The organism is Flavobacterium sp. LPB0248 (assembly GCF_013388355.1).
In the GTDB taxonomy this organism is placed as follows: domain Bacteria; phylum Bacteroidota; class Bacteroidia; order Flavobacteriales; family Flavobacteriaceae; genus Flavobacterium.
This window is the reverse complement of record NZ_CP058246.1, coordinates 2,075,971-2,133,641: the sequence shown is the minus strand read 5'-3', so window position 1 is coordinate 2,133,641 and position 57,671 is coordinate 2,075,971. Positions and strand designations below refer to the sequence as shown.

The window sequence follows — 57,671 nt, the reverse complement described above, 5'->3', positions numbered from 1 at the left end:
AATCTAAACTGTCTTTTGGGGTTAAGGGAACAGCTAATTTATTTAATCTAGACATAAATAAACTAAATCCAGAAATTCAAGGAGATCCAAAGTTTCAGGATTTGCAAAATAAATTCTCGCCTAATGTAGGAGCAGGAGTTTATTGGCATTCCGATAAGGCATATGTGGGACTATCGGTTCCTAATTTTATCGAAACCAACAGGTATAATGACAATGACTATGCAATCTACAAAAGTAAAATGAACTATTACTTAATTGCAGGTTACGTATTTGATTTAGATCATTATCAGTATATCAAATTCAAACCGGCTATTTTGACCAAAATGGTAGAAGGAGCCCCTTTGCAGGTTGATGTTTCAGCCAACTTCATGTTTATGGACAAGTTTGTAATAGGAGGAGCCTACAGATGGAGCGCGGCAATGAGTGCCATGGCAGGATTTCAGGTCTCAGATGGACTCTACATAGGTTATGGCTACGATCATGAAACTACCAGTTTGAACAAATACAATTCAGGATCACATGAGATATTTCTGCGATACGAATTCTTTAGAAAAAATAGTAAAATAATAACTCCACGCTTCTTCTAAAAATAACGATTATGAAAAATTACAAATACCTTTATATCTCTATAATAAGCATTTTTTCGTTGAGCAGTTATTCACAGAACGGAAAAATCAGCTCAGGAGATAAAAAATATGATAATTATGCTTATGTTGACGCTATAAAAACTTATGAGCGAATAGCCGAAAAAGGTTATAAATCAGAAGATTTATTTAAAAAACTGGCTAATTCATACTATTTTAATTCCAATTTTGAAAATGCCTCCAAATGGTATAAGGAATTGTTCGACATGAATACGGCAATTGAAACAGAATACTATTATCGTTATGCCCAATCTTTGAAATCTACAGGAGAAACAGTGAAGGCTAATCATATGATGGATCTGTTTAATGAAAGATCGAAAAATGATTTACGAGCAAAACTGTATGAAAAAGACAAAAACTATCTTGAAGAAATAAAAGCCAATAGTGGTCGCTATAAAATCGCAGATGCTGGTATCAATTCAAAATATTCTGACTATGGAACCTTTATTCATGGCAATACCGTCTATTTTGCATCAGCAAGAGATACAGGTAATTTTAGTCAGCGTAAACATACTTGGACAGGAGAACATTTTACTAATTTGTATCAGGCAACTCTAGACGAGGATTTCAACCTAAGTGCTCCTAAAGTATTTAAATCAAAAATAAATAGCAAATTTCACGAATCAACTCCGGTTTTTACAAAAGATGGTAAAACAGTTTATTTTACTAGAAATAATTACAACAATGGTAAAAAAGGGAAAAATAATGAAAAAGTCACCTTATTAAAAATTTATCAGGCAACTTTTGAAAATGGAGAATGGACTAATATTACCGAATTGCCGTTTAACAGTGATAATTATAGTACAGCCCATCCAGCACTTAGCGCTGATGAAAAAACAATGTACTTTGCTTCAGACATGCCAGGAACATACGGTCAGTCCGATATCTATAAAGTAAGCATTGATAATGGTAAATTTGGAAAACCTGTAAATTTAGGACCTGTAATTAATACAGAAGGAAAAGAAACGTTCCCATATGTAACTAGCAATAACGAAATTTATTTTGCTTCAGATGGGCATCCTGGACTTGGTGGTTTAGATATTTTTGTTGGAAAATTAGATGAAGATGGGGTAAGCAACATTCAAAACTTAGGTTCAGACATAAACTCTCCGCAAGATGATTTTGCTTATGTTATTGATGTTAATTCGCGAAAAGGATTTTTTAGTTCCAATAAAACAGGAGGGAAAGGTTCAGATGACATTTATAAATTTGAAGAAACGAAAAGTATAGTATGCGTTCAAGAACTTAATGGAATAGTTACAAGCTTGGCAACAAAAGAAATTTTGCCCTATGCTAAACTTAGTTTATATGATGCTAATCATATGTTAGTAAGTACAAGTATATCAGATTCAAATGGGAATTATGGTTTTGCAGTTGATTGTGGGAAGGGTTATATAATAAGAGCCGAAAAAGAAAAATATGTAACTAAAGAAGAAATGGTTTCCGTTTTAAAAGAAAGTGGTAAAACCTATTTGCCAATTGCTTTAGAAAATTCAGAATGTCAAGTAGCCATTGGAGACGATTTAGGTAAATGTTTCGGTATAACAAACATCTACTTCGATTTAGATAAATCTAATATTCGCCAAGAAGCAGCTTTAGATTTAGAGAAAATATTAGATGTATTAAATCAATATCCATCAATGAAACTAGATATCCGTTCGCATACAGATAGTAGAGCAAGTTATAAATACAATGAATCGTTATCTGATCGAAGAGCTAAATCAACCGTAGAATGGTTAATTAAAAATGGTGTTGCACCAAACAGATTAACTGGTAAGGGATATGGAGAATCACAACTAGTAAATAAATGTTCTGATGGAGTAAAATGTAGCGAAGAAGAGCACCAAATGAACAGAAGAAGCGAATTTATAATTACAGAACTGTAATATCAAAGATTTGTAGTCCTTCCAAAAAAAGCAGGCTGTCTACTATAGACAGCCTGCTTTTTTATTCTAGAAGATAATGAGTTAAAAAATAGATTTAGTTGTTTAGTGTTTTATTCTAAAACAATCCATTTAATTCTGCATCAATTCTATTAATGATGTCTCCCAAATCTTCAGGATTATCAACAAAATTAATATTGTCAACATCGATAATTAGTAGCTTTCCTTTTGTGTATGTCTGAATCCAAGCTTCGTATCTTTCGTTCAAACGGCTTAAATAATCGATAGAAATAGAATTTTCATATTCGCGTCCACGCTTGTGGATTTGACCAACAAGATTAGGAATTGAGCTTCTTAAATAAATCAACAAATCTGGAGCTTTAACCAATGATTCCATCAATTCGAATAAAGACGTGTAATTTTCAAAATCACGGCTCGTCATTAATCCCATTGCATATAAGTTAGGAGCAAAAATATGCGCATCTTCGTAAATCGTTCTGTCCTGAATGATCTTTTTTCCACTTTCGCGAATTTGCTGCACTTGACGAAAACGGCTGTTAAGGAAATAAATCTGAAGATTAAACGACCAGCGCTCCATCTGATGGTAAAAATCATCCAAATACGGATTATCAACTACATCTTCATAATGAGGTTCCCATTTGAAATGTTTCGCCAATAATTTGGTCAGAGTGGTTTTTCCTGCGCCTATGTTTCCTGCTATTGCTATGTGCATTACGGTGTTACGATTTTATAATTTGATATATCTGTAGCTGTAAAAATAGATAAAATTTGGTCTTTGTAATAAAAATTGTCAAAGGTTTTTTCTAAAATTTTAATCTCAGAAATTACTTCAGGGTTCGATTTGTTCATTCCTTTAAAATACAATAAATTATACTTACTGAAAAGATATTGCGAAGAATTGACTATTGTGATTCGATCAAAATCAGTAATCTTTCCTAACGAAGTTATCTTTCCAAAAATGTCGCAAGAGTACCAATTGTTTTTTTTGTCAATCCAATAGAAGGTATTAAAATCAGTTTGGTAATACTGAATTGATTCCGTAAGCGGAATTGAAATCGTTTTGTATTCATTTTTTAAATAATCAAAAAGACCAATCTGCTGGTTTAAAGTATTATAACTCCATAACTGATTTTGCGTAGACATTCCGATGGCGCTTACGACAATTGGAGTTGCGTTCTGCGAAAAGTTAATTTCGGTCATTTTATTTAATTGATTGTCTAATAAAACAACACTATTGAAGTCTTCATAAAACAAAACAATTTTTAACGGATTTTGAAGATCTACTTTAGTGATTTTTCCCAAAGAAATATTCTTGTACTCGAAGATTTCTTTTCCTTTAATCTTACTAAAAACATTATTTGTTATCTGATAAGAATAACCAAAAGAATCATATCCTAAAAATATATCAGAAGTATTTTTATACTGTGAAATTAAAGTTGGAGTTATAATCAAATCCTGAGCAGAAAGCGCATGAAAAGTGCAGAAAAGTAATAAACAGGATAAAATTTTTTGCACAGTTTTACACATCAGAGATTATTTTACAAAAGTACCAAATTACAAAAAACTCTCCTTAGAAATTCAATTTTAAGTCTTAAACCTTTTTTAAATCTAATAGTCTAAAAAATAAGCGATTCTGTCTATGTCTTGATACCGTTAATATATTTAGTTTTTTGAATTTTAAAATAAATAATACATTTGAATGTAAGTTTTATCGGATTTACTCACTTTAAAGAAAATAAAATGAAAAAGATTTTTTTTTATATGATTTTACTGCTTGTTTCTGCACAAATTCAAGCTCAGAAAGATTTCCAAGGAATGGCCGTTTACGAGTCAAAAACACAAGCTCCAAAGTTTGAAGGAATGCGTGGAAATAGAGATATTACGCCAGAAATGCAGAAAAATATGGAGGAGCGTATGAAAAAAATGCTCGAAAAAACATTCATTTTGAATTTTGATAAAACAGCATCAATTTATAAAGAAGAAGAAAAGCTAGAAGCGCCTGGTCAGCAGGGAGGTTTTCGTATGATGTTTGGCTCGCTTACTGGCGGCGGAGGCACTTTTTACAAAGATGTAAAAACAAAAACATACACTGTTGATAAAGAATTCATGGGAAAAGAATTTCTTGTTGTCGATTCGTTGCCAAAATTAAACTGGAAATTAGAACAAGAAACCAAGCAAATTGGCGGGTATAATTGTTATAAAGCGACAGCGGTAAAACAAGCAAGTAAAACCGATTTCAGAAACTTCAGACCTAAAAACAATGATGATAAAAAAGACGAAGCTAAAAAGACCTCAGGCGATACAAAGACCAATTTTGCTGACAATTTTGAAATACCAAAAGAGATTGTCGTAACGGCTTGGTATACACCAGAAATCCCAATCAATCAAGGGCCAGAAAATTACTGGGGGCTTCCAGGATTAATCTTAGAAATCAACGATGGAACTACAACAATTTTATGTTCTAAAATTGTTTTGAACTCAAAAGATAAAGTAGAAATTAAACCTTCTAAAAAAGGAAAAGTAATTTCTCAGAAAGAATATGATGAAACGGTAATTAAAAAAATGGAAGAATTTAGAGAGATGAACCGTGGTAGAGCTGGCGGACCGCCGCCTCCAATGGGGAGATAAAAATCTAAATTCCAATTCTTAAATTTCAATTTACAAACTTTCAATATTCTTATAATGAATAAGATACTTTTTGTATTTGCTTTACTTTTTACTTCTATATGCTTTTCTCAAAGTATCCGTTTTGATGGTTTGATTCAAGATGAGCAGAAAAATCCGTTAGAAATGGCCAATATTATGGCTGTTAATAACGGCACAAAAGCGATGGATTCTTATGGGATAACCAATGACAAAGGAAAGTTTCAGTTGACTTTGAAGCCTAATACAGCTTATACAATCAAGGTAAGTTATTTAGGAATGAAGTCTAAAGAAATTGCAGTATCGACAAAGTCCGAAAACATAAATCAGAATATTGTTTTGGATGGTGCTGGAATAGAATTGGAAGGTGTAGAAATTGTTCGCGAAATGCCTGTTTCTATAAAAGGAGACACAATTGTTTACAATGCTGATTCTTTTAAATCTGGAACAGAAAAAAAGCTTGAAGATGTCTTAAAGAAACTGCCAGGAGTCGAGGTAAATGCCGATGGTGAAATTGAAGTCGAAGGAAAAAAAGTCAGCAAATTGATGGTTGAAGGAAAAGATTTTTTTGACGGAGATACAAAATTAGGCGTTAAAAATATTCCAGCTGATGCTATTGATAAAGTCCAAGTTTTGCGAAACTATAACGAAATAAGCCAGTTAAAAGGTCTAGAAAATGATCAGGATAATGTAGCGATGAACATTAAACTGAAAGAAGGTAAAAAGAACTTTTGGTTTGGAGATGTTACCGCTGGAATTGGTGTTGCAGAATTGGACAGCCGATATATTATTAATCCGAAACTGTTTTATTACAGTCCGAAATACAGCATTAATTTAATTACCAATTTTAATAATATTGGCGAATTGCCTCTTACGGCACAAGATTATTTTAAGTTTACTGGCGGATTTAAGAACCTGATGAAAAAAGGCGGAAGCAGTTTTAATGTTTCTTCTAATGATTTAGGAATTTCATTGCTTAGAAATAATCGTGCTAAGGAAATCGAAACCAAATTTGGAGCAACAAACTTTGCATATTCTGTCAATAAAGCTTGGAATATAAGTGGTTTCGGAATTCTTTCAACTTCAAAAACAGATTTAGAGACTAAATCTCAAACTACGATTTTGGATTCTGGAGATAAGCAGAAACGTGATGAAATGACGCATCAAAAGAACAATCTGGGACTTTTTAAATTAAGTTCAACTTACAAACCAAATGATAAATTTCAGTTTGATTATGATATCTTAACGAAATTATCAAAACAGAATGAAGATACAGATTTACTTCGTGAATCTATTGTTAGTGATGTTTCTGCGGTTGAAAGTATTTTAACTCAAAAAAAGCAAGATCCAACATCAATAAATCAGAATCTAAGTTTGTATTATACACAGAGCAGTAAAAATATTTTTGCTTTCGAAATGCAGCATTTGTATCAAGACGAAAATCCATTTTATAATGCCAATTTAAGAACACAGCCTTTTGATTTATCAGGATACATTTCAGGACAAAATCGAAACGATTTGAATCAAGATCGTTTTGTAAAAACTAACAAATTGGATGCTAAATTGGATTACTATTATATGGTAACGCCAAAAAGCAACATCAATATTACAGTAGGTAATATGTATTCGTATCAGAATTTCAATTCTCACATTTTTCAAATGTTAGATAATGGAGATCGAAATGATCTTAATGAGGCTGAAAATAATAATAATGTAGATTATAGATTTAATGATGCATTTTTAGGTTTTCATTATAAAATTCTAACAGGAAAATTTACGTTTACGCCAGGAGTAAGTCTGCATTCGTATCAAATGACAAATGGACAATTGGGGAGCGATTATTCTCAGAATTTTGTAAAAGTGCTTCCAGATTTCTTTGCTTTATATCAAATCAAAAAATCAGAAACTTTGACTTATAATTTCTCTCTGACTAATGATTTTACCGATATTAATCAGCTGGCGGCGGGCTATGTTTTATCAGATTACAGCAGTTTGTTCCGCGGAAACCGTTTCTTAGAAAATGCTACTTCACAAGTGCATTCGTTGCGCTACTTTAAGTATAATATGTTTAATTTTGAGAATATATTTGCCAACGCAACTTACACGAGAAAGGTAGATGCCATTAAAACAAAAGCCGATTTTGACGGAATTAACCAGTCTTCGGTTCCTTATAATTCCAATTTGGCAGACGAAACTTTTTCTGGAATGGGAACTTACGGACGTTCCTTTTTGAAAAACTACAAAGCATCTGCAAGCGCGAGTCTTAATTGGTCAAAATTCAATAATATTCAAAATGAAAAATTGGCCACGACCGAGAGTTTTGTGCAAAGCTATACGGTTAAAGCTTCAACAAATTATAAAAACCTGCCGAATATAGAATTTGGTTATAATCTCTTGGTTAACAAATACAGCGGCTCCACTTTTTATACCGATAAACCATTTGCAAGATTAGACTATTATTTCTTAGACAGTTTTTCTTTTGTTTCAGAGTACGAATTCTATCATTATTATAATGGAAACAAAACGGTAGACAACGAATATGATTTCTTAAGCGCGAGTTTGGTTTATCAAAAAAAGAACAGCAAATGGGAATATAAAATCTCGGCAACCAATTTGCTAAACACAAAATATCTTAATGATGATAGCTTCTCACAGTTCTCTACAAGAGTTTCTCAATACACTGTACAGCCGAGATACATCATCTTTTCCATTAAATACAATTTGTAGTATTTTAAGGGCAAATATTATGATTTTTTATGATTTGTTTAGAGACGAATCAGATATCTTTGCGCTATATTACTAATAACAAAACATGTAGTTATGCGCAATTTTATTTGGGGTTTAACGCTCCTTTTTGCTGGAATTTCTACCTCTTTCGCCCAAACAAATGGAATAGAAAAAGGAACTTATTTATCTATAAATAAGGGAGGAAAAATCAAATTAAATTTATTAGATAATAATAAGTACGAATTGGTTTTTTATTCAGGAGATTACAAAATTGAAGGAGATTCTCTTATCTTCTTAAAAAACACAAAAACAGTCAATAGATTTGATCTTTCTTTTGTTAAAGATAAAAAAGCAAAAAAGATTAAAATTAAGTTTTTGAATCCTTCTTACTATTCATTTTTTATAGGAACTCAAAATGGTTCTGAAGCAGTTCAGTATCAAAGAGTAGCCGATATTAAAACAAAAGTAGATCCAGATTGGAAAACTACAGATTTAGATTTTGAAATAGAAAAAACTGATTTTCTGTACTTGGTTTATGAAGATTACAACGGTAAAAGTGACGTAAGCAAATACGCCTTGCCTAAAGATGTTTCGGAGGTAACAATAAACTATGATCTGGCAGTTTTGAATGATTTAAATCTTGGCGGATTTTTTGATAAAAAAACAAATGAATTGCGAATTTTTGAATCATACGGGAAAGATCCTTTGGTATTTGTAAATGAAAAAACGCCACTTCCTGAAAAAACGCCAGCTGTAATTCCTGTTGAAACTCAAAATGTAACAAACTGGACTTATCCTGGAAAGGAGTCTTATTATGGTGATACTTCAGATCCAGTAGTTGTTGACAGCGCAGCAACTGCTGTAGTTGACGCAGCCGCAGTAGATTATCCGTATAGCACACAGGCATATTCTGGATATGCTTTTAAATTAAAGATTGAGAATAGTCTAGATAAAGCAATCAAAGCAACTAAAGAAGCACCAAAAAAGTTTCTGGTAATCTATGTTGACAATAAAAACAAAACAGCAAAAGAAACTTTTGATGCTTTTGTAAAAGATCAGGAAACACAGACCGGATATAATATGTATGACAAATACGATCCGCTTTATGATGTCTATAATTATTATTTTGCCGGAAACGATGATAAAAAATGGCTGAAAAATAATAAGATTATCAATGAGCCAAGTATCGTTATATTAAACGGAAAAGGTGATGTATTAGCTATTGCAAAATCAGATTTAACCTCAAAACAATATCAGTTTAGTTATTATGGAGATTTCTATCGTAAGCTTTTACGTGCAGATGCTTTCCTTTCAATTGATAAAACGTTGAAGAATAAAAAAGCATCGGATGCAGATTTAGTTCAGGCTTTTAACAAAGCGGCTTTATTGGAAACATCATACGATTATGATTCAGCTTATACTTCAGAAGATCTGACAGAGTTTGTGATTTCAAAAACAACACTTGATAATAAAGAAGTGGCTCAAACTTGGAAAAAGTTGATTGAAGCGCATCAAAAAGATAAAAATGCCAATATGTTTTTGGTAGAAACTATTGTAAAAGAAATCAAAAATCAAGGATTTACTAAACAGCTTTTCAATGAAGATAGAATCTTAAATGATACCGATTTCCTGGCAATTGATTATATATTAAAACATTCTGACGAAATCGAAAGCAAGCGTACGGCATTCAATGGTACAGATGCCAGTATTCATAATTTAGAGAATGTTATTTCTGAAGTTTCTAATGCATTACAGCAAAATCTATACGCTTCTCAGGACGGATTGACAGGTGAAATGAACAAAGAAAAAATCAATTCTGTTTATAAAAAGATTATCGAATCTGGAAAAGGAAATTTTGATGCTTATAGAAATTATTTCTATTATTTGGCTCAGGTTGAAGATCAAGATGGTTCTAATACAACTTATTTAAGAGAGTTTAATACCTATTTTGATGCAACATTGGCAGGAACAAGTCCAATAGAAAAATTAGATGCTATTTTCTCTGGATTAGATTCAAGTTCAAGTTATTCTTATGATGGATGGAATTCATTCAAATATTATCATTCAGACATTTCTAATAATGCGGCTTGGGCAGTTGTGTCAAAACCTCAAAACTCTAACTTTATTAAAGATGCGATTAAATGGTCTGAATACAGTTTAGTGCTGACTAAAAACAATCCGTATTATTTAGATACTTTGGCGCAGCTGTATTATAAAGACGGACAAAAAGATAAAGCTATTGCAACTCAAACTTTGGCAGTAAAATATTTAAATGATACTGTAGAAGAAGAAACTACCAGTGAAATAAAAGAAGTATTGGTTAAAATGCAGAATGGAACTTATTAATAAAATTATCGTATAAAATAAAAGCCGATTTCTAAAAATTAGAAATCGGCTTTTTTATGTTTAGCTAACTAAGATGTCTAACAATCTAAGTTAGTCTATAAATTTAGATTTACAATCCAAATGCAGCTTTTACTTGGTCAACAAAATCAAGTTTTTCCCATGTAAATAACTCAACAGTAACTGTTTTTTCGTTTCCGCCTGGAGCAGAGAAAGTTTTAGTAACCGTTTCTGGTTTACGTCCCATGTGTCCGTAAGCAGCAGTTTCGCTATAAATAGGATTTCTTAATTTTAATCTTTGCTCAATAAAGTAAGGACGCATATCGAAGATAGCTTCTACTTTTTTAGCGATTTCACCGTTAGTTAAGTTTACTTTAGAAGTTCCGTAAGTTTCAATGAAAATTCCCATTGGCTCAGCAACTCCAATTGCGTAAGAAACCTGAACTAAGATTTCGTCAGCAACACCAGCGGCAACTAAGTTTTTAGCGATATGACGAGTTGCATAAGCAGCACTTCTATCTACTTTACTTGGATCTTTTCCAGAGAATGCACCACCACCGTGAGCACCTTTTCCACCGTAAGTATCAACAATGATTTTTCTTCCTGTTAAACCAGTATCTCCGTGAGGTCCTCCAATAACGAATTTTCCTGTTGGGTTAATATGATAGTTGATTTTATCGTTGAATAAATGAGCGTGCTCTGGGTTTTTAGCGATAATTCTTGGAATCAAGATTTCGATAATGTCTTTTTTGATTTTAGCCAACATTGTAGCTTCTTCATCAAAATCATCATGCTGAGTTGAGATAACAATCGCATCAATACGAGTTGGTTTGTTATCGTCGCTATATTCTAAAGTTACTTGAGATTTAGCATCTGGACGTAAATACGTGATTTCTTTGTTTTCGCGTCTTAAAATAGCTAACTCTTGTAATAATTTATGAGATAAATCTAATGCCAATGGCATGTAGTTTTCAGTTTCGTTTGTAGCATAACCAAACATCATTCCTTGGTCACCTGCACCTTGTTCTTCTGGCTTAGCTCTGTCAACACCTTGGTTAATATCTGCAGACTGCTCGTGAATCGCTGAAAGAATTCCACAAGAATTCGCTTCAAACATATATTCACTTTTAGTATATCCAATTTTACGGATTACCTCACGTGCAATTTGCTGAACATCAAGATAAGTATTCGATTTTACTTCACCTGCTAAAATAACCTGACCAGTTGTAACTAACGTTTCGCAAGCTACTTTTGAGTCAGCGTCAAATGCCAAAAAGTTGTCAATTAATGCATCCGAAATTTGATCTGCAACTTTGTCTGGATGCCCTTCACTAACAGATTCTGACGTAAATAAATAAGCCATAATAATGTAATAAAAATGTATTAGTTTAAATTTAAGCGAGGAAAATAATTGCTAAAAAAGGGCTAAAGGAGAGTTTCTGCTTTAGCATTTTTTACTGCTGAAATGAATCTTTCAGCATTCACAATGAAACCATTTCATTATGAAGAGGTTGCAATCAGTTCAAATTTTTCCTCTGTTTCGGGTGCAAAGGTATGAAACCATTTTGATTTGCAAATTAAAGTTCAACTTTTTTTATTTTTTCTAGCAGAAATTTAACAATAACATACTATTTTGATAGGGTAATAGAAAATATTTTGTTTTTTGTTTGGTCGATTAAAAAATAGTTTGCAACTTTGCTCCGTTAAAACAAAGAAACAAATGAAATTTACAGTTTGCAATATGATGTCTTGTAAGATGCCGGAGTTATCCGCAGAGACGCTATTGTAGTTATTTTTCAATAAAATATAAATAGAACCTCTGCCGAACCGCAGAGGTTTTTTTTATGCCAAAAATAAACCTGTAAGATTTTTTTTAAGCCAAAAACAATAATTAATCAGTAAAAAAAGAAATGAAGAAAAATGTACTAATCGTTTTAGGTCTTGTGACTTTTTCAGGACTTTATGCTCAAGACAATAAAAAAGAGCAAGACAGTTTAAAAAACAACGAACTGTCTGAAGTTACTATTATTGGATCAAGAAGTAAAAACAGAGTTAAAACAGACGTGCCAGTTCCGGTAGATGTTTTTAACGTATCAGAAATAACAAAAGGAGCACCGCAAACAAGCGTAACTCAGATTTTAAATTATGTTGCTCCGTCGTTTACGAGTAATCCAACTTCTACAGCAGATGCAACAGATCACGTAGATCCTGCACAATTAAGAGGATTAGGGCCAGATCAGGTCTTAATCTTAGTAAACGGAAAAAGAAGACATACAAGTGCTTTAGTAAACATAAACGGATCGCCAGGAAGAGGATCTGTTGGAACAGACCTAAATGCCATTCCGTCTTTTGCCATAGAAAGAATAGAAGTATTAAGAGATGGAGCTGCCGCACAATACGGTTCTGATGCGATTGCGGGAGTTATTAATATTGTTTTAAAGAAAAACGCTAATTATTTGACCGGAGGAATTCAATATGGTGCAAATCTATCTTCGGGATCAAATAATTTTGAAGGAGGAGCAGACGGACAAACAGCCCAAATCGATTTAAATTACGGAACTTCATTGGGCAAACCGGGAAGTTTCTTGAATATTACGGGAACTGCGGTAACGAGACAAGCAACGAGCAGAGCAGGAATTAGAAGCAATCCTATTTTTAATGCCTACAATGCAGTAGAAAATAGAGCGGCACAAGATGGAGTAGAGATTAACTCTTTATTTAGCAATATTAATACGACTACAAATTCAGCTCAGATTTTGTCATCATTAAAACAATATGCTCCGCAAGTAGGTTATTTTACAACAGTGCAGCAAAACGCCATAGCATCAGCTTCAACAATTGCACAGATGCAGACCGCTTTAAATTTTGATGTAACTAATAATGAATTGGCTTACAGAGGACAGCAGAGAAGTGATTATAATATGAGTGTTGGTCAGTCAGAATTGGCTTCGGGACAAGCATATTACAATGCAAAATATCCTTTAACAGAAACTACTTCTTTGTATTCTTTTGGTGGAATATCGTATAGAAGCGGAAAATCATATGCATTTAATAGATTGCCAAATGGTTCTGGAACTTTCACGCAAGTGTACCAAAACGGATTCTTGCCAGAAATTGAATCAAAAATTTTAGATGCTTCTGCAGCAGTTGGTGTAACTACAGAATTGTTCGGATTTGATACCGATTTGAGTACCACTTTAGGAACAAACTCTTTTAATTATGATGTGAATAATTCCATCAATGCAACTTTAGGAACAAATTCTCCTTTTAGTTTTGATGCAGGAAAAGTTTCGTTTTTACAAAGCACAACCAATTTAGATTTTAGTAAAAAACTAGATGTTCTTTCTGGACTGAATGTTGCTTTTGGAGGTGAATTCAGATATGAAAACTACGAGATTAAAGCAGGAGAAGAAGCTTCTTACGGATTGTATGATGTGAACGGAAATTTAGTTTCAGGAATCTTGCCAAGCAATTCACCATTAATTGTAACTGACTTCTTCGGAAACAAACGTGGAGCAGGAGCACAAGGATTCTCAGGATTTCAACCTTCGGATGCTAAAGAAAAACACAGACAAAGTGGAGCGGCTTATGTTGATTTAGAATTGAATGCAACTGAAAAATGGCTTATAAACGGAGCAGCGCGTTATGAAAATTATTCAGATTTTGGAAATACGGTTACTTTCAAACTGGCTTCTCTTTTAAAATTAAATGATAATATCAATTGGAGAATTTCTGGACAGACAGGTTTTAGAGCGCCTTCTTTACAGCAAAGATATTTTGAGTCAAGTTCTACCCAGTTTATCAACGGTTCACCATATCAAGTGGGTTATTTTACAAACGATTCGCAAGCAGCAAAAAGTATTGGAATTGAAAGTTTAAAACCAGAAAAATCAAAAAGCATCAGTACAGGATTTACATTTAAAATTCCTGAAGCTAACATAACCATTGCTACTGATGCTTATTTTACAAGAATCAATGACAGAATTGTATTGTCTGGACAATATTCTAGACCAACAGATGCGCAGATTGCAGCGGCAACTTCACCAGAACAGGCTGAGGCGTTGACTTTGTTTCAGCAGGCATTTGATTTGAAAGGAGTAGAAAGAGCTTCATTCTGGACAAACGGAATCGATTCTGAAACAAAAGGGATTGATTTGGTAATTTCTCAGAAATACGATGTAATTCAGGATTTCACAATTAGAAACGATTTTGCATTAAGTTTCAATGAAACCAAAAGAGTAGGAGATCTGCATATTCCGCAGTCTATCGTTAATGCTGGAGGAGAACCTTACATCTATTCTTTCTTTCCAGAATCAAGCCGAGTATATTTGGAAGAAGCGATTCCAAAATTGAAAGCCAATTTGATGACTACTTTCAATATTAAAAAACTGGATATTTATTTAAGAAATAGCTATTTCGGAAAAGTTACAGACCCAGGAGCAACAGATGTGAATTTAGATGGATTTTCTTCTGTATATGAGCATCCAGAATACAGCGCAAAATTGGTTACCGATTTGTCTTTAGGATATCAGATCAACGAGCATTTGAGAGCAACAATTGGGGTTAATAATATAGGAGATGTTTATCCAGACCGAAATAATCCTGCAACTCCAGCCTTTACAAACACAACGCCAACTTTGTCGCCAGCACCAAGTACAGATTTGACAAATGCGAATCAGTTTGCGTATTCAAGAGCAGTTTCTCAATTTGGATTAAACGGAAGATTTGGTTTTGCCCGTTTAAGCTTTAAATTTTAATTAAATAACTTCTTTCAAGTCTTTATTTGAAAGGCTTGAAAGAGATTTAAAAAAAAATAATACAAAATTTCAATTTTAATTTGGTCGTTAAGAAAATACTTATTACATTTACTCTATCGAATTAGTAGAATTAAAAAATAATCGAATTCAAATTTTAAATAAAATGAAAACAATAGCAAAAGGAAATATGATGTGTTGTAAGATGATGCAAATGTGCATCCCAATTTGCTGTTGCCAAAAGTGAAAGAGACAATCTTTGTTATAGTTAAACTATAAGCCCTTTTGGTCGCCATCCGAAAGGGCTTTTTTATTTCCAACATTTTAAATTTAAAATCATGAATACACTAGATATAAATACCATCGCTTTTCAATACTTATTAAGAAATAATAATTCGGAAGAGACATCAACTGAAACGCTAAAGTATGATCCTGCACAGCAGACAAAAACACAAAAATCATTACTATTTCATTTATATGATCTTGAAGAAGAAGCGGAAGATATTTTAGCTTAAATCAATTTTAAAAATCAATATCAATTACAATATAAAACGTATTAACAATACCTAAAAACTTAAAAATCATGAGCACACAAAAATTTGCAACAAACGCATTACACGCAGGACACGATGTTACTAAAAACGCTGGAACAAGAGCAGTACCAATTTATCAGACATCATCATATGTATTTAATAACGCCGATCATGCAGCCAATTTATTTGGTCTTGCCGAAGCGGGATTTATTTATACCAGATTAAATAATCCAACAAATGACATTTTAGAGCAACGTCTGGCAGCACTCGAAGGCGGAATTGGAGCTGTAGTAACTGCTTCTGGAGCATCAGCAATTTCAACAACTTTATTGACTTTGCTAAAAGCGGGAGATCATATTGTTGCATCAAATAGTCTATACGGAGGAACTTACAATCTGTTAAAAGTTACTTTGCCAAGATTAGGAATCACAACCACATTTGTAGATCCTTCAAAACCTGAAAATTTTACAAAAGCAGCAAAAGAAAATACAAGAGCTTTCTTTGTTGAGTCTCTTGGAAATCCAAAATTAGATGTATTAGACTTAAAAGCAATTTCGGCAGAAGCCAAAGCATTCAAAGTGCCATTTATAGTAGACAATACAGTTGCGACACCTTATTTATTAAACCCAATTAAATATGGTGCCGATATTGTAATTCATTCCTTAACTAAATATATCTCAGGAAACGGAACTTCATTAGGAGGCGTTATCATTGATGCTGGAAACTTTGATTGGGCAAACGGAAAATTCCCGGAATTTACCGAGCCATCTGCAGGATACCACGGATTAGTATATCATGAAGCCTTAGGAAATGCAGCTTTTATTGCAAAAGCTCGAATTGAAGGTCTGCGTGATTTTGGTGCCTCTTTGAGTCCATTTAATGCTTTTCAGATTATTCAAGGGCTAGAAACACTTCCAATCCGAATCAAGAAACATAGTGAAAATGCTTTGGCTCTAGCTGAATGGTTAGAAAAACAAGATGAGGTAGTTTGGGTAAACTATCCAGGCCTGAAATCAAATAAATATAATGCTTTGGCTAAAGAATATCTTCCTGAAGGGCAAAGCGGCATTATCACTTTCGGATTAAAAGGAGGCTTTGATGTAGCTAAAAAAGTGGTAGATGATACCAAATTATTCTCTCTGTTGGCCAATATTGGTGACACGAAATCATTGATTATTCATCCTGCAAGCACTACACACCAGCAATTAACGGAAGAAGAACAAATAGAGACGGGAGTTTCTAAAGATTTGATTCGTTTATCTGTTGGAATCGAAGATATTGAAGATTTAATTGCAGATCTGCAAACTGTTTTTGAGAGCGTGTCGCTTTCACAATTCAGCATCAATAAAAATTAGGTTTTTTTGTTTTTTGTTTGAAAAATTGCCTTTAGCGAGTGGTTTTGCTAAAGGTAATTTTTTATGAAAAACATCATTATAAAATTTAAACCATATAAGGAATGTAAGTGCATTTTAGAAGAAGCGTAATTTAAAGATGCACTACAGTGCGTCTAGCTTTGTGCTGCAAAAAATATTAAATGAACTTACATGACTTATATGGTTTTAAAAACTAAAATGTTAGAAATTATGTCAAAGCTTAAAATAAACATTATCCTTTTCGGAATTGGTAATATCGGAAGCACTTTGATTAATCAGATTATTGAAAGCCAGGATTTTTTTCTCGAAAGTAAAAATGTCGATTTTCATTTTCCCATTATAACCAATTCGACGGTTGCTTTTTTTGAGAAAGAAGGTGTAGGTTATTCTTGGGAAACCAATTTCAGGCAATTGGCGGTTCCTTTTAAGGTAGAAGATATTATCGAATTTGCGCAAGAAAACGAATTTGAAAATTTAATTGCCGTTGATGCAACAGCAAGTGATGAGCTGGTGAAGCATTATAATACGTTAATCAAAAACGGATTTAATATTGTAGCGGTCAATAAAAAGGCTAATACACTCCCGATAGACTTATATAAGGAGCTAAGAGCAGATCTTAAAAAGTATGATAAGGAGTTTTTGTATGAAACATCGGTTGAAGCCGGAATTCCTGTTTTGCAGACATTAAGAGACCTATATTATTCGGGAGAAAAAATCACGAAGATAAGAGGTGTTTTCTCTGATAATCTGAGCTATGTCTTTAACCGGTTTTCGGCAGAAGAAACTTCGTTCTCGGCTATTTTGAAAGATGCGAGTCTTTTAGGTTTAATGAAATCCAATTTTAAAGAAGATTTGTCTGGAAATGATACGGCAAGAAAACTTCTGATATTAGCAAGAGAAATAGGAAAAGATTTTGAGCTTTCAGATATTGAAATAAAGCCTTTTATAATCGAAGAGCATTTGGAGAAAAATGGAGTGTTGAATAAAGACGCAGTCGATAAATCTTTTAAGATTGCCAAAATTACTCAGGCAGAAAATCATGTGCTTCGATATGTAGGAGAATTTGATGTTGAAAAAGGCACTTTGGAAGCCAAATTGATTTCTGAACCAGTCGATTCTCCAATCGGGCAATTAAAAGGTTCTGATGCCATTTTTGAAATTTATACCAAATCGTACGCCGATATTCCAATCGTAATTCAGAGTGCTCCGCCATGTAAACAGGCAATTTCAAGAGGAATTATAACCGATATTCTGAAAATTGCAGAACGAATTAGGACCAAAGAAGCAGTTTGGCTATAAATTTTTAGAAAAAAAATAAAAAAGTTCTTTGATAAATTGATTTGTCAAATGGAATTGTTAAGGAAAACATGTTGTTTTTGTAAGTTTTTTACCTTTATTATTTCGTTTTCGTTTTTGTAAGATGTTTTTTGTCGTTAAAAAACTGATTTTTAACGATTTTTGTAATTAAATTCTTGAATTTAATTTGTGTAATAAAAAAAATATTTGCATATTTGTTATACCCAAAAACTACTAGAAATCAAATGAACTTAAAAGTCAACAAAATGTTTTGTGCCATTTCGGTTAAGACCGAGGCTGGGGTGTCTATTGCTTAAAAAAATTGTAAGAATACAATAATAATATAGTAAAAGCCTCCCAAGAAATTTTGGGAGGCTTTTTAATTTACAACAAATGCAGAATTTAAATAAAATACAATATAAATCACAGATGAATAAATCCTTACAGATGAACAAGATGTTTACTGTCGCGCTTATTTGCGCATACGTCTGTTGATACTAAAAGTATAAATGAGTTTAAAAACTTAAACCCTTTTGGTATCTAAAAATCCAAAAGGGTTTTTTTATTCCCGAAAAGGGCTTAACACAAACATAAAAGAGAAATAAAGATTATAAAACGCAACTTAACTAAAACTTAATATCATGAGCACATTGAACTACTTAGCAGAAAAAATTTCAGATTTGAAAAACAGAAGGACTAGAAAAAACAATCCGCCACCACCAATAAACGAATTAGCTCACCCAAGATTCGGAATAACAGAGGCTGAAATCACGGAGGAAGGTAAAGCAGCTGAGAAAAAAACACCTAACTCTTTATTGTTTTTGATGTATTCAAAAGAAAATGAAACGCTTTTTATCTAAACGGAAAAAGCATCATAAACTAGGGTAAAACCTGCTTAATTTTACTGGGCATTTTTGTTCGGTAAATTTTTGCGTATAATAGTTTTTGCTAAAATAAGTCTCAGAAATTTAACAAACACTTTTAGATAAAATTTGTTTGTTAGAGAAATTAGTAGTTAATTTGCACCGTTAAGTTCAAACACGTATTGAAATGTTATAAAGAAAGGACGAGGGATTAGACCCGATGAAGCCTTAGCAACCCTTCGGTAAAACGAAGAAGGTGCTACATTCTACCACGCCAAACGTGGAAAGATAACAACAAGATTTTTTCTAGTTAAACCTAGTTTTTCTTTTTAATATTTCCATATACAAATCAATAATACAACAGATTTGAAATTGGAAAATATACCAAATCCCATTATAATTCAAGATTTCATCACAGAAAGTGGTGCAACTTATCATTCTATACCATTAAGTTTTACGCTGGCAGGACAACCTTTGCACAGCGCGCCTATTATTTTGGTTAACCATGCTTTAACTGGAAATTCGCAAGTTACTGGCGAAAACGGCTGGTGGAATGACTTGATTGGCGAAGGCAAAACCATTGATACTGCTGTTTACACCATTTTGGCTTTCGATATTCCAGGAAACGGAAGCAATTCCTTTTTAATTGACAACTATTTAGATTTTACAGCTAGAGACATTGCAAGAATCTTTATCGAAGGCGTAAAAACTTTAAATATCGAAAAGCTTTTTGCGATTATTGGAGGTTCTGTTGGTGGCGGAATTGCGTGGGAAATTTTAGCATTAGCGCCAAATATTACAGAAAATCTTATTCCGATTGCGAGCGATTGGAAATCTACCGACTGGCTTATTGCTAATTGCTTCTTGCAGGAACAAATTTTAAACAATTCTTCAAAACCAATCGAAGATGCAAGAATTCACGCAATGCTGTGCTACCGTTCGCCAGAATCTTTCAAAGAAAAATTTCAGCGCACGATCAATCAAGATCTTTTGATTTTTAATATAGAAAGCTGGCTGGCACATCATGGGAAAAAATTGCAGAAAAGATTTCAATTGTCTTCTTATAAATTAATGAATCAGTTGCTTAAAACAATTGATATTACTAGAAATAGTGAAAGTTTTGAAAACTTAATGTCTAAAACAAAAGCTTCAATTCACATTGTCGGAATCAATTCGGATTTGTTTTTTACAGCAAAAGAAAACGTAGAAACCTATGAAGAGTTGAAGAAGTTTAAAGACAATGTTTTCTATAGCGAAATTGATTCGGTTCACGGACATGACGCTTTTTTAATCGAGTACAAACAATTAGATCATTTACTTGCCGATATTTTTAAGGCAGAAACAATAAAGAAATAAAATGAAAGTATTAAAATTTGGAGGTAAATCGTTAGCAAACGGAGAAGGGCTTAACAAAGTTGTTTCAATCATTTCTGATAAAGTAAGTCAAGGTGAAAAAATTGCCGTTGTAGTTTCTGCACGCGGAAATGCTACTGACGAATTAGAATTTATTTTAAGCATTGCTGCTAAAAACGGCAGTTATAAAGAATTATTAGAGAATTTTAAAAAATATCAAATATCAGATTACCCACAGGTTGATTTATCTGAAGAATTTAATGTCTTAGACAAACTTTTTGAAGGAGTAAGTCTAATTGGTGATTACAGCAAAAAAATCAAAGATCAGATTTTATCTAAAGGTGAATTGCTTTCGGCTAAATTATTGACAGCTATTTTGTTGGAAAAAGGAATTCCTGCCAATTTTGTAGATACAAGAGATTTGCTGAAAACAGATTCAAAATTTGGCGATGCACAGCCTTTAGAGCAGCTTTCAAAGAAAAACGTAGTAAATTATTTTAAAGAACATAACGGCGAAACGGTTAATATAGTTACAGGCTTCATTGGCTCAAACAACAACAACGACACAACTACTTTAGGTAGAAATGGCAGTAACTATACCGCTTCGTTAATCGCAAATTATTTAAACGCAGAAGAATTACAAAACTTCACGCACGTAGACGGAATCTATACTGCAAATCCAGATTTAGTTGCAGATGCTAAAAAAATCGAATATTTATCGTTTAATGAAGCAAATGAGCTGGCAAATTTTGGAGCTACAATTTTGCATGCAAAAACGATTATTCCGTTATTAGAAAAAAACATTCCGTTACGAATTTTAAATACGTTCAACCACGAAAATCGCGGAACTTTAATCACTTCAGATTCTTCTAAAGAAGGAATTAAAACACTTTCTGTTTTAGAAAATGTCTCTCTTGTAAATCTTGAAGGTCGCGGATTGCTTGGAAAAGCTGGCGTAGATGCCCGAATTTTTAAAGTAATGGGCGATCACAATATCAGTGTGAGTATCATTTCGCAAGGTTCTTCAGAAAGAGGAATCGGACTTGTGGTAGCAACAGAAAAAGCTACTCTTGCGATGGTTGAATTAGAAAAAGAGTTTGAAAATGACTTTTATTCTAAAGATGTAAATCAAATCACAGTTACAGATAATGTATCTGTAATTTCGATTATTGGTCAGGATTTGAGTACTTTTCACAAACCATATACGGCTTTAATCAAAAATAAAATTGTTCCGATATTGTTTAACAACACCGTGACGGGTAAAAACGTGAGTTTGGTTGTTAAGAAAGAGGAATTAAATAAAGCGTTAAACGTAATTCACGGAGAGATTTTTGGAGTTTCAAAAAAGATCAACATTGCGATTTTCGGTCACGGATTAGTTGGAGGAACTTTAATCAATCAGATTTTAGAATCGGCTGCAGCAATCGAAAAACGTAAGGACATTAAGCTAAATGTTTTTGCTATAGCGAATTCCAAAAAATTGCTTTTAAACAAATACGGTGTTACTAGCAATTGGAAAAACGAAATTGCGACTAAAGGTGAGGCTTATACAATTAAAGATATTATTGCTTACGCGAATGAACATCACTTAGAAAACTTAATTGCAATTGATAATACTGCAAGTGCAACTTTTGTTGAAAATTATATTCCGCTAGTAGAAAGCAGTTTCGATTTGATTTCTTCTAATAAAGTAGCTAATACATTAAGTTATGGTTTCTACAAGGAATTGAGAAAAGCTTTGGCAGAAAACCAAAAGAATTATTTGTATGAAACGAATGTTGGTGCAGGTTTGCCATTAATTGACACCATTAAATTATTGCACCTTTCAGGAGAAAACATCACGAAAATTAAAGGGGTTTTCTCTGGAACATTAAGTTATTTATTCAATAATTTCTCTGCGAAAGATGCGCCTTTTAGTGAAATTTTGCAAGAAGCAATTGATAATGGATATACAGAGCCAGATCCGCGTGAGGATTTATGCGGAAATGATGTTGGTAGAAAATTATTAATTTTAGCTAGAGAATTAGATTTGCAAAATGAATTCGAAGAAATTTCAATTCAAAACTTAATTCCAGAGCACCTACGTGAAGGAAGCGCTGCCGATTTCTTGACGAAATTAAAAGAATTCGATCCAATTTATGCTAAAATAAAAGCAGAACAACAGCCAAACCATGTTTTAAGATACATTGGTGAATTGTCTGGAGATTTGCAAAATGATAAAGGAAATCTAGAAGTAAAACTGGTTTCAGTACCAAAAGATACTGCATTAGGCGGATTAAAAGGTTCTGATTCTTTCTTCGAAATTTATACAGAGTCTTATGGAGATCGTCCAATCGTTATTCAAGGAGCTGGTGCAGGTTCTGCGGTAACAGCAAGGGGAGTTTTCGGAGATATTTTGAGATTATCTGATAAAGGATAAGACGATTTTAAATTGTAGATTTTAGTCCCGATAGCTATCGGGATAGATTTAAGATTTGCAAGCCTAGTTTGTCATTTCGAGGAACGAGAAATCACACTCGGAACTCGACAAAGATTGGCGATATTCTTTGCGGAATTTCTAGTGCGATTTCTCCTTTCAGTCGAAATGACAAAATTGAATAGAATAAAAAAACAAAAAAATAACAACACAATGAAAGTAACTTTAAACAGAGTAAATGACGCATTTCATTTTAAAGTAAAAAATGAACGCGGACACGTAGTTGACGTTGATAGCAGAGCCGAATTTGGCGGAAGCGATTTAGGTGCAAGTCCAATGGAGCTTGTATTAATGGGTGTTGCAGGATGCAGCGCTATTGATATGATTTCGATCTTAAAAAAACAGCGTCAGGAAATCACTTCTTTTAATGCTGAGGTTGAAGGAACGCGAGTTCAAATCGAAGAAGCAAAACCTTTCAAGGAAATTGATGTGGTTTTTTATTTAGAAGGAGAAATCAATCCTGATAAAGCAAAAAAAGCAGCGCAACTTTCTTTCGAGAAATATTGTTCGGTTGCTAAAACGGTTGAACCAACAGCGACAATTAAATACAAAGTTGTATTGAACAATGAAGCTTTATAAATTAGATAATTTGTCAATTAGATAATTAGAAAATGCTCAGATTGCGCATAAATAATTGACTTGTTTTTGGTTTAGATTTTAGTTTTAAAACTTGAAGCTTGAAACCTGAAACTTGACACGAGGCTGGAAGCCGAACTGGCGAAGCAAACAAAAAAAACAAAAAACAACACACAATGAATACAGAAGAATTTGGTTTTGAAACACAAGCCATCAGAACACAATTAGAAAGATCGCAATATTTAGAACATTCGGTGCCTTTGTACCTTTCATCAAGCTTTGTTTTTGAAGATGCTGAAGATATGAGAGCTTCTTTTACAGAAGAAAAAGAAAGAAATATTTACAGCCGTTTCAGCAATCCAAACACATCAGAGTTTGTAGACAAGATCTGCAAAATGGAAGGAGCAGATTCTGGTTATGCATTTGCAACAGGAATGGCAGCAGTATATTCTACTTTTGCAGCATTATTGAATTCTGGAGATCATATTGTTTCTGCAAGCAGTGTTTTCGGTTCGACTCACGCGTTGTTCATGACTTATTTCCCAAAATGGAATATCGAAACTTCTTATTTCGAAATCAATAAGCCAGAAACAATTGAAAGTTTCATTAAGCCAAATACCAAAATATTATACGCCGAATCTCCTACAAATCCAGGAGTTGATGTAATTGACTTAGAATTGTTAGGAAATATTGCTAAGAAACACAACTTGATTTTAATAATCGACAACTGTTTTGCAACGCCTTATTTACAGCAACCAATTAAATTTGGAGCACATTTGGTAATTCATTCAGCTACTAAATTGATTGATGGTCAAGGACGTGTTTTAGGTGGAGTAACAGTTGGAGATGCAGAATTAATCAGACAGATTTATTTGTTCTCTAGAAACACAGGTCCAGCTTTATCACCTTTTAATGCTTGGGTTCTGTCAAAAAGTTTAGAGACTTTAGCTGTTCGTGTAGATAGGCATTGCGAAAATGCATTAAAAGTCGCTGAGTTTTTAGAAAGTCACCCGAATGTAAACAGCGTAAAATATCCGTTCTTGAAATCGCATCCACAATACGAAATTGCTAAAAAACAAATGAAAGCTGGTGGAAATATCATTGCATTTGAGATTAAAGGCGGAATCGAAGCAGGAAGAAAATTCTTGAATTCAATTCAACTTTGTTCATTATCTGCAAATATTGGAGATACAAGAACAATTGTAACGCATCCAGCTTCTACAACACACAGCAAATTATCTGAAGAAGATCAATTGGCAGTAGGAATCACGCAAGGTTTAGTTCGTGTTTCTGTTGGTTTAGAAACTGTTGAAGATGTAATTGCAGATTTAAAACAAGCGCTTTCTTAATTTTAGATTTTAGACTGAAGATTTTAGATTTTCAATTTCTTATATATAAAGACGATTTTTGATAGTTAGATTTACTATTGAAAATCGTCTTTTTTATTCCGGCTTATATAAAAAATCTATTTTTGTATGTTTAAATAAAACAAAACGAAGTAATTTGATAGAATTAGTAGAATTTAACTTATTCTTTTGTGATAGTTCAAACAAAAAGCATATTTTTGTTGTTTAATAATTTACAGCAATCAATTAACTCTTGAAAAGCTGGAATCTAAAACATAAAGATGCTTTCAAAAAAGACAAAATACGGAATCAAGGCTTTGACTTATTTAGCAAGACGCGAAAATAATGAACCAGTTCAGATTGCCGAAATTGCGAAAAGCGAACACATTTCGATAAAATTTTTAGAAAGTATTTTACTGCTGTTAAGAAACTCAGGTTTTCTTGGTGCTAAAAAAGGAAAAGGCGGAGGTTATTATCTGATAAAAGATCCAAAAGATATCAGCATGGCGAAAGTATATCGAATTCTTGAAGGTCCAATTGCTTTACTGCCTTGTGCGAGCCATAATTTCTACGAAAGATGTGATGACTGCGATGATGAAACTACCTGTGCCGCAAGACGCTTAATGACAGAAGTTCGTGATAATACGCTTAAAATATTAGAAAGTAATTCTTTGGCAGATATTGCGTTTTAGAAATTTGCTTTAAACCAATAAAAAAAGACCATTTCAATTAGAAATGGTCTTTTTTTTATTTCTGTTTATATTAAAATATCAATTTATATCCAGCCATAAAAAGCATTACAGCAATTGCATTTCTAAGAAACTGATCTGGCACTTTTCCGCTTAACATGCTTCCCATGTAGATTCCCGGAAGCGATCCCATTAACAATTGACCTAATAATCCTAAATCTAAATTTCCCATAGAAGCGTGTCCAAGACCAGCAACTAAAGTTAAGGGAACAGCGTGTGCAATTTCGGTTCCGACTAAACGTGGTGTTGGCAATAATGGATAAAGGAAAAATAAAGTCACTGTTCCTAATGCTCCAGCGCCAATAGAAGTTAAAGTTACGGTTGCTCCTAATAAAACTCCAATTCCGATAGTAAGCATATTTTGAGTTGTGCTTTCGTTGTGAAATTTATCTCCAGCATGTCTTTGAGAGAAAACTAAAAGTTTCTTTTTGAATATAATAGCTACCGAAGTAAACAATAAAGCCCAACCTAAACTGTGTTTAATAACGTTATTGATAGTTTCGATATCTGTTTTAATGCCGTTTAAAATCCATAATGTAATTAAAGCTGCAGGGACACTTCCTAAAGTCAGCCAGCCTGTAATTTTCCAGTTGATGTTTCCTTTTTTGTTGTGTACAAATATTCCTCCGGCTTTAGTAAATGCAGCATATAGTAAGTCTGTTCCAACTGCTTTTGTTGGTGGAATTCCAAAATACAATAAAATAGGAGTCATCAAAGAACCTCCTCCAACACCTGTTAACCCAACAATAAAACCAACTACTAAACCTGCTATTACGAGACCAATCTGAAAATCCATGAAAAAATATTTGCCGCTAAAGTAAAAACAATTTTATAATTATCCTATAGATTTTGTAGAGATTAAATGTGTATTTTTGTGAATCACAAAATTTGAATGTGTTGTTAAAATAATAAGTGGCAACATTTAATTTGTTAAAATAATCACTAATTCTTTTTTAAATGTCTTTTATCTTGGTTTATAAGATGATAGCTTGTGTAAAAAAGTAAATATATTGTTTTGATATTTCGAAATATATAGTACTTTTGCAAAGTAATCTACTAAGCCGATAGGGTAATGGATTTTTAAGAATAAAAAACATTCTTAGAAATATGGAAAATGAACTTAAGTTAGAAAACACTATAGTAAAGTCTGATTCTTTATTAAAGGAAAAATTGTGGGTAGTGATACCCGTTGTTTTGTTGTTAGGTTTGGCAGTTACATTAATTTATAATCATCACGCTGAATTTTCATGGGATGGTTTCGTTCAGGGATTTGATGAAAACCTTTTAGTGTTTTTCTTAATTGGTGTTTTTGCACAATTAGTAGATGGCGCTTTAGGAATGGGATATGGAGCAACTTCTACGTCATTTTTATTGGCTTATGGAGTTTCGCCAGTTTTGAGTAGTACGGCAGTTCACGTTTCAGAGATGTTTACAACTGGGGCATCGGCGCTTTCGCACCATCGCTTTGGAAACATCAATAAAAAATTGGTCAAACATTTATTGATTCCGGGAGTTTTAGGATCAATTACAGGGGCTTATTTATTATCAGATGTTATTGACGGAGATATTATTAAGCCATTTATTGCGGTTTACATGATTATTCTGGCAGTTGTAATTATCAGAAAGGCTCTTAGAAAAAGTGTTGTAAAAAAGAAAACTAAGAAACTAGGCGTATTAGCAGTGTTTGGAGGTTTTATGGATTCTGTTGGAGGAGGAGGCTGGGGGCCAATTGTAACTTCAACATTATTAGGAAGAGGAAGAAACCCGAAATATACTATCGGGTCAGTAAATGCAGCTGAGTTTGCGATTTCGTTTGCTAGCGGAATTACTTTCATGCTTTTTGGGGGAATTCACGGCTGGCAGATCATTATCGGATTGATTTTAGGAGGAGTTATTTCAGCATCAATAGCAGCTTATTTGGTAAATAAAATCAAAAGAAAACCAATGATGGTTGCAGTTGGAATTCTGATTATATTATTGAGTTTAAAAACATTATCTAAATTATTGTAAAAGATAGTTTTAGAAAGGAAAAGAATTATGAGTGCGATTATTGTACAAGAATTATTAGAGAAAACTAAAGACCTTTCGCTTGACGAAACCTTAGTTTTTTTAGCAAAAGAATTTCCAGGAAAAGTAATTTTTTCGACATCTTTTGGTCAGGAAGATCAGGTAATTACTGATTTTATTGCAAAAAGTAACACAGATATTACCGTCTTTACTTTAGATACAGGAAGATTATTTCAGGAAACTTACGATGTTTTTCATAAAACATTAAAAAAATATAAAAGACCAATTGAAGTTTTTTTTCCAGAAGCAGCTTCAGTAGAAAATCTTCTGAAAACAAAAGGTCCAAATAGCTTTTACGATTCAGTTGAAAACAGAAAAGAGTGCTGTTTTATTCGAAAAGTAGTTCCGTTGAGAAAAGCTTTAGCAGGAAATTCAGTTTGGATTACAGGCTTAAGAGCAGAACAATCAGAAAACAGACAAGATTTAAATCTGTTTGAATACGATGGAAACTTCGAAATCATCAAATTCAATCCGTTGTTAAAATGGACTTTAGAAGAAGTTGAAACGTATTTGTCGGATAACAATGTTCCGCAAAACGCTTTACACAAACAAGGTTTCGTAAGTATTGGATGTGCGCCTTGTACAAGAGCAATTTTCCCAGGTGAAGATATCAGAGCCGGAAGATGGTGGTGGGAGTCAAGCCATAAAGAGTGCGGGCTTCACAGTGCTAAGAAAGAATAAAGAAGCAAGAGGCAAGACTTCTTTAGAGAATAGAATATAGATTATAGAATAAAGAGTGGGGATTTTAGATCAGGTAACTTGAAACTTTAAACCTGAAACAAAATTTTTCACAACAAAAATATCAAACAAAAAAACAATGAGTTCAGTATTAAAAACAAACGCTTTAGAGAGTGAAGCGATATACATTTTCAGAGAAGTAATTTCACAGTTTGACAAACCAGTTTTACTTTTCTCAGGAGGAAAAGATTCTATCACATTAGTGCGTTTGGCACAAAAAGCATTTTTTCCTGCTAAGATTCCGTTTCCTCTATTACACGTTGATACGGGACACAATTTTCCTGAAACAATTGCTTTCAGAGATAAATTGGTAGAAGAATTAGGTTTAGAGTTGATCGTACGTAATGTTCAGGATGCTATTGATGAAGGAAAAGTAGTTGAAGAAACTGGAAAATATTCAAGCCGTAACAGTTTACAGACAACAACGCTTTTAGATGCAATTGAAGAATTTAAGTTTGATGCTTGTATTGGAGGCGCTCGTCGTGACGAAGAAAAAGCAAGAGCTAAAGAACGTATTTTCTCTGTTCGTGATGATTTCGGACAATGGGACGAAAAAAATCAAAGACCTGAATTGTTTGATATTTTGAATGGAAAAATTGAAAATGGACAAAACGTTCGTGTTTTCCCAATTTCAAACTGGACAGAATTAGATGTTTGGAGTTATATCGAAAAAGAAAAAATCGAGATTCCTTCAATCTATTTCTCACATAAAAGAAAAGTTTTTTTGAGAGACGGTTTAATCTGGTCGCATTCTCCTTTTGTGTACCAAGAAGAAGACGAACAAATCGAAGAAAGAATTGTTCGCTTCAGAACCGTTGGAGATATGAGCTGTACAGCAGCTGTTGAATCTTACGCAGCAACAATCGAAGAAGTAGTTGGAGAAATCAGATCATCAACCATTTCTGAAAGAGGAGCCAGAATCGATGACAAACGTTCTGAAGCTGCAATGGAAAAGAGAAAACAACAAGGATACTTTTAATAATTGTTAATTATGAATTGTTAATTGTTAATGCAATTCGGGACGGAACTTTAGAAGTAAAATCAAAAAAAACAAAAACATACAGATTTAAGTTTCGCACAAAACATGAAACTTTAAACCTGAAACAAAATATTACAGAATGGACGTTTTAAAAATAGCAACAGCAGGAAGTGTAGATGACGGAAAAAGTACTTTGATCGGAAGATTATTGTACGATACAAAATCATTGACGACTGATAAAATAGAAGCAATCGAAAAAAGCAGTAAACAAAAAGGATATGATTATCTTGATTTTTCTTTGGCAACAGATGGTTTAGTAGCGGAAAGAGAACAAGGAATCACGATTGATGTTGCGCACATTTATTTTTCGACTGCAAAGAAAAGTTACATTATCGCCGATACTCCAGGGCATGTAGAATATACAAGAAACATGGTTACAGGAGCTTCGACTTCTCAGGTTTCGATCATTTTAATTGATGCCAGAAAAGGAGTTATCGAGCAGACTTACCGTCACTTTTTCATCAATAATTTATTGAGAGTAAAAGAAGTAATCGTTGCCATCAACAAAATGGATTTGGTTGATTATTCAGAAGAAGTTTTCAATAAAATCAAAGCTGATTTCCAAGCATTAAATGCAAAAAGCACTTTCAAAGAGCAAAACGTAAGTTACATTCCGTTAAGTGCAATTAATGGAGGAAACGTTGTGGATAAATCTGAAAATATGCCTTGGTATGATGGACAAACTGTTTTAGAACATTTAGAAGGATTACATTCTCATGATGTTTATGAGCCAGGAAAAGCACGTTTCCCAGTTCAGACCGTTATTCGTCCAAAAACAGAAGAATACCACGATTTTAGAGGTTACGCTGGAAAATTATACGGAAACTCAATTAAAGTTGGAGATGCTGTAACAGTTCTTCCTTCTTTAACAGAATCTAAAGTATCTAAAATTCACTTTTTCGATAAAACATTTGACGAAGCTGTTGCAGGTTCTTCAATTACAATCGAATTAGAAAATGATATTAATGTAACGAGAGGTGATATGATTGTAAAATCAAGCGAGCTTCCAAAAATTGAAAAAGACATTACCACAACAGTTTGCTGGATGGACAGTAAAAAACTGGTTCCGGGAACTAAATATTTGGTACAGCACAATACAAACAGAGTTTTAGCAAAAGTAGAAAGCATTAAAAATACAATTGCAACAGATTACTCAGGAACGACAGAAGCTTCACAATTAGCAATAAACGAAATTGGAGAAGTTAATATCAAATTAAGCAAACCGTTATATTTTGATTCATACAACGAAAACAAATCAAACGGAGCTTTTATCTTAATTGATACAGCAACTAACACAACAGCAGGAGTAGGATTCATTCGCTAGTTGATAGTTGATGGTTTTTGGTTGATAGTTATCTGCCAGCAAACCAACAACCAACAACTGACAACCAACAACTAAAGAGAAATGGAAAGTTTTAGAACAGAAATAGAAAATCCGGTAGTTCAGAAGGAGATTATCGAATTAGAAAAAAAGATTCACTTATTCCGTGGAGGAAAAATTGATGATGAGCGTTTTCGTAGTCTTCGTTTAGCGCGTGGAATCTACGGTCAGCGTCAGGAAGGCGTTCAAATGATTCGTATCAAATTGCCTTATGGTAAAGTAACTAGCGAGCAATTAGTGCGTATCACACAAGTTTCTGATGAATATTCTACAGGGCGTTTGCATATTACAACACGTCAGGATATCCAGATTCACTATGTGAGTTTAGACCGAACACCAGAACTTTGGGCAGATTTGGCTAAAGACGATATTACGCTTCGTGAAGCTTGTGGAAATACAGTTAGAAATATTACAGGAAGTGAATTGGCTGGAGTTGACGTAAACGAACCATTTGATGTTTCGCCTTATGCACACGGACTTTTTCAATATTTGTTAAGAAACCCAATCTGTCAGGAAATGGGACGTAAATTCAAAATTTCGTTCTCGTCTTCAGATGAAGATACTGCTTTGAGTTATTTACACGATTTAGGATTTATTCCGAAAATCAAAGATGGACAAAAAGGTTTTAAAATCATGTTTGGTGGAGGTTTAGGATCTCAGCCAGCACATGCAGAATTGCTTTCGGAGTTTGTTCCCGTAAACGAAATCATCCCAACAGCAGAAGGAATCATTCGTATTTTTGATAGATACGGAGAACGTGCTAAAAGAATGAAAGCGCGTATGAAATTCTTAATCAAAGAAATGGGAAGAGATGTTTTCCTTGATTTGGTTGAAAAAGAGAAAAAAGCTATCGCTTTTGAAACATACGAAATTGATACAACTGCTTTTGACGGACCAATTCCAGAACCAGTATTAGAAGTTCCGCAAGTTACAATCGAAGATACAAAAGCGTATGAAGCGTGGAAAAAATCGAATGTAATCAAACAGAAACAAGACGGTTATTATGCTATCGGAATCAAAGTTTTATTAGGAGATTTTTATACTGATAAAGCGAGATTATTAGCGGCTTTAATTAAGAATTACGCAGCAAATGAATTACGTTTTTCATTGCGTCAAAATATTGTAATACGTCACGTAAAAGAAGAGAATCTTCCTTTCTTTTATCAAGAATTAGCTAAACTTGACTTTGTTCAATTAGGATATAATTCAGTTGGAGATATTACGGCATGTCCGGGTACTGATACTTGCAACTTGGGGATTGCAAGTAGTACCGGTATTGCAGAAGAATTGGAAAGAGTTTTAACTGCTGAATATCCACAGTATTTAAACAACCGCGAAATCGAAATTAAAATTTCAGGCTGTATGAATGCGTGCGGACAACACAATATGTCTGCAATTGGATTCCAGGGAATGTCTATCAACTCAGGAAAACTAGTAGCTCCGGCTTTACAAGTTTTATTAGGAGGAGGAAGATTAGGAAACGGAGCAGGACGTTTTGCTGATAAAGTAATCAAAGTGCCTAGCCGTAGAGGTCCAGATGCATTGCGTACGATCTTAAATGATTTTGATGCTAACGGAAGCGGACAAAAATTCCTTGATTATTATGATACAAAAGGAGAAAAATATTTCTACGAAATCTTAAAACCTTACGCAGATGTAACCAATTTAACAGAAGCAGATTTTGTGGATTGGGGTAACGCAGACAATTACGTAAAAGCAGTTGGAGTTGGAGAATGTGCCGGAGTTGTGATCGATTTAGTGGCGACATTATTGTTTGAAGCTAAAGAGAAATTGATCTTGGCTCAAGAATCTTTCGATGAGAAAAAATGGTCAGATGCGATTTATCATGCTTACGCTGGATTTGTAAATGGTGCAAAAGCGTTGTTATTGGCAGAAAATCAAAAAACAAACCACCACGCAGGAATTGTAGATTTGTTTGATACTGTTTTCATTGACACGAACAAAATCGAATTAAACTCAACTTTTAAAGACTTGGTTTACCAAATCAATAAAAATGAACCATCTGAAGCTTTTGCTAAAGATTACATTGCACAAGCAACTGTTTTCTTTGATAAAATCGAAACTTTCAGAGCTCAAGAATTAGCAAATGCATAATATAAAACCCAAAATAACTTTAGTCGGTGCAGGCCCGGGCGATCCCGATTTACTTACGCTAAAAGCTGTAAAGGCATTGGCTGAAGCAAATGTGGTTTTATACGATGCTTTGGCCAACGAAGAAATTCTGGATTACGCACCAAAAAATGCGATTCGGATTTTTGTTGGAAAAAGAATCGGAAATCATGCTTACACGCAAGATCAAATCAATCAGTTGATTGTGGATAATGCTTTAACATACGGAAACGTAGTAAGATTAAAAGGTGGAGATCCATTTATTTTCGGAAGAGGCGGAGAAGAAATTGATTTTGCTGAAAGTTTCGGAATTGAAACAATTGTAGTTCCCGGAATTTCATCGGTAGTTGCCGTTCCTGCAAGTCAGGGAATTTCGATTACAAAGCGAGGCGTTTCAGAAAGCTTTTGGGCGATTACCGGAACAACTTCTGATAGAAAATTATCTTCAGATGTAGCTTTGGCAGCACAATCATCTGCGACAGTGGTAATCTTGATGGGAATGCACAAATTGCCTCAAATCATCGATTTGTTTCAAAAAGAAGATAAAGGAAATTTACCAGTTGCAATCATCCAAAACGGAACAACAACAGAAGAAAAAGTTGGAGTTGGAACAGTGGATTCAATTTTAGAAGTTGTAAAAGAAAAAGAATTAGGTTCGCCAGCTATTATTGTTTTAGGCGAAGTTGTGAGAGAAAGCAATAAACTAAAAGGATTTTACGAAGAATTTCTATCAAAAGAAACCATTCATTAAAATAATTATATGTTCCGTTGGGAACAATTCGTTGGTAAATCATCTAATTTTGTTTAGATGAAAAAAGATTAAAATGGAACAAAACGAATTATATCCAATATTTCTAAAGCTTCACAATTTAAATGTTCTGATTGTAGGTGGAGGAAATGTAGGTCTGGAAAAGCTTTCTTTCTTGCTAAAATCAAGTCCGAATGCTAATGTTGAGGTAGTTGCACCTGATTTTCATTTAGAAATTAAGGTTTTAGCAGAAAAACATCCTTCAATTAAATTGACGGAAAAAAAGTTCAAAAAGAAAATGCTTAAAAAACGTCACATGGTAATTGCCTGTACAGACGATTTGAAAGTAAATAAAAAGGTTTACGATTTAGCTAGAAAACGTTATTTGATTTGCAACATTGCCGATACGCCAGATTTATGTGATTATTATTTAGGCGGAATTGTAACAAAAGGAAATGTAAAAATTGCCATTTCAACAAACGGAAAATCACCGACAACAGCCAAAAGACTTAGGGAGTTTTTTGAGGAAGTAATTCCAGAAGATATTAACCAAATGGTTGAAAATCTGAATGAATATCGAAAGACCCTAAAAGGTAATTTTGAAGAAAAGGTTAAAAGAATGAATGAGATTACTTCTTCATTAAAAAATAAAGAGTAAAAAGGTTTCGTAAAGAAATTAATGATAAAAATCATTGAAAGTACAAGGATTTATTCGTTTCTTTGCGTTATTAAGAATGATTATAAACAACAACATAATGATTAAAACAGATATACTTATAATTGGAGCAGGCCCAACAGGTTTATTTGCCGTATTTGAGGCAGGATTGTTAAAATTAAAATGCCACATTTTAGATGCTCTTCCACAACCAGGAGGACAGCTATCAGAGTTATATCCAAAAAAACCAATTTATGATATTCCTGGATTTCCAGAAGTATTGGCAGGAGATTTAGTTGACGGATTAATGGAGCAAATCAAACAATTTGAGCCAGGATTTACTTTAGGAGAACGTGCTGAAACAGTTGAAAAGCAAGAAGACGGAACTTTCATTGTAACATCAAACAAAGGAACTAAATTCCACGCGCCAGTTATCGCAATCGCTGGAGGTTTAGGAAGTTTCGAGCCTCGTAAACCACTTATCGAAGATATCGAGTTTTATGAAGATAAAGGAGTAAAATACTTCATTAAAAATCCTGAGAAATTCAGAGATAAAAGAGTTGTTATTGCAGGAGGAGGAGATTCAGCATTAGACTGGAGTATCTTCTTAGCAAACGTAGCTTCAGAAGTAACTTTAATTCACAGAAGAAACGAATTCAGAGGAGCTTTAGATTCTGTAGAAAAAGTACAGGAATTAAAATCAGCTGGAAAAATCAAATTAATCACTCCGGCAGAAGTTATCGGAATCAATGGTGCTGAGCATGTTGAGTCATTAGACATCGAAGAAAACGGAGCACACCGTAAAATCGACTGCGATTATTTCATTCCACTTTTCGGATTAACGCCAAAATTAGGTCCAATTGGAGACTGGGGATTAGAAATCGAGAAAAATGCTATTAAAGTAAATAATGCATTAGATTACCAGACAAATATTCCAGGAATCTTCGCTATTGGAGACGTAAATACATACCCAGGAAAATTAAAGTTAATCCTTTGCGGATTCCATGAAGCGACTTTAATGTGCCAAGCTGCATATTCAATCATCAATCCAGGTAAAAAATACGTATTGAAATATACAACGGTTTCTGGAGTAGATGGTTTTGACGGAACTCGTAAAGAAGCTCCAAAAGCGGTTGTGAAGGCGATTGTCTAAGTTACTAAGATTCTGAGATACTAAGACTTTAAGATTTTTATATGGAAAGCTCAAACTTTTAGTTTGAGCTTTTTTATGCTTAGTCACTTAGTCCCGATAGCTATCGGGATAGTGTCTCAGAACCTAAAAAAAAACGTATCTTTGTGAATATAAATTTTGATTATCATGAATTTAGAAGCTAGAAAATATCAATTTATTCAGGAGTTGGTTAAGGTGGAAGACGAAAGCATTTTGGAAAAACTGGAATTGGTTTTGAAAGCAAATCAAAATGATTGGTTTGATGATTTATCAGAATCAGAGAAAAACGAAATTCAAATTGGACTAGATCAAGCCGAAAAAGGAGAAGTTATAAGTCATGAAGATGTTATGAAAAGATTTTCGAAATGGCATTAAAATTTATTTGGACTTCACAAGCAGTAAAAGGTTTTAATAAAGTTGTTGATTATCTTGAAGCAAAATGGACAACAAAAGAGATTTTAAACTTAGAAAATAAAATACAGCAAGTAATAAATCAAATTAATTTAAATCCAGAACAATTTCCAAAATCCGAAAGAAATACCACTCTGTATAAGGCTATTGTAGACAAAAACAATTATTTAGTTTACAGAATTGATAAAGAGTTTGATATTATTACAATTATCAATTTTAGAGGAACAAAACAAAAACCTAAGCATTAATAGCAAATGCCTAGAATCTATATACAAAGCTCAAACTTTTAGTTTGAGCTTTTTTATTGAACAGAATTTTAAACTCAGTATCTTAGTAACTCAGAATCTTAGAATCTAAATATATGGCTTTCGACGAAGATAATGCAAAGAGAATTAGAACGTTTCTCCAATATAAAGGCGCCGATTTTTTTGAAAAGAAAATGTTTGGTGGTATTGTTTTCATGGTAGATAACAAATTATGCTGTGGAACTCGTTTAGATAAAAAAGTTGGAGAAAATCTTTTGCTATGCAGAATAAATGATTCCGCTTATTTAAAGGCCATAGAAAGAGATGATGTGTTGCCAATGCCTAATGCAGAAAAGCCAATGAAAAACTATGTTTTTATTACCGAAATTGGCTGGGCAAGAAATCAGGATATGGAGTATTGGCTTCAACTTTGTTTAGATTTTAATCCTTTAGCAAAAGCAAGCAAGAAGAAATAAAAAACCTTACAACCTTAGCGCCTAAGTCTCTCAGAACCTTAGAAAAAAAACATTTGCAAATCGAAACCCTATTTCATACCTTTGCACTGTTCTTAAAATTATTGTCAGTTATCACGAAAGGCGGAGGGATAGACCCGATGAAACCTTAGCAACCCTTTATCATAAAGAAGGTGCTAAATTCTACTTTATACGACATTTTCCAGTATTAAAGATAGATAACACAAATACATACAGTATTTCTCAAAACTTTTCCAGACAACATACAATATTTACCGAAGCAATTCAGTAAGGAGCGAATCATTGGCGCATTTTTGCAGTCAGTAGTTCCCGCTTTCGCCTATATCTCTCCATTTCATTACGAGGATACCGGCTCAATCGGGGCTAATGAGTCACCAATAGTGCACTTTTGGAATTAATGTGAATAAAAATATCGAAGGTTAAACCCGACAGGTTTCAAAAGCCTGTCGGGTTTAAATAGAACCTTCAAAAATTATAATTAAAAAAGCTTTGTGCCTTAGCGCCTTAGCGGCAAATACAACATGGCAATTACGATAAAAGAAGCAATAAAAAAAAATATCCTAATCCTTGATGGAGCAATGGGAACAATGTTGCAACGCTACAATTTCTCTGAAGAAGATTTTAGAGGAGAGCGTTTCAAAGATTTCCCGCATCCGTTAAAAGGAAACAACGATTTACTATCCCTAACACAACCACAAGCAATCCGCGATGTTCATGCCGCTTATTATGAAGCTGGTGCTGACATCGTAGAAACCAATACCTTCTCAGGAACGACAATCGGTATGGCCGATTATCACATGGAAGATTTGGTTTACGAGTTAAACTACGAATCGGCAAAACTCGCACGCGAGGTTGCCGATGAGTTTACCGCTAAAAATCCAAATAAACCACGTTTCGTAGCCGGTTCAATCGGGCCTACAAACCGTACGGCAAGTATGTCACCAGACGTAAACGATCCAGGTTATAGAGCCGTAACATTTGACGATTTACGAATTGCTTACAAACAACAAGCAGAAGCTTTAATGGATGGTGGCTGTGATTTACTTTTGGTAGAAACAATCTTTGATACATTAAATGCAAAAGCAGCACTTTTTGCAATCGAAGAAGTAAAAGAAGAACGTAATATTGATATTCCAATCATGGTTTCAGGGACCATTACCGATGCTTCAGGAAGAACACTTTCTGGGCAGACTGTTGAAGCGTTTTTGATTTCAGTTTCACATATTCCGTTGTTAAGTGTAGGATTCAATTGCGCTCTTGGGGCGGATTTATTGAAACCATATTTAAAAACATTGGCGCATAACACAAGTTTTAATGTGTCGGCACATCCAAACGCAGGATTACCAAACGCATTCGGACAATATGATGAAACGCCAGAACAGACGCAAGTTTTCATTAAAGAATATTTAGAGGATAATTTAATCAATATCATTGGAGGTTGTTGCGGAACAACTCCAGATCATATTCGATTAATGGCTGAGGTTGCTAAGGATTATAAGCCTAGAGTGGCGCCTGTTATTGAATAATATTTCTGAAAATAAGTAAAATTAGATGGTTAATAAGAAAACACACTTTGTAATAATTTCAATTTTGCTAGTACTGCTTGTTGTATATGCTTATCAGAGATTTGAAAGTAATACCCAAAAGTATAGTAGTGACGATTATAGAGAGCAAATAACTTCAAAGTCATCAATGCAAGTAGGAGAGTGTTTTTCATACGAGGAAGAAGGAATATATTACGGTATAATCCTGATTAAATATGAAGATGATGATTTGTACACTGTTGCTTTGTTAGATAGAACTGAAAAAAAAGAATTAAAGAGAGATAATTTTATTAATGGAGATTTAATTTGTACGAGTAATCATATGATTGCACCAGGGGCGTATGGTTTGTCAACAGGCTTTTTTACAAAGAGTGATTTAGAAGTGTTTAAACAAAAATTTAAATATGTTACGAAAATTCACCTTGATGATTCTAAAATTGAAGTTAATGGAGGAGGAGGTTTGATTGATGATAAAAGAGTTTCAATTAAAGAATTGCGTGATCGTAATAGACTTTTGAAACAAATGAAACAATATACAGAACCTGTAAGTAAATATCTCAATTAAACAAAAGTTTTGTAAGGCTAAATATTGGTAGTGTCAAAATACATTCCGTTGAAAACTGAATTGAATTTGAAAAATTCGGTAAAAATAAACATCTTATGAAACCGAGTTTGCGTGAGGGATAGAAGTGAAAAGCCCACAGCCTGACGAAGGAAGAGCGAGGACTTGTAACGGATAGCCCGGTTCGCCACGGCGAATCACGCCCAAATTAAAATATTGAAAACGAATATACCTACAAGGTTTTAAAAACCTCGCAGGAAAGAAAATAGAATAAAAAAACTTAGAACCTTAGAATCTCAGGATCTTAGTAACTTAGAAAGAAATGACAGAAAAAAGAAGAGACCTTGTATTATCAGGATTAGAACCGTTAATTATTACGCCGGAAAGTGTTTTCGTGAATGTTGGTGAGCGTACGAATGTAACAGGTTCAAGAAAATTCCTAAGACTAATCAAGGAAGAGAAATATGACGAGGCGCTTGATATTGCAAGACAACAGGTAGAAGGCGGAGCACAAATCATCGATATTAATATGGATGAAGGAATGCTTGACGGTGTTACTGCTATGACTAAATTTTTGAATTTAATTGCTGCAGAACCAGACATTTCGAGAGTGCCGATCATGATCGACAGTTCGAAATGGGAAATCATTGAAGCTGGTCTTAAAGTAGTACAAGGAAAAAGCGTTGTAAACTCGATTTCGTTAAAAGAAGGAGAAGAGGCCTTTATTCATCATGCCAAATTAATCAAACGTTACGGAGCTGCTGCTATTGTTATGGCTTTTGACGAAGTTGGTCAGGCGGATAATTACGATCGTCGTGTGGAGATTTGTCAACGTTCGTATGATATTTTGGTGAACAAAGTAAATTTCCCTCCACAAGATATTATTTTCGATTTAAATATTTTCCCGGTTGCAACGGGAATGGAAGAGCATAGATTGAACGCTTTGGATTTCTTTAGAGGAACAAAATGGGTTCGCGAAAACCTTCCGCACGCACATATTAGTGGTGGTGTGAGTAACGTTTCGTTCTCTTTTAGAGGAAATGATACGGTTCGTGAAGCGATGCACTCAGTATTCTTGTATCACGCAATTAAAAATGGAATGACGATGGGAATCGTGAATCCAGAGATGCTTACGATTTACGATGATATTCCGAAAGACTTATTGGAATACGTTGAAGATGTAATTCTGGATAGACGCGACGACGCAACCGAAAGATTGTTAGATTTTGCTGATAGTGTAAAAGGTGAAGCAAAAAGCGATGAAAAAACGGTTCAAGAATGGCGTTTTGGAACTGTTCAGGAGCGTATTACGCATTCGTTAGTAAAAGGAATCGATGCTTTTATTGAAGAAGATGTTGAAGAAGCACGTTTGGCAGCGACAAAACCAATCGAAGTTATCGAAATTAATTTGATGGCCGGAATGAATGTCGTTGGAGATTTATTCGGAAGCGGAAAAATGTTCCTGCCTCAGGTAGTAAAATCGGCTCGTGTAATGAAAAAAGCCGTGGCTTATTTATTGCCTTTCATTGAAGCAAGCAAACAAGCTGGAGACAAACAAGGAAACGGAAAAATCCTGATGGCGACTGTAAAAGGTGACGTTCACGATATTGGTAAAAACATCGTTTCGGTAGTTTTGGCTTGTAACAATTATGAGATTGTAGATTTAGGTGTAATGGTACCTCCGGAAAAAATCATTGCAGCGGCGATTGAACATGAAGTAGATATTATTGGATTAAGCGGACTGATCACGCCTTCGCTTGACGAAATGGTATATTTAGCCAAAGAATTAGACAAACAAGATATTAAAATCCCGATTATGATTGGTGGAGCAACCACTTCGCGCGCGCATACAGCGGTGAAAATTGCACCTCAGTACAGAGAAACTGTAATTCACGTAAACGATGCTTCGAGAGCGGTTACTGTTGCAGGAAATCTGTTAGATCATAATAGAAAAATATATGCGGCAGATATTCGTGCAGAATATGATTCTTTTAGAGAAACATTCTTAAATCGTTCGAGAGATAAGAATTTCCTAACTATTGAAGATGCCCGCAAAAATAAATTACCATTGGATTGGTCGGAATACACGCCAACAAAACCAAAAGTAATTGGTGCGCAAACCATCGAAATAGAACTAGATGTTTTGGTTCCTTATATCGACTGGACGCCGTTTTTCCAGACTTGGGAATTGTACGGAAAATATCCTGCAATTTTAACGGATGAGGTTGTTGGTAAAGAAGCAACTTCTGTTTTTAATGATGCTCAGGCAATGCTAAAAGTAATTTTAGAAGAGAAAAAACTAAAAGCAAAAGGTATTTACGGAATTTTCCCTGCGAATCAGGTAAATGATGATGATATCGAATTGCGTGATGAAAATGGAAAAGTTTTAGAGAAATTCTTAACGCTTCGTCAGCAGTCACAAAAAACAAAAGGAGCGCCAAATATCGCTTTAGCCGATTTTATTCTGCCAAAAGAAAGCGGAATAGAAGATTATATAGGAGCTTTTTGCGTAACAACAGGTTTTGGTGTAGACGAATGGGCTGCGGAATATGAAAAGAATTTAGACGATTACAATTCTATTATGGTAAAAGCGCTTGCCGATCGTTTTGCCGAGGCTTTCGCCGAATATCTTCACGAGAGAGTTCGTAAAGATTTCTGGGGTTACGATTCAGAAGAATCTTTAACCAACGAAGAATTGATCAAAGAAAGTTATAAAGGAATTCGTCCGGCTCCAGGTTATCCGGCTTGTCCAGATCACTTGGAAAAACCAACAATCTGGAAACTCTTAGATGTTGAAAAACAAATTGGAGTGAAACTAACAGAGAGTATGGCGATGTGGCCAGCTTCATCGGTATCAGGATATTATTTCGGAAACCCAAAAAGTAGATATTTCGGATTAGGAAAGATAAAAGAAGATCAGGTGGTAGATTACGCTAAACGACGCAATGTCTCAACTGATTATGCAATGAAATGGTTAAACCCTAATATAGCAGATTAATAAAAGTTATTTTGGTTTCAGGTTTCAGGTTTCAAGTTTGCTAAGCAACTTGAATCTTGAAACCTAAAACTTGAAACAAAAAAAAGATAATGAAAGTAACAGAACATATAGAAAACGCCAAAGGAAAAACATTATTCTCATTTGAAATTATTCCGCCTCAAAAGGGGAAAAGTATTCAGGAGTTATATGATAATATTGATCCGTTAATGGAGTTTAATCCGCCGTTTATTGATGTAACAACTTCTCGCGAGGAGTATATTTACATTGACCGCGGTAACGGACTTTTGGATAAAAAGCTGACTCGTATGCGTCCGGGAACGCTTGGAATCTGCGCTTCTATAAAACATAAATACAATGTAGATACCGTTCCGCATTTGCTTTGCGGTGGATTTACACAAGAAGAAACCGAATACATGCTGGTTGATTGTCAGTATTTAGGAATCAACAATGTAATGGCGCTTCGCGGCGATGCAATGAAAGATGAACAATCTTTTGTACCGAAAGCAGGAGGAAATCATTACGCAGTTGATTTGGTTCGTCAAATCAAAGATTTAAATTGTGGAAAATATCTGCACGAAGTGATGGATATTGATAATAAAGCTGACTTCTGTATTGGTGTTGCGGGTTATCCTGAAAAACATTTAGAATCACCATCTTTACAATCAGATCTAAAAAGATTAAAAGAAAAAGTTGATGCAGGTGCTGATTACGTGGTAACACAAATGTTTTTTGATAACTCAAAATATTTTGCTTTTGTAGAAAAAGCAAGAGAAATGGGAATCACAATTCCGATTATTCCTGGAATTAAACCAATCGCTGTTCAAAGACATTTACAGGTTTTACCGCAAATTTTCAGAATCGATTTGCCAGAAGATTTAATCGATGCTGTAGACAAATGCAAAAATAACGCTGAAATCAAACAAGTGGGAATCGAATGGGCGATTCAGCAATCATTAGAATTAAAAGCTGCTGGAGTTCCGTTTTTACACTATTATTCAATGGGTAAATCTGAGAATATCCGCCAGATTGCAAGTAAGGTTTTTTAAGGTCTTTGCGAGGAACTTTGTCAAAGTTTTAAACTTTGACAAAGTTGTTCAAGTAAAGTTTGTCATTCCGAGGAACGAGGAATCTCACTCGGGTGTTGACAAAGATTGGCGATCTACTTTGCGGAGTTTCTAGTGTGATTTCTCGTTCCTCGGAATGACAAAAAAGTTGGAATTTTTTAATTGGAATTTAAAAATAACCATTATGAAACAAGAAGAACTACAAGCCATAGCCTCTCAATTAAAACATCCATCAGGAGAAAAAGGAATCGAAATGGCCAATATGATGAACGAAACGAACATCAATATGACCAAACATTCGATTCAGAATCTAAATATTTCAAGCGAAAACAGAATTCTAGAACTTGGCCACGGAAACGCTGGTCATGTAGAATTTTTGTTTGAACAAGCCAAAAATCTAAAATACTACGGACTGGAAATGTCAGAATTGATGTTTCAGGAAGCGCGCCAGATTAATCGAAATTTTGTATCTCAAAAACAAGCTTTCTTTTCGCTTTATGACGGAAACACAATTCCGTTTGAAGATGGATTATTCGATAAAATATTTACAGTAAATACCATTTATTTCTGGCAGAAGCCTGAAGAGTTACTTTCAGAAATCTATAGAGTTTTAAAATCAAACGGTACTTTCTGTTTGACATTTGCAGAAGAAGATTTCATGAAAAAACTGCCTTTTACGCAATTTGAATTTGAATTGTACAGTACTGAAAAAGCGCAGGAATTAATCAAAAAATCAGATTTTAAGATTGTTTACACAGAAACACAGAATGAAAAAGTAAAAAGCAAAACCGGCGAGTTGGTTGATAGAGCTTTTACAACTATTGTTCTGGAGAAATAATTTTTTGCCACTTCCGATAGCTATCGGAATAAAAAGATTAGCACAGATTAGAAAATCATTTTAATCCCTATAATCTGTGGCAAAAAAATAACCAATCAATTTTTGCAATCCTTTTTTGAGTACTTTCATTACTTTATTATTTAATCTTTCTGAATTATAATTCTCTACATTATGGAAGTTAAGAAAATCAATTTTTTACAGAGTTACAGCAGCATTTTATGGCTTCTTGGCGGAATTATAATTGGAAGTATTTTTGGATTGGTTTTCGGAGAGAAAGTTTTGATCATAAAGCCTATTGGTGATATATTCCTGAATTTACTTTTTACAGCCATTATTCCGCTTATCTTTTTTACAATCGGTTCTTCGGTAGCCAATCTGGAAAGAACAGAAAAATTGGGAAAACTGTTTGTCATAATGGTATTGGTTTTTCTCGCAACAATTTTGATATCAGCAATTGTGATGATTTGTGCGGTTTATCTTTTTCCGATTCATGAAGATATCGCTATTGCTAAAGTTCCGTTTGAAGAAGTAGCATCAGGATCGGCAGGAGATCAGATAGCAAAACTGCTTACAGCCAATGATTTCTTTGAATTATTATCACGAAAAAGCATGCTGGCCTTGATTATTTTCTCTTTTTTAGTCGGTTTTGCCACTTTACAGTCAGGAGAAAAAGGAAATGCTTTCAAAAGTTTTTTAGATTCAGGAAACGAGGTAATGAAACAGCTTTTGAACATTATAATGAAATTTGCACCAATTGGTTTAGGAGCTTATTTTGCTTATCAAGTTGGAGTTTTTGGACCGCAATTGTTGGGAGTTTATGCAAAACCGATGGCAGTTTATTATGCCGCCTGTATTTTCTATTTCTTTGTGTTCTTTAGTTTGTATGCCCTTGTCTCTGGCGGAAAAAGAGCTTTTAAAGTTTTTTGGAGCAATAACATAATGCCTTCTCTAACAGCAGTTGGAACTTGCAGCAGTATTGCGACTATTCCGGCCAATTTAGCAGCAGCAGAAAAAATGGGAATTCCGGCTCACGTACGTAATTTGGTAATTCCGCTTGGAGCACCTTTGCATAAAGATGGATCGAGTATGTCGTCCATCTTAAAAATAACTTTTTTGTTTGCCATGTTTGGTAAAGATTTTTCAGACCCGATGACGATTCTTTTAGCACTCGGGATTACAGTGGTAGTTTCAATTGTCGAAGGAGGTATTCCAAACGGAGGCTATATTGGAGAAATTTTAGCCATAACAGTTTACGGTTTTCCGATGGAACAAGCTTTGCCAGTCGCCATGATTTTAGGGACATTGGTTGACCCAATTGCTACTTTACTAAATGCCAATGGAGATGTAATCTGTTCGATGATGGTTTCGAGATTCTCTGAAAAGACGAAGTGGTAGCTGTTCTTTAAAACAATCAAAATTTTTATTAATCTTCCTCATCCGCGCAATCTGCGCGACATAACTAATACAACAAACTTATGAATTCAATACTACAACACGATCTCAACAATTTTGAGAATATCTTAGAAAAAACAAAACAGCACGGAATTGATTTTCTGAATAATATCGAAAATATTCCAACATCTAATACCTATTCAATAGATCCTAAAACGGAGCTAAACGAATTAGGTTTAGGATCTATCGAAGCTTTAAAGGAATTCAACGAGAGATTGGCTCCATTGATGGTTTCTTCGCCAGGGCCAAGATATTGGGGATTTGTTACAGGCGGTTCAACACCTGCATCTATTGTAGGCGATTGGCTGGCGACTGTGTATGATCAGAATACTCAAGCTGTAAAAGCACAAGGAGGAGCATCGGCATTAATAGAGTTTGAAACCATCAATTTATTATTGCAATTGTTAGAACTTCCAGATACGTTTTTAGGCGGATTTGTAACGGGCGCTACAATGTCGAATTTCACAAGTTTAGCAGTTGCTAGACAGTGGATTGGGAAACAATTTGGGAAAGATTTTGCTAAAAATGGAATTTCAGAAACGATTCATATTTTAACTGCAACCCCGCATTCTTCTTCTATAAAATGTTTATCGCTTTTAGGAATTGGAAGCCAGAATTATACCACTATAAAAACGATCGAAGGTAACCGTGAAGCTCTTGATATGGCTGATTTGGAAGAAAATATCAAGAAATTAAACGGAAAACCATTTATCTTGATTTCTAGTGCAGGAACAGTAAATACAGCCGATTTTGACGATTTTGAAGTAATTTCAAAACTAAAAGAAAAATACAATTTCTGGTGGCACATTGATGCCGCATTTGGCGGATTTGCAGCAGTTTCAGAAAAATATGAACATTTAGTACAAGGATGGGAAGGAGCAGATAGTATTACGATCGATTGTCATAAGTGGCTCAATGTACCTTATGAAAGTGCTTTTTATTTAGTTAAAAAAAAGCATATCAATTTGCAGATTGAAACATTCCAAAATTCTAATGCACCATATTTGGGTAATCCGCTGGAGAATTTTAATTATTTGAATGTTCTTCCTGAAAATTCTCGTCGTTTACGTGCGTTGCCTGTGTGGTTTTCGCTTAAAGCTTATGGGAAAGACGGTTTTAGAGATATTATCGAAAATAGTACAGCATTGGCTTTGCATTTTGGAAATGCTTTAATAGAAAATGATTTTGAGCTGTTGGCACCAATTCGTTTAAATAATGTCTGCTTTACGCTGAAAGGAGAACACAATCAAGAAAAAGTAAGTCAGTTTTTATCTGCTTTAAATGATACGGGAAAAGTATTTATGACACCAACGGTTTATCAAGGTAAAAAAGGAATCAGGGCTTCTTTTGTGAACTGGAGAACAACAGAAGATGATGTCAAACTTGTAATTGAGGAAATGCGAGAAGTGCTTTCGGAATTATAAACTTTATAAAAGTAGAAGAGCCTGTTTGAAGGAACAGGCTCTTGACTAACACAAAAAAAAAACAAAAAACAAGGTATTTAAAGAACGAAATTTTAAATTCGGTATGTAAATGCAATTGTCGCAATACGATTATCTAACTCATATCTTTTATCAATAGTAGTTTGCGCGACTGCAGATTTAATAGTAAAATTGTTGGTGTTGAAAACATCGGTAAAATTGAGTTTGATGTTTCCTTTTTTGGCTAATATTTGTTTTGAGATTCCAATGCTGAAATCAAAGAAGCCATCTCTCTGGTAAATTCCAAGATTTGATTTGGACTGATATTGTGCATTTCCTTCCGCTTTCAGGGTTTCAGTTATAGCAAAAGAATTTTGCACGCTTACATTCAGAGTCATAATAGGATCGATTGTATTGCTGTTTAAAATGTCTCCCATAAATTTATTTTCAAAAACATTGAATAAAGTGTTTACAGACCACCATTTGTTTAACTCGGACGTATTGGTAATATTGATTCCGTAATTGTATGATTTATCAACATTTATTTGAGTTGTAACGGTGGTGTTAGTGTCTGGATTGTAATTGTACACTTCTGTAAAAACATCTTTGGTGCTATTGAAATAAACAGAAGCCATAAAATTGCTTTTCCAGGCATAACCAATTTCCATAGCATGAGTAATCTCTGGAATCAAATTCGGATTTCCTTGTGAATAGTTGAACGAGTCATCGTAAAAACGAAATGGATTCAAATCAAACTGACTTGGTCTATTAATTCTTTTGCTATATGATGCATGTGCAGAATGATTACTCGTGAATTCATACTTTAAGGAAAGACTCGGGAACCATTTCAAATAATCATCTTTGTGTTCTTCATTCAATGTTTTCTGATCAATATTGATTGCGGTGTATTCACTTCTTAAACCAGCCTGAATATTTAATTTTTCTAACTGATATTTATAATTCGCATAAGCGGCATAAATCTGTTCATTATATTCAAAATGATTGGTCGAATTAAAATCGATAAGCCATTCATTATTTTCATAATATTCGTAAACAGATGGATTGTCATTGTTTTTAAGGCTGGCTTTAAAACCCCATTCAATAGATTGTTTTTCCTTGAATGGATTTACAAAATCAACTTTTCCAGTAAAAACTTTTAACTGAGAAGGAATATAACCACGACGGTCATTTACAACAGTAGCATTTGCTGTATTATCTGCGCTTTGAAATTGGTTCGATCTAAACTTCGATGTTTCGTATTCAAAATCAAAAGACATGTTTTTTCCTTCTGTATTAAATTTATGAACTCCAGAAAAAGCATAAGTATAATCATTCCATTTTTCTTTGCTGTCGTTATAAGTCAAAGCATCAAAAATGGGCTGGTTTGAAGTATTAAATACTGTATTTGTCCCATCAGCCATATTTTCATATCGCCCAATTTTGGCATCTACATAAAACTCTAAATTTGTTTTAGAAGAAACCTCATATTGCGTTCCAATCTTGAAGTTATTAGAAGTCAATGGTTCATCTGTAACAGAGGTTTGATGGTTTTTGGATATAATTTCCTGATGCGTAAGATTTGTATATTGCGTCTGATCGAAATTTTTATGTTCTTCTTCGCCTCGAAAAGTATAGCTGTAATTTCCGAAAACGCCCCATTTGTCTTTATTGTAATTTAAGTTGAAGCCAGAATTGGTTCTGTTTTTTCGTCCTCTTCCATAACTCGCAAAAGCGGTACCTTTTAATCCTGAAGCATTTGGCTTTTTCAAGATAATATTGATAATACCCGCTTTTCCTGCCGCATCATATTTAGAAGAAGGATTAGTAATTACTTCAATTTGTTTGATATTGGATGAGGTTGTAGCCTTTAGATAATTCGCCAATTCTTTTTGAGAAAGCTGTGTAAGTTTACCGTTTATCATAACCGCAACACCTTGCTGTCCGCGAATAGACAAATCGCCATCCTGAGACACGACAACGCCTGGCGCACGAGATAAAACGTCAAGCGCGGTCCCGCCTTCAGAAACGATGCTGTTTTCTACATTGAAAACCAAACGATCAGATTTTTGAGTATAAAGTACTTTCTTTTTAGTAATCACGATTTCATCTAAAGCATTAATAGCGGTTTCAACAATACTGTCTGTTTCTTTTTCTTCTGTCTGTGAATATCCATATACCGAAAAAGCAAGCATCATGGAGGTTATAATTTTTTTCATGCTGTTTTAATTTAGCCAATTTTAATCTTGTTTTTTTATCAGATTTATTGAAGAACAATTCGTTCTAATTCTTCTGAAAACTTTTTTTGAAGATCTAACGCTTGATTTGAAACAACTGAAATACGTTTTTTAAGGGTACGGAGTATACGTAACATAATGTGGCATTTAAAATTTGATAGGCCAAATATATAACTATTTATAATAAGTCTAAATAAAAATAGAATTAATTTTTCTAATTTTAACGTAATTTCTTGATTATAAGAAGTGCATAAATAAAAAAAGCGGTTTGTTTTATTTAAAAACAAACCGCTTTTCTAACTGAAAACCGTGACTGCGACTGAAAACTTACTTAGTAATTTCTCTAAAAACAGCTTCTAAATTTTTATTCTTCTGATTCAATTGTAATGTTTTTAAACCATTTTCGTTCGCAAAGTCAAAAATAGCTGGGCGCATATCCTTATCTGTGACAAAAGTTAGTTCCCATGTCATGTCATGTGTATTAATGTAAGAGGAGATGTTTTCTAGTCTAGCCAAAAGCTGTTCTTCGACTTTATAATCAAACTCTACTTCAATAACTTGCTCTTTATTGGCAGTAACCAAATGATCTAATTTATTGTCTGCAACAATTTGTCCTTTGTCAATAATTATGACACGATCGCAAATTGCTTCCACTTCCTGCATAATGTGTGTAGATAAAAAAACAGTTTTATTTTTCCCCGCATTTTTAATCACGTTACGAATTTCCATTAACTGATTCGGATCCAGTCCGGTAGTTGGCTCATCCAAAATTAAAACTTCTGGATCATGAAGTAAAGCATTTGCCAATCCAACACGTTGACGATATCCTTTAGAAAGCTGACCAATCTTTTTATGACTTTCTGGTGTCAGTCCTGTCAGTTGAATAACTTCTTCTATTCTTGATTTTGGCACGTTGTAAACATCGGCATTAAATGCCAAATATTCACGAACATACAAATCCAAATACAACGGATTATGTTCTGGTAAATACCCGATCGAACGTTGTACTTCTTTTGTATTTGTCATGACATCGTGACCATTTACAAGGGCTGAGCCACTATCGGCAAGTAAATAAGTGGTCAAAATTTTCATTAAAGTAGATTTTCCAGCTCCGTTGGGACCAAGAAATCCCACGATTTCCCCTTTCTCAATTTTAAAAGAAATTTCATTTAAAGCTTTTTGCTCTCCGTAACTTTTTGATATACTGTTTACTTCTATCGACATGGCTTTTTATTTGTTACAAAAGTAAACAGAAATAGTCTCTATTGCTAAAAATTTATCTCCTAAAGTAATTATAAAAAAAATCAACAGCACCAGTATTCACGGCATCGTTATTGTTAAAGGAATGCTAAAATTAAAATAAAACCCAAATCATGAAAAAAATTTTAGTGATGGCTGCTTTAGCTATCTGCAGTTTTGCAAACGCACAAAAAGGAACAGTATTAGTAGGAGGAAACATCTCTTATTCTTCTGAAACAAGAGATTATGGTAATGCTGAAAGAAAATCAAACGAATTTGCTTTTTCTCCAAAAGTAGGTTACCAATTTCACGAAAACTGGACAGTTGGAGGTGAGTTTACAGTTGCTTCTTCAAAAGATGATCAAGGTGTAAATGAATACAAAACAAATACTTCTAGATTTGGTGCATTCGTTCGTTACACTATGCCATTAAGCCAAACTTTCTCAGTATTCGCAGATTTAGGAGCTGGTTTCCAAAACAGAACTGAAAAAGATTACGTCGGAGCAAACTACTCAAAAGCTAAAGGAGACGGAATGTATATTGGTGTAGTTCCTGCTCTTTTCATTAACATGAAAAATGGTTTTGGTCTTAACTTTAGCATTGGAGGTTTAGGATACGAAACATTAAATTATGACAACAACGGTCCAGATGTAAGCAAATTTAATTTCAACTTTGGTAAAACAGCAAGTATTGGAATTTCTAAAAACTTCTAATCTTTAGTTTTATATTCAATTTCAGAAAGCGCTCCAAACGGAGCGCTTTTTTTATAACTATTTCTTGTTGTTATTTTAATTTTTAAGCTACTTAAAATGAGTTGTTTTTAATTAATTGTTAAGAAAATAATTACGGTTCTGTATTGGTATTTTAATTGTTTGTTGTATGTGAAATCTTAATAAAAATCACATATGAAAAAAATGCTACTTATTCTTGCATTAGCTATGGTTAGCTTTGCAAATGCCCAAAAGGGAACAATTTTAGTTGGAGGAAATATTGGTTATAGTTCTGAGAAAACTGATAGAGAAATTGCATCAGCAAAAAACAATGTTTTTCAGTTTTCTCCAAAAATCGGATATCAATTTCATGATAATTGGACAGCTGGAGTCGAATTTTCGGTAGTATCTTCAAAAAGCACTCTTGGAGAAGGTGAAGGCAAAGCCAATAACTTTAAAACAGGTGCTTTTGTACGTTATACAATGCCATTGAACGAAACTTTTTCAGTTTTTGCTGATTTGGGGGCTGGGTTTCAAAATCAAAAATTCAAAAATTACGAAAATGGATCGCTTGTATCAGATAATAAAGCAAATGGTTTTTATACAGGTATCACTCCAGCCCTTTTTATTAATATGAAAAAAGGTTTTGGTCTAAATTTTAGTATTGGTGGTTTAGGATATGAAACATTAAACTACGATAATGATAATGTTGATTATAGTAAATTTTTCGTCAATTTCGGAAAAACAGTAAATATCGGGATTTCTAAAAACTTCTAGTTTTAGATTTTTTATAAGTAGGAAAGCGCTCTAATTGGGGCGCTTTTTTATGTTTAAAAGAAATAAACTTATTCAACTTTAGTGGAGCTATATATGAAATAAATGAATTATAGATTTTGCAGATCACATTTTTTAGAGATTAATTTTTCTGTTTATAAGGTTAAAATTTGCAATTATGAAGCGGTATTAATTGTAGTAATAGTATGATATATACTATTTTACGTTATTCTGTTAGTTTATAAAAATATAAGTGCAAAGAGATAGGCTATTTAATTGGATTTTTGGCGATTGGTTGGGGAATAAAACCATTTTAAAAAACAATAAGGTTTGAGTAACTAAAAAGTTGCGTCAAATTAAGTCATTAAGGCGTTTTTATTTCTGATTCCAATTTAAATAATTGATTCAATGAAAAAGAAACTACGTAATCTGCATTTTAAATCAAATAGTCATCTATTTAGTAGCAATAAGAATGAAGTAGCAAGTAAATACTGTAAAAATAGATTATTTAATTTATGTTATGGCTACATCTTATTGGTTACACTTTTTTTAATCACCAGTAAAGTAAACAGTCAGGTAATTACACCAATGACCCTTCCATTTGAGAAGATTTGTGCAGACAGTAATTACAACGAATTCAATGTAACTTTTGAGATTCAAGGTTTTTCAAACTCAGCTAGTTATGTTGTAGAATTGTCCGATAGTGCAGATTTTTCTAACCCTGTAACAACAACAATACTAAGCACTACTGATTTAGCAGTGAATCGCAAAACGATAAAATTTGCGATCCCCCAAGATTTAGTTGGTTCAGAAAAATATAGTTTAAGAATAAAAGAAAAAGTTAGCGGTATCGCCAGTCCTCTTTTTCCCTCTTATGTAGGGAGCAAAATATTTTCAGTTTACTATAAAATTCACAATAATCAATTTACAATAAACAATCTTAAACCAACAGCAGATTACTGTATTGGAGGTAGTTATGTTTTATCTATTGATGCTGCAACAGAATCTAATAATTCGCCTTTAAAATATCCCTCACTTAGGTATAACTGGTATAAAAACAATGGACTTCTTTTGCCTGAAACTTTGGTGGCATCAGATACCAAAGGAACTTACACAGTAACAGAGCCTGGAACATATTACGCTAAAACAAATTACGGAACCTGTACATCTAATTCATATTCTAATCAAGTAACAATAACCGAATCTACAGGAGATAGTAATGTTGCTATTGTCTCTAGTCTTGGAAATCCATTTTGTCTTACAGATGGAGAGACAACGCTAAGCGTCGCTGCAGGAACTAACTACAAATGGTTTAGAGATAATGTGCTAATTGAAGGCGCAATAAATCAAACTTACAGTACTAAAATACCTGGGGTATATAGTGTTGTAGTAGGTATAGGGAGCTGTCAAAGCACGGGTTCGATAAACCTGCAAAGCAATGATTTTACAGCAGTGTTAGATATACCTAAAGAAAATACAATTGATACACAAAATGATCAAACTCTTGAAGCAAATATAACAACTAACGCAGAAGCTCCTAATTATAAATGGTATTTAGGAGGTGTTCTTATTCCTGATGCAGTATCAAATACTTACTTGATTAAAACAGCGGGAACCTATAAAGCTGTGGTTACGCAAACAGTAAACTGTATAGCTACTAAAGAGCTTAATTTTCAGGTGTCTGATTTGGGGTTGAAAGATATTCCAAATGTAATAAGCTTAAGTAGCGCAATTAATTCATGGGATATTCCTGTTGTTTATAAAAATGCGGCTACTAATGTTACAATTATTAGTTCACAAGGGGAAGTCATTTTTAATGGGGTGAACTATACACCTTCTAAATGGGAAATAAAAGATTTTAAAAGCGTGAATCCAGTATACTATTACATCATAACGACACGTGATAAGCAGGAAAAAAAAGGATCAATAACTATAATTAAGTAATATGAAAAAAACTTTACTCCTCCTGATTTTTCTTTTCGTTACTATCTATTCCGTTTATTCTCAAAACAATGCTGAACATGATGGGATTGTTTCGTTTTATATGCCTACACGAAATTCATTAAAATTTAATAGATATACTATTAATCCAACATTCAGTTTTGTTCGTGAGCAGAACAGTTATTTGAGTTTTTACAGCAAACGTCAATGGGTACAGTTTGATAATGCTCCTCAGACTTATTTGTTTAGTTATGCAGGAAGATTTAGAGAAAATGAAGGAATCGGTCTTGGGCTATTCCAACAAAATTATGGACTAATGACTTCTTTTGGAATTATAGGAAACTTTGCTCATAATGTAATGTTGCAAGAAGACAGTAATTTGACTTTTGGAGCTAATGTTGGCTTTTATAATAGTAAGCTCAATCAGGGAAAAATTATTACAAACGATATAAATCTTAATGTAGACAACATCCCTTCAAATTCTTTATTGGCGATAAATCCAGGTATTAACTATGGTAATTCTTTTTTGGATGTTGGTTTATCTGTAAATAATCTACTGCTCTATAATTTTAAAACCTCTCAAATAGTAAAAGGCGATCCGGAGAAGGCAGTAGAAGCTCATCTTATATATACAAATTACATTAATTCTTACGGTTTTTTTGACAGAAGTAAATTTTCTGGGATGTTAAAAACGGAATTCAAAAAGGATAAAACAGTTATTTCAGGATTAGCAATGTTTTCAGTTCCTAAAGGATTCTGGGTGCAAGGTGGATATAACAATTTGTACGGAATATCAGCTGGCTTAGGAATAAATATAACTCCAAAAATAGCTATTGAATACAATTATGAGAGAGAAATGGGTAACCTCTCGAATCTTGGAGCAGCCCATGAATTTGTCATTGCATATAGATTTAAAAGCAAGAAATACTATTACGGTGATGATGATGAGACAGGAATTATTAATCCATCTGACTCTCCAGAAGTGCTGAAGAAAAATGATGCTCAAAAAGAAGCTAAAAATAAACTGGCAGTAGAAAACAAAGCTAAAGCCGATGCAGAAGCTAAGTCTAAGCTACTGGCAGATAAAGCCAAAAACAAACTGGCAGCAGAAAATAAAGCTAAAGCAGAAATAGAAGCCAAAAACAAGCTGGCTGCAGAGAAAAAAGCTAAAGCCGATGCAGAAGCTAAGGCTAAGCTAGAGGCAAATAATGCCAAAGCTGAAATGAAGGCCAAAAACAAATTGGCCCAAGAGAACAAAGCTAAAGCCGATGCAGAAGCTAAAGCTAAGCTTGTAGCAGATAAAGCTCAGGCTGAGATGGAAGCCAAAAATAAAGCGGCCGAAGAGAAAAAAGCTAAAGCAAGTGCAGAAGCTAAAGCTAAACTAGAGGCAGCTAATGCAAAAGCTGAAATGAAAGCTCAAGACAAACTGGCTGCAGAAAATAAAGCTAAAGCAGAAATAGAAGCCAAAAACAAACTGGCCGAAGAGAAAAAAGTTAAAGCCGATGCAGAAGTTAAGGCTAAGCTTGAGGCAGATAATGCCAAAGCTGAAATGAAGGCTAAAAATAAATTGGCTGCAGAGAGCAAAGCTAAAGCCGATGCAGAAGCTAAAGCTAAGCTTGTAGCAGATAAAGCCCAGGCTGAGATGGAAGCCAAAAATAAAGCTGCAGTAGAGAAAAAAGCTAAAGCCGATGCAGAAGCTAAAGCTAAGTTAGAGGCAGATAATGCAAAAGCCGAAATGAAAGCCAAAGACAAACTGGCAGCAGAAAACAAAGTTAAAGCTGAAATGGAAGCCAAAAATAAAGCGGCGGTAGAGAAAAAAGCTAAAGCTGATGCAGAGGCTAAAGCTAAGCTAGAGGCAGATAATGCCAAAGCTGAAATGAAGGCTAAAAATAAACTGGCAGCAGAGAGCAAAGCTAAAGCTGATGCAGAAGCTAAAGCTAAGCTTGTAGCAGATAAAGCCCAAGCTGAAATGGAAGCCAAAAACAAATTGGCTGTAGAGAAAAGAGCTAAATCTGATGCAGAAGCTAAGGCTAAGTTAGATGCAGATAACGCAAAAGCTGAAATGGGAGCCAAAAATAAATTGGCTGTAGAGAACAGAGCTAAATCTGATGCAGAAGGTAAGGCTAAACTAGAAGCAGATAATGCTAAAGCTGAAATGGAAGCCCAAAACAAACTGCAAGCAGTTAATAAGGCTAAATCTGATGCAGAAGCTAAGGCTAAGTTAGAAGCAGATAATACTAAAGCTGAAATGGAAGCCCAGAACAAACTGCAAGCAGTTAATAAGGCTAAATCTGATGCAGAAACTAAGGTTAAGTTAGAGGCAGATAATGGCAAAGCTGAAATGGAAGAAGATAATAAAGCTAAGGGCAATATAGGAGTTCAAACTCGATTAACAGCAGATAATGCTAAAGCCGACGCTGTACTATCACAATTAATCATAGATAGAGATTTAAATAAATATGATGGGACTAAATCAATTGATGATTTAATGAGTACTCTTCAGGTATTAAACAGGAATCAAGCTAGTTTACTGAGCAGATTAAATCAAATGGCAGTTAAAAAAGGCGATGATATAGATGAGCTTAAGAATGAAAATGATTTAAAATTTCAAGGAGCTTATAGAGAGCGAGATATACCTGCAAATTCTCAGATAGAAAATAATGAGATAGAAGTATTAAAAAAACAACTCACACAAATCAATAAAGTGCAGGAAGAATTGCTAATTAATTTGGTGAATTTATACAACGAGAAATTAAAAAAAGGACTCAATAAAAATGATGCGCAGAACAAAAAGTTTTTATCAAAAATGGAAGCGTTAAAAAAAGAACAGCAGGCTATAGAGACAAATGTTATAAAGTTAATTAATAGTCTGGAAAAATGAAAGAGAAAACATATGCATCTAAAAAATGCTAATTAGTTGTTTCTCGTTTGAAAGATTGCATCATTCAAAGATATTATTCTAGCTAAAATGGAATTAAAGGTTGATTTCTTTTCAGGTGCAATCTTTCACAATATTACATTTTTAATTATAAGCACAACAAATTCCTAGATATGCTTAATGCAATAGTTTAAAAAAAAACAGAAAGATCTCCTAAAACAGAAAGATCTCCTAAAACAAAAAGGTTTGTCGGAAAAAATAGAGATGTAATTAGAATAGAATTTTAGAACATAAAAACTACTGCTTTTTTAAGCATGCATATTAAATCATATTTAGAATACTACTTGTCTTTTTTCAAAATCTGTTAAAAGAAATGGGATGAGTTAATAGAAATACTATGAAAAAATCTATTATTTTAAAATTTGGATTAGTGGCTTTGATTTATTTACAAGGCATCATTTCGTATTCACAAAATTTGAACTTGGATACCTTGATACCAAATAATAATAATGAAAAAGCGGATTACTTAAGTGGGGCATTTCCTAAATCAACCGCTAAACCTGCAAAACTCACTGGTGGTCACTATACCAATCCTGCAATTGAATATGTATTACCGCCTTATTTAGGTACTATATCTATTTGTCCAAATGATGGGCAACAATTGCCAAAACTATTTTTATGTGGTAACTATGATACTCGACTTATCAAATCAGACATAGATGCCTATTCTGTTACATGGTATAAATTTAATAGTGGCTCGTGCCCTCCCGCTGCGAACAATGATTGTCCTAATGACAGTGCTCCTGCTTCATGTTGGTCAATAGTAGGGCAGGGGCCAGATTACTTGGTCGATACTGAGGGCCAGTTTAAAGTAGTTATAGTAGATTACACATTTACTCCCTGTACTTTTTATTTTAATGCCTATAAAACAAATTTAGACAATGCGGTAATCACTAAAAGTGATATTGTAACATATTCCAGCGGCGGTATAAACTCATGTTCAATAGATGGACGAATTACGGTTGATGGTTTTGGGAGTGGTTATGAGTATAATTTTACTCAGGATGCTAGAGCAGATATATCAAATGTATGGCAAGACAGTAATGTTTTTAAAACTTCTATTGGTGGCACATACAATATATTTATGAGAGTAAAAGGGCTTCCAGGGGCCTGTACTTTTAACATAGGAAGTGAAAAACTGATACAATATATTAATAAAGATCTTGCTTTCAAATTTTATCCTTACAATCCAAAATGTTATGGAGAAGCAGGGACTTTAGTAACGGAGGTTGTAGGTACTGATAACCCCAATATTCCGTTTGAATATAAACTTTATGATGCCAATGATAATGAAATA

The 57,671-nt window shown here is 33.8% G+C and carries 44 protein-coding genes and 2 riboswitches (2 of these 46 only partly in view); of the genes, 38 read left to right on the top strand and 6 right to left on the bottom strand.

Annotated elements, in window-relative coordinates:
* Nucleotides 1–587 carry the 3' portion of a type IX secretion system membrane protein PorP/SprF gene (locus LPB248_RS08800; protein ID WP_177211100.1) on the top strand. 331 nt of this gene lie to the left of the window's left edge, so only the last 587 of its 918 coding nucleotides appear in the window; its start codon lies beyond the left edge, outside the window; it ends in the stop codon at nucleotides 585–587.
* A gap of 11 nt (nucleotides 588–598) precedes the next feature.
* Complete coding sequence (locus LPB248_RS08795) at nucleotides 599–2,530, top strand: OmpA family protein (RefSeq protein WP_177211099.1); 1,932 nt, start codon at nucleotides 599–601, stop codon at nucleotides 2,528–2,530.
* A gap of 115 nt (nucleotides 2,531–2,645) precedes the next feature.
* Here the strand turns inward: LPB248_RS08795 and LPB248_RS08790 are convergent, their stop codons facing one another.
* The gene (locus tag LPB248_RS08790; protein WP_129746158.1) at nucleotides 2,646–3,260 is read right to left on the bottom strand and encodes a deoxynucleoside kinase; all 615 of its coding nucleotides are present in this window, start codon (nucleotides 3,258–3,260) and stop codon (nucleotides 2,646–2,648) included.
* Entirely contained in the window at nucleotides 3,260–4,063 is an 804-nt protein-coding gene (locus LPB248_RS08785) for a hypothetical protein (protein WP_255462900.1), read from the bottom strand. Before LPB248_RS08785 ends, LPB248_RS08790 begins: the two co-directional genes overlap by 1 nt.
* 225 nt (nucleotides 4,064–4,288) lie before the next feature.
* Here LPB248_RS08785 and LPB248_RS08780 point away from each other — a divergent pair, with 225 nt between their 5' ends.
* From LPB248_RS08780 to LPB248_RS08770, 3 genes are all read left to right on the top strand, one after another.
* Nucleotides 4,289–5,176: a GLPGLI family protein gene (locus LPB248_RS08780; RefSeq protein WP_177211097.1), complete on the top strand. Its 888-nt coding sequence runs from the start codon at nucleotides 4,289–4,291 to the stop codon at nucleotides 5,174–5,176.
* Between the two features lie 54 nt (nucleotides 5,177–5,230).
* Nucleotides 5,231–7,918: a carboxypeptidase-like regulatory domain-containing protein gene (locus LPB248_RS08775; protein WP_177211096.1), complete on the top strand. Its 2,688-nt coding sequence runs from the start codon at nucleotides 5,231–5,233 to the stop codon at nucleotides 7,916–7,918.
* A gap of 93 nt (nucleotides 7,919–8,011) precedes the next feature.
* On the top strand, nucleotides 8,012–10,264 hold the full coding sequence (locus LPB248_RS08770) for a hypothetical protein (protein ID WP_177209579.1): 2,253 nt from the start codon (nucleotides 8,012–8,014) through the stop codon (nucleotides 10,262–10,264).
* 109 nt (nucleotides 10,265–10,373) lie between these two features.
* Here LPB248_RS08770 and metK read toward each other — a convergent pair whose 3' ends face one another.
* Nucleotides 10,374–11,624 (bottom strand): methionine adenosyltransferase, encoded by a 1,251-nt coding sequence (gene metK / locus LPB248_RS08765; RefSeq protein ID WP_177211095.1) that lies wholly within the window; start codon nucleotides 11,622–11,624, stop codon nucleotides 10,374–10,376.
* A gap of 547 nt (nucleotides 11,625–12,171) precedes the next feature.
* Between metK and LPB248_RS08760 the strand changes: the two genes are divergently transcribed.
* The 10 genes from LPB248_RS08760 to LPB248_RS08715 all read left to right on the top strand — a co-directional run bounded on the left by LPB248_RS08760 (nucleotide 12,172) and on the right by LPB248_RS08715 (nucleotide 25,523).
* Nucleotides 12,172–15,018, top strand: a complete 2,847-nt coding sequence (locus tag LPB248_RS08760; protein ID WP_177211094.1) for a TonB-dependent receptor plug domain-containing protein — start codon at nucleotides 12,172–12,174, stop codon at nucleotides 15,016–15,018.
* Nucleotides 15,019–15,353: 335 nt separating this feature from the next.
* Nucleotides 15,354–15,530, top strand: a complete 177-nt coding sequence (locus tag LPB248_RS08755) for a hypothetical protein (protein ID WP_177211093.1) — start codon at nucleotides 15,354–15,356, stop codon at nucleotides 15,528–15,530.
* A 68-nt stretch (nucleotides 15,531–15,598) separates the two neighbouring features.
* The gene (locus LPB248_RS08750; RefSeq protein ID WP_177211092.1) at nucleotides 15,599–16,903 is read left to right on the top strand and encodes an O-acetylhomoserine aminocarboxypropyltransferase/cysteine synthase family protein; all 1,305 of its coding nucleotides are present in this window, start codon (nucleotides 15,599–15,601) and stop codon (nucleotides 16,901–16,903) included.
* A gap of 228 nt (nucleotides 16,904–17,131) precedes the next feature.
* A complete protein-coding gene (locus LPB248_RS08745) occupies nucleotides 17,132–18,220 on the top strand; it encodes an aspartate kinase (protein WP_177211091.1) in 1,089 nt (362 codons plus the stop codon).
* Between the two features lie 638 nt (nucleotides 18,221–18,858).
* On the top strand, nucleotides 18,859–19,077 hold the full coding sequence (locus tag LPB248_RS08740) for a hypothetical protein (RefSeq protein WP_177211090.1): 219 nt from the start codon (nucleotides 18,859–18,861) through the stop codon (nucleotides 19,075–19,077).
* Nucleotides 19,078–19,267: 190 nt separating this feature from the next.
* A riboswitch (SAM riboswitch) is annotated at nucleotides 19,268–19,375 on the top strand.
* A 77-nt stretch (nucleotides 19,376–19,452) separates the two neighbouring features.
* A complete protein-coding gene (locus LPB248_RS08735) occupies nucleotides 19,453–20,436 on the top strand; it encodes an alpha/beta fold hydrolase (protein WP_255462899.1) in 984 nt (327 codons plus the stop codon).
* 1 nt (nucleotide 20,437) lies between these two features.
* Nucleotides 20,438–22,852 (top strand): bifunctional aspartate kinase/homoserine dehydrogenase I, encoded by a 2,415-nt coding sequence (gene thrA, locus LPB248_RS08730; protein ID WP_177211088.1) that lies wholly within the window; start codon nucleotides 20,438–20,440, stop codon nucleotides 22,850–22,852.
* Between the two features lie 210 nt (nucleotides 22,853–23,062).
* Nucleotides 23,063–23,488, top strand: a complete 426-nt coding sequence (locus LPB248_RS08725; protein WP_035645609.1) for an OsmC family protein — start codon at nucleotides 23,063–23,065, stop codon at nucleotides 23,486–23,488.
* A 173-nt stretch (nucleotides 23,489–23,661) separates the two neighbouring features.
* Complete coding sequence (locus LPB248_RS08720; RefSeq protein ID WP_177211087.1) at nucleotides 23,662–24,834, top strand: trans-sulfuration enzyme family protein; 1,173 nt, start codon at nucleotides 23,662–23,664, stop codon at nucleotides 24,832–24,834.
* A 278-nt stretch (nucleotides 24,835–25,112) separates the two neighbouring features.
* Nucleotides 25,113–25,523, top strand: coding sequence for an RrF2 family transcriptional regulator (locus LPB248_RS08715; protein WP_125722103.1), 411 nt, complete (start codon nucleotides 25,113–25,115; stop codon nucleotides 25,521–25,523).
* Between the two features lie 70 nt (nucleotides 25,524–25,593).
* Here the strand turns inward: LPB248_RS08715 and LPB248_RS08710 are convergent, their stop codons facing one another.
* The gene (locus LPB248_RS08710; RefSeq protein ID WP_177211086.1) at nucleotides 25,594–26,376 is read right to left on the bottom strand and encodes a sulfite exporter TauE/SafE family protein; all 783 of its coding nucleotides are present in this window, start codon (nucleotides 26,374–26,376) and stop codon (nucleotides 25,594–25,596) included.
* Between the two features lie 311 nt (nucleotides 26,377–26,687).
* On the opposite strand from LPB248_RS08710, the gene LPB248_RS08705 reads away from it, so the two are divergent.
* The 18 genes from LPB248_RS08705 (at nucleotide 26,688) to LPB248_RS08620 (ending at nucleotide 46,541) form a co-directional block, all read left to right on the top strand.
* Nucleotides 26,688–27,590 carry a sulfite exporter TauE/SafE family protein gene (locus tag LPB248_RS08705; protein ID WP_177211085.1) on the top strand — a complete coding sequence of 301 codons (903 nt, stop codon included), beginning with the start codon at nucleotides 26,688–26,690 and terminating at the stop codon, nucleotides 27,588–27,590.
* 27 nt (nucleotides 27,591–27,617) lie between these two features.
* Nucleotides 27,618–28,328, top strand: coding sequence for a phosphoadenylyl-sulfate reductase (locus tag LPB248_RS08700; RefSeq protein WP_177211084.1), 711 nt, complete (start codon nucleotides 27,618–27,620; stop codon nucleotides 28,326–28,328).
* Between the two features lie 136 nt (nucleotides 28,329–28,464).
* Nucleotides 28,465–29,364 carry a sulfate adenylyltransferase subunit CysD gene (gene cysD / locus LPB248_RS08695; protein ID WP_008466601.1) on the top strand — a complete coding sequence of 300 codons (900 nt, stop codon included), beginning with the start codon at nucleotides 28,465–28,467 and terminating at the stop codon, nucleotides 29,362–29,364.
* A gap of 139 nt (nucleotides 29,365–29,503) precedes the next feature.
* Nucleotides 29,504–30,748 carry a sulfate adenylyltransferase subunit 1 gene (locus LPB248_RS08690; RefSeq protein WP_177211083.1) on the top strand — a complete coding sequence of 415 codons (1,245 nt, stop codon included), beginning with the start codon at nucleotides 29,504–29,506 and terminating at the stop codon, nucleotides 30,746–30,748.
* Nucleotides 30,749–30,829: 81 nt separating this feature from the next.
* A complete protein-coding gene (locus tag LPB248_RS08685) occupies nucleotides 30,830–32,920 on the top strand; it encodes a HEPN domain-containing protein (RefSeq protein ID WP_177211082.1) in 2,091 nt (696 codons plus the stop codon).
* Entirely contained in the window at nucleotides 32,913–33,686 is a 774-nt protein-coding gene (gene cobA / locus LPB248_RS08680) for a uroporphyrinogen-III C-methyltransferase (RefSeq protein WP_095928063.1), read from the top strand. Before LPB248_RS08685 ends, cobA begins: the two co-directional genes overlap by 8 nt.
* Nucleotides 33,687–33,759: 73 nt before the next feature.
* On the top strand, nucleotides 33,760–34,341 hold the full coding sequence (locus LPB248_RS08675; protein WP_091493804.1) for a bifunctional precorrin-2 dehydrogenase/sirohydrochlorin ferrochelatase: 582 nt from the start codon (nucleotides 33,760–33,762) through the stop codon (nucleotides 34,339–34,341).
* Between the two features lie 97 nt (nucleotides 34,342–34,438).
* Nucleotides 34,439–35,491 carry an NAD(P)/FAD-dependent oxidoreductase gene (locus LPB248_RS08670; RefSeq protein ID WP_177211081.1) on the top strand — a complete coding sequence of 351 codons (1,053 nt, stop codon included), beginning with the start codon at nucleotides 34,439–34,441 and terminating at the stop codon, nucleotides 35,489–35,491.
* Nucleotides 35,492–35,656: 165 nt separating this feature from the next.
* Nucleotides 35,657–35,884: a hypothetical protein gene (locus LPB248_RS08665; protein WP_177211080.1), complete on the top strand. Its 228-nt coding sequence runs from the start codon at nucleotides 35,657–35,659 to the stop codon at nucleotides 35,882–35,884.
* Nucleotides 35,875–36,168 (top strand): type II toxin-antitoxin system RelE/ParE family toxin, encoded by a 294-nt coding sequence (locus tag LPB248_RS08660; protein ID WP_177211079.1) that lies wholly within the window; start codon nucleotides 35,875–35,877, stop codon nucleotides 36,166–36,168. The genes LPB248_RS08665 and LPB248_RS08660 overlap by 10 nt, the downstream gene beginning before the upstream one ends.
* A gap of 113 nt (nucleotides 36,169–36,281) precedes the next feature.
* The gene (locus LPB248_RS08655; RefSeq protein WP_177211078.1) at nucleotides 36,282–36,641 is read left to right on the top strand and encodes an RNA methyltransferase; all 360 of its coding nucleotides are present in this window, start codon (nucleotides 36,282–36,284) and stop codon (nucleotides 36,639–36,641) included.
* Nucleotides 36,642–36,746: 105 nt separating this feature from the next.
* Nucleotides 36,747–36,863: riboswitch (SAM riboswitch) on the top strand.
* A gap of 317 nt (nucleotides 36,864–37,180) precedes the next feature.
* On the top strand, nucleotides 37,181–38,185 hold the full coding sequence (locus tag LPB248_RS08650) for a homocysteine S-methyltransferase family protein (protein ID WP_177211077.1): 1,005 nt from the start codon (nucleotides 37,181–37,183) through the stop codon (nucleotides 38,183–38,185).
* A gap of 25 nt (nucleotides 38,186–38,210) precedes the next feature.
* Complete coding sequence (locus LPB248_RS08645; RefSeq protein WP_177211076.1) at nucleotides 38,211–38,768, top strand: hypothetical protein; 558 nt, start codon at nucleotides 38,211–38,213, stop codon at nucleotides 38,766–38,768.
* 319 nt (nucleotides 38,769–39,087) lie between these two features.
* Nucleotides 39,088–41,763, top strand: coding sequence for a methionine synthase (metH, locus tag LPB248_RS08640; RefSeq protein ID WP_177211075.1), 2,676 nt, complete (start codon nucleotides 39,088–39,090; stop codon nucleotides 41,761–41,763).
* An 89-nt stretch (nucleotides 41,764–41,852) separates the two neighbouring features.
* Nucleotides 41,853–42,809 carry a methylenetetrahydrofolate reductase [NAD(P)H] gene (metF, locus tag LPB248_RS08635; RefSeq protein ID WP_177211074.1) on the top strand — a complete coding sequence of 319 codons (957 nt, stop codon included), beginning with the start codon at nucleotides 41,853–41,855 and terminating at the stop codon, nucleotides 42,807–42,809.
* 202 nt (nucleotides 42,810–43,011) lie between these two features.
* The gene (locus LPB248_RS08630; protein WP_177211073.1) at nucleotides 43,012–43,665 is read left to right on the top strand and encodes a class I SAM-dependent methyltransferase; all 654 of its coding nucleotides are present in this window, start codon (nucleotides 43,012–43,014) and stop codon (nucleotides 43,663–43,665) included.
* Between the two features lie 171 nt (nucleotides 43,666–43,836).
* On the top strand, nucleotides 43,837–45,060 hold the full coding sequence (locus tag LPB248_RS08625; RefSeq protein ID WP_177211072.1) for a dicarboxylate/amino acid:cation symporter: 1,224 nt from the start codon (nucleotides 43,837–43,839) through the stop codon (nucleotides 45,058–45,060).
* Between the two features lie 80 nt (nucleotides 45,061–45,140).
* Nucleotides 45,141–46,541 (top strand): pyridoxal phosphate-dependent decarboxylase family protein, encoded by a 1,401-nt coding sequence (locus LPB248_RS08620; protein ID WP_177211071.1) that lies wholly within the window; start codon nucleotides 45,141–45,143, stop codon nucleotides 46,539–46,541.
* Nucleotides 46,542–46,633: 92 nt separating this feature from the next.
* Here LPB248_RS08620 and LPB248_RS08615 read toward each other — a convergent pair whose 3' ends face one another.
* On the bottom strand, nucleotides 46,634–48,754 hold the full coding sequence (locus LPB248_RS08615; protein WP_177211070.1) for an outer membrane beta-barrel family protein: 2,121 nt from the start codon (nucleotides 48,752–48,754) through the stop codon (nucleotides 46,634–46,636).
* Between the two features lie 345 nt (nucleotides 48,755–49,099).
* Entirely contained in the window at nucleotides 49,100–49,996 is an 897-nt protein-coding gene (gene gldA, locus LPB248_RS08610) for a gliding motility-associated ABC transporter ATP-binding subunit GldA (protein ID WP_177211069.1), read from the bottom strand.
* 149 nt (nucleotides 49,997–50,145) lie between these two features.
* Between gldA and LPB248_RS08605 the strand changes: the two genes are divergently transcribed.
* From LPB248_RS08605 to LPB248_RS08585, 5 genes are all read left to right on the top strand, one after another.
* Entirely contained in the window at nucleotides 50,146–50,724 is a 579-nt protein-coding gene (locus LPB248_RS08605) for an outer membrane beta-barrel protein (RefSeq protein WP_177211068.1), read from the top strand.
* 192 nt (nucleotides 50,725–50,916) lie between these two features.
* Complete coding sequence (locus LPB248_RS08600) at nucleotides 50,917–51,498, top strand: outer membrane beta-barrel protein (protein WP_177211067.1); 582 nt, start codon at nucleotides 50,917–50,919, stop codon at nucleotides 51,496–51,498.
* Nucleotides 51,499–52,029: 531 nt separating this feature from the next.
* Complete coding sequence (locus LPB248_RS08595; RefSeq protein WP_177211066.1) at nucleotides 52,030–53,439, top strand: hypothetical protein; 1,410 nt, start codon at nucleotides 52,030–52,032, stop codon at nucleotides 53,437–53,439.
* Between the two features lies 1 nt (nucleotide 53,440).
* Nucleotides 53,441–56,317, top strand: coding sequence for a PorP/SprF family type IX secretion system membrane protein (locus LPB248_RS08590; protein WP_177211065.1), 2,877 nt, complete (start codon nucleotides 53,441–53,443; stop codon nucleotides 56,315–56,317).
* A gap of 394 nt (nucleotides 56,318–56,711) precedes the next feature.
* Nucleotides 56,712–57,671: the beginning of a T9SS type B sorting domain-containing protein gene (locus LPB248_RS08585; protein WP_177211064.1), read on the top strand. 11,079 nt of this gene lie beyond the right edge of the window; 960 of the gene's 12,039 nt are visible here — the first part of the coding sequence; the start codon lies at nucleotides 56,712–56,714; the stop codon falls past the right edge of the window.

What these genes read in the sequence shown, in the direction of transcription:
- LPB248_RS08770 (WP_177209579.1), top strand. Translation starts at nt 8,012, where the DNA reads ATGCGCAATTTTATTTGGGGTTTAACGCTCCTTTTTGCTGGAATTTCT.
- LPB248_RS08670 (WP_177211081.1), top strand. Translation starts at nt 34,439, where the DNA reads ATGATTAAAACAGATATACTTATAATTGGAGCAGGCCCAACAGGTTTA.
- gldA (WP_177211069.1), bottom strand. Translation starts at nt 49,996, where the DNA reads ATGTCGATAGAAGTAAACAGTATATCAAAAAGTTACGGAGAGCAAAAA.
- LPB248_RS08780 (WP_177211097.1), top strand. Translation starts at nt 4,289, where the DNA reads ATGAAAAAGATTTTTTTTTATATGATTTTACTGCTTGTTTCTGCACAA.
- LPB248_RS08590 (WP_177211065.1), top strand. Translation starts at nt 53,441, where the DNA reads ATGAAAAAAACTTTACTCCTCCTGATTTTTCTTTTCGTTACTATCTAT.
- LPB248_RS08620 (WP_177211071.1), top strand. Translation starts at nt 45,141, where the DNA reads ATGAATTCAATACTACAACACGATCTCAACAATTTTGAGAATATCTTA.
- LPB248_RS08790 (WP_129746158.1), bottom strand. Translation starts at nt 3,260, where the DNA reads ATGCACATAGCAATAGCAGGAAACATAGGCGCAGGAAAAACCACTCTG.
- cysD (WP_008466601.1), top strand. Translation starts at nt 28,465, where the DNA reads ATGAGTTCAGTATTAAAAACAAACGCTTTAGAGAGTGAAGCGATATAC.
- LPB248_RS08745 (WP_177211091.1), top strand. Translation starts at nt 17,132, where the DNA reads ATGTCAAAGCTTAAAATAAACATTATCCTTTTCGGAATTGGTAATATC.
- LPB248_RS08720 (WP_177211087.1), top strand. Translation starts at nt 23,662, where the DNA reads ATGAATACAGAAGAATTTGGTTTTGAAACACAAGCCATCAGAACACAA.
- LPB248_RS08795 (WP_177211099.1), top strand. Translation starts at nt 599, where the DNA reads ATGAAAAATTACAAATACCTTTATATCTCTATAATAAGCATTTTTTCG.
- LPB248_RS08715 (WP_125722103.1), top strand. Translation starts at nt 25,113, where the DNA reads ATGCTTTCAAAAAAGACAAAATACGGAATCAAGGCTTTGACTTATTTA.
- LPB248_RS08630 (WP_177211073.1), top strand. Translation starts at nt 43,012, where the DNA reads ATGAAACAAGAAGAACTACAAGCCATAGCCTCTCAATTAAAACATCCA.
- LPB248_RS08655 (WP_177211078.1), top strand. Translation starts at nt 36,282, where the DNA reads ATGGCTTTCGACGAAGATAATGCAAAGAGAATTAGAACGTTTCTCCAA.
- cobA (WP_095928063.1), top strand. Translation starts at nt 32,913, where the DNA reads ATGCATAATATAAAACCCAAAATAACTTTAGTCGGTGCAGGCCCGGGC.
- LPB248_RS08645 (WP_177211076.1), top strand. Translation starts at nt 38,211, where the DNA reads ATGGTTAATAAGAAAACACACTTTGTAATAATTTCAATTTTGCTAGTA.
- metK (WP_177211095.1), bottom strand. Translation starts at nt 11,624, where the DNA reads ATGGCTTATTTATTTACGTCAGAATCTGTTAGTGAAGGGCATCCAGAC.
- LPB248_RS08685 (WP_177211082.1), top strand. Translation starts at nt 30,830, where the DNA reads ATGGAAAGTTTTAGAACAGAAATAGAAAATCCGGTAGTTCAGAAGGAG.
- LPB248_RS08690 (WP_177211083.1), top strand. Translation starts at nt 29,504, where the DNA reads ATGGACGTTTTAAAAATAGCAACAGCAGGAAGTGTAGATGACGGAAAA.
- LPB248_RS08775 (WP_177211096.1), top strand. Translation starts at nt 5,231, where the DNA reads ATGAATAAGATACTTTTTGTATTTGCTTTACTTTTTACTTCTATATGC.
- LPB248_RS08725 (WP_035645609.1), top strand. Translation starts at nt 23,063, where the DNA reads ATGAAAGTAACTTTAAACAGAGTAAATGACGCATTTCATTTTAAAGTA.
- LPB248_RS08755 (WP_177211093.1), top strand. Translation starts at nt 15,354, where the DNA reads ATGAATACACTAGATATAAATACCATCGCTTTTCAATACTTATTAAGA.
- LPB248_RS08665 (WP_177211080.1), top strand. Translation starts at nt 35,657, where the DNA reads ATGAATTTAGAAGCTAGAAAATATCAATTTATTCAGGAGTTGGTTAAG.
- LPB248_RS08700 (WP_177211084.1), top strand. Translation starts at nt 27,618, where the DNA reads ATGAGTGCGATTATTGTACAAGAATTATTAGAGAAAACTAAAGACCTT.
- LPB248_RS08750 (WP_177211092.1), top strand. Translation starts at nt 15,599, where the DNA reads ATGAGCACACAAAAATTTGCAACAAACGCATTACACGCAGGACACGAT.
- LPB248_RS08650 (WP_177211077.1), top strand. Translation starts at nt 37,181, where the DNA reads ATGGCAATTACGATAAAAGAAGCAATAAAAAAAAATATCCTAATCCTT.
- LPB248_RS08600 (WP_177211067.1), top strand. Translation starts at nt 50,917, where the DNA reads ATGAAAAAAATGCTACTTATTCTTGCATTAGCTATGGTTAGCTTTGCA.
- LPB248_RS08625 (WP_177211072.1), top strand. Translation starts at nt 43,837, where the DNA reads ATGGAAGTTAAGAAAATCAATTTTTTACAGAGTTACAGCAGCATTTTA.
- LPB248_RS08705 (WP_177211085.1), top strand. Translation starts at nt 26,688, where the DNA reads ATGGAAAATGAACTTAAGTTAGAAAACACTATAGTAAAGTCTGATTCT.
- LPB248_RS08675 (WP_091493804.1), top strand. Translation starts at nt 33,760, where the DNA reads ATGGAACAAAACGAATTATATCCAATATTTCTAAAGCTTCACAATTTA.
- LPB248_RS08710 (WP_177211086.1), bottom strand. Translation starts at nt 26,376, where the DNA reads ATGGATTTTCAGATTGGTCTCGTAATAGCAGGTTTAGTAGTTGGTTTT.
- metH (WP_177211075.1), top strand. Translation starts at nt 39,088, where the DNA reads ATGACAGAAAAAAGAAGAGACCTTGTATTATCAGGATTAGAACCGTTA.
- LPB248_RS08615 (WP_177211070.1), bottom strand. Translation starts at nt 48,754, where the DNA reads ATGAAAAAAATTATAACCTCCATGATGCTTGCTTTTTCGGTATATGGA.
- metF (WP_177211074.1), top strand. Translation starts at nt 41,853, where the DNA reads ATGAAAGTAACAGAACATATAGAAAACGCCAAAGGAAAAACATTATTC.
- thrA (WP_177211088.1), top strand. Translation starts at nt 20,438, where the DNA reads ATGAAAGTATTAAAATTTGGAGGTAAATCGTTAGCAAACGGAGAAGGG.
- LPB248_RS08605 (WP_177211068.1), top strand. Translation starts at nt 50,146, where the DNA reads ATGAAAAAAATTTTAGTGATGGCTGCTTTAGCTATCTGCAGTTTTGCA.
- LPB248_RS08760 (WP_177211094.1), top strand. Translation starts at nt 12,172, where the DNA reads ATGAAGAAAAATGTACTAATCGTTTTAGGTCTTGTGACTTTTTCAGGA.
- LPB248_RS08660 (WP_177211079.1), top strand. Translation starts at nt 35,875, where the DNA reads ATGGCATTAAAATTTATTTGGACTTCACAAGCAGTAAAAGGTTTTAAT.
- LPB248_RS08740 (WP_177211090.1), top strand. Translation starts at nt 18,859, where the DNA reads ATGAGCACATTGAACTACTTAGCAGAAAAAATTTCAGATTTGAAAAAC.